Below are 57,671 nucleotides of genomic sequence, written 5' to 3'. Positions count from 1 at the left end.
CTTCTATTCTTTATTTTCTGCTATAGTTGCTCTGTTTTGATTTCTCAGTTCATCCCGTATTTCACGTAAATATTGATTTCTCTCCTGCATTCGCTTTAACACTATAACGATAACAGCTATAATACCAGCAATGATTCCTATATAAAGAACTCCAAACACTAAGATAGGTACTACACCCCAAAGCTCCATCTCATTCCTCCTATTTTTTGGTTATTACCTTATTTTACCGTATTTTGTAAAGTTGTCACGTCTTTTATCCATGAAAAAGGGAGTTTGAATATATATTCAAACTCCCTAAAGAGATTATAAAAAATAATATTTATTATAGCGCTTTGCTTTTGACACTCGCTCCCGTTCCGAAGAACTTATCAAAAATTTGATAAAGAGCAGACAGGCCAACTAACCAATAAATCGTTGTTACTAACCAATCCCAAGAGCCAAATAGCTCTTCTACTACATTCACGCCTAATGCTACAGCTAACCAATTTAAACCGCCTAAAATCACAAGAAGAGTCGTTAAACCTGAAAGAAATTTCACGTTGTCACCTCCTTGCGAACTGCATTAGGAAAAGCAGCTCATGTTACATCTTATGCGCTGCATAGATCAGTATATGCATAGGCGCTATGTAAAATAGTTATAAAGAATATGTGATTTATTCTTTTTTATTTTCTTATTGTGCAGCTGCAGCTTTCCCGATTTGCTTAATCGTTTCTACATGCATCGCTTCGTGGTAGAAGCTGAATAAAAACGTTTCGCCAACTGTTGTAAAGTTGATGCCGGCTTTGTTTGTAAAAGGTGTGATTAACTGCTTATCAAACTGCTGGGGCATGAGCTCTTTAATACGATGTGCTTGATCTTTCAACACATTCGCAATTTCTTCAAGAGAAGGAGCAGCCTCCGTCCAATCTGCAGGTTTTGTTCCTGCGCCGAAAAAGTTTTCATAACTCTCTGGCGTTTGCATCGGTTCACCAGCTAAGCCAAACACAAGCTTTTCTTGAATAAAGGCAATGTGCCCAAGATTCCAGCGGATATTGTTATTGAATCCTTTTGGTGTGATGTCCGCTGCCTCTTCTGCTGTTTTTTCGAGGATACTGATCGTAATTCCTCTTACAACGTCCATATGTTTTAAAATCATGTTTTCCATCGTCTAATCTCTCCTTACGTTGTCGTATTAGATAAACTATTCAATGTCTATTGTGCACAAATTATCCCTTAAATGCCACTCATAACATTTAAACCTTAAAATAAAAGAAAATTCAAAAGAAACATCCCCCTATATAAAAACTAGGGGGATGTTTTAAGCAGAAGACTTCAAATTTGAGACAGGTCCTTTATTTGGCTTCGGTTTTAGCTGACCTAGCTTATTTTTTAGATAATCTTTTAATGCGCCGCGTTTTCTCTTGCGTCTTTTATCACGATTTTTAATGGTAATCTCCTCCTTTCCTTTTAGTTTTAAGACCTGTGTATTAAATGGATTCTTCTTTTATACATAAAATCCTTTTGAATTCTTAAATTTACCTTCATGTAATTCTTTCCTTTTTACAAAAAAAGACCAAAGTATCAAAACTTTGATCAATCAAGCTACGTAAGTAATCGACCCAATAGTGGAAATAATAGCGCTGTTTCTGTCGTACCAAACAACGGGTTCGTATCTAACTGCAAAATAACTGAGGTGAGCGGTGTGAAGCCTGACAATTTCATCTGACAGGTAAGCTGATTGCTTTGCGTCGTCTTTTCTCTTTAAATTTAACACTTCAATAATTCTTTCCCGCGTTGTAATTCCAATTCCATGACCAAAGTATAGAGTTTCATCTAATACAATTGTGTTTTCACCTTTCCACTGGGGAGTATCAGGATTATAATCAGGATTTTTAAAATACGCACAGTCTCCGGGCAAGTAGTCAGATCCTTTATAACCATGAAGCTCAAGATCTTCATCATATTGCCAATCGTGTAAGTAAAGATCAGCAAAAAGCCTGTTAAAGTTTGCTTTTCCAATATTATTTAATACAGCTTTGTAAAAGATGATGATAACAGCCGTCGCGCACTCAAACGCATATTCGTGTCCGTTGTAAAAAATATCATCGATGGCCTGATGAGGAGAAAAGGTAGGCAGTAGCTGAAACCCTCCGTTATCGGTTCGTTTCCAATATTTTTCGTTACACCTAGAACGTGCAAATGTAGCAAACTTGGCGCCGCTTTTGCGCAGCAACACAGACGATTCAATAATTTGTAGTTTAACAGATACATCAAAATCAAGCTGGTCAAATGTAGCATACTCATACACTTCCCTATAGGCATCCATCTGTTTTAAAATGTCTGCTTTTTCTTTCGTTAACGAACTATTATTTAGATCACTTATTTTCACAATTTGTTGGTTAACTTTAATCATAGACGTTCTCTCCTTTACAGAAAATGATATCAATCACTTTCTCTAACAGGATATTGATAAAAAAAGATTTTGTGTATCTTCATTTATTTAAAATCGTGAAGATTAGAAAAAACGATGAAAGAAAGTAATTTAACCAATAATCTTTTCTTTTGTTCCTTTTTGTCCTTTTGTAACCTTTTTAAATATAAAGCGAGCAACTAACACGTACAGTGGTAACACAATAATGACGGCAATAACATTTAAAATCCAAGGTATTGTCCCCATAAAAACGTTTGAAGATGCTTTATCATACCAGCTCACAATAAGTATTAAAAAGAAAACACTGGATATAAAAGTACTTATGTATCCCTTCTTATAGTTTGTACTTCTCACAGTAACAACAAAGCCAATTACCAAGGAAATGCCTGCTGCAATTAAGACAAAAATCAAAAATAAGTTTGCTACCTTTTGAACGTCCATTTCTTCCCTCTTTCCTATAAAAAAGTAAATTTAAGTACTTTAAACTCCCTAAAACAATTAACGCCTTTTTCTAGATACAATTCCTACAGTTAAAATTAAAGTCATACCTACACCATATAGCGCTCTAAAAGTATAAAGTGATTTTATGTAGCCAGCTGGATAAAGCGTAGCGCTCATTATTAATAAAAGTCCTAATATGTTTAATAACTTTGTTTTTTTAATTTTTATTTCACTCTCTTCCTTTCAATCTCGATAGCCCTTTTACTTATATAGAATCTAGAAGCTAAAATTTCTTGGCAATCTACTAGGTAAATGTTTATACTTCTTTTAAAAATGTCCCTCTTCATTAAATTTTGCTTAAAATAAGCTTGTTCTTCACGAGACTTTTAGTTAGTTCTGTTCTTTATTTAACCGCTTCATTTTGTTTTTGATCAAAAGTTACTATTAAATTGTATATAAAAATTAACAAACCACACCCGACCATAATCCAACGCATACTTCCTTGGAATGCAGAATTAAAAATGTTTGCTAAAGCTATTATAAGTCCTGTTTTCAGCCGGTATATATTTGTAGATTAATAGCATAATAATTGCAAACACAAGGTAAGCTATCCAAAACCCTTTATCTCTTTTACGCATAACTACCACCTCTCTCTGAACTGAAATATCATCCTAACGTCTAACGTACTTTCTATATACACAACCAAATCCTTTCTTAAAAAGTACGTTATTAGTGAACGCCATACCAAGATAAGCCTGATTTTTAAGTCTAGGCTTATCTTGGTACTACCTATTTAGCAAGAAATACTTCTTCATTCACATTTTCAAAAAACGACTTCAACCTAGAAAAGTCCTCCTTGTTTCTCCGTGTAGAGAAAATTTCTTGATCATTATGAACAACAAGCTACGGGAGGTTTACTAAACGCGTAATCTTCTTAGATTTTTATATTAACAAATTATCACATTTTTATTTTACTTGTTTTTCTAAATATGTTTTAATTATACACTAGTAACTTCTTAATTTGATGCGTAAGAACTCTACCAGTTAAACTTGGTTATTTCTGTAACTACGCTCTTATAATTAAGAGAAAGGAAAATGCTAATGGCCTTCGTTAAAAAAATAAACATCTCGTCCGAAGCTAAATCAATGGGTATAGACTTCTATGTACCTTTTTTAATCATTTTAATTGCAATACTTTATACGTGCTTTTCCCCTGATCTAGAAAGTCTTCAATACATATCAAGAATAATAGAATTTGTTGTATGTCCCATAGCTGTTTGGTGGTCCGTATACTTATTTTTAGATCACTCTGTTGATAAAGATAAAACAGCTGAGTTAACACCCAACTCCCCGCCATCTATTTTGTCTTACGGCCTTATTAGAGTGACATCTTTCTTTCTTATTTTTCTAGCAGCATTTTTTGTATTACTAATTTCTATTACATTAAGGTACCCTTATCCTTACATATCATTATTTAATTTAACTATTATTTATGTTCCTCAAACTGTGTTGTACTGTTACTTAGGATTTTTCCTTATGGTATTATCACGAAACATTGCTATTCCGCTATTTATTTTATTAACATATATAGCGGTCAAGTATTGGACGACTAGGGACATTCCGATATATAACGTAATGTCATTCTCTATAGATATGCAGTTGTATCCGAGGATTATCCTGTTAGCTGTAAAGAATATTGCATTAGCTCTTGCTTTAGCGGTTGCAGGACATTTCGTTTTGGTCAGACGAAAGAAGATATAAATATTAGTTTACATTAAAAAAGTTGAGCTCCTATTTACACTAGGTCTCAGCTGTTTTATTTCTTGAATAGGCTCAATTACAACATCGAAAGACTTAAAAAACTTTAAAATGCAATTAACATTTTTTATGCTTTTTCATAGTTGGTCTCCATTTCAGCCGTTTTTAGTACTCAGGCTTAGCAACACCTAAATTCGATTCAAAATCAGTAAGGTACGTGCGGGCTCCGTTATATTTCTCTTCTTCTTCATAGTCATAATTATTACTTGTGTACGGATTGTTAACAATGTTTTTATATGATCTGATGGTTTTTAATTGAGTATCCAAAGAATAATCAAAACCTTTCGTTGCTGTTTCCAACTGTTCAAGCTGTTTTTTACTAAAGTCATCTCGATGCTTTTGTAATTCATCTTTCAGTATACTCAGTTTGTATACCGGTCCATTCCTTATGTCATTAACCGTAGGTTTTATATCCCTGTTAATTTCTTTTTGCGAAGAGTGAACGTGATCATAGAAGAAGTCTATACTTTTATCGTTTCGATCGGTGGCATCTACAACAGAACGCATATTGTCCATCATTGTCACTTTATATATCGTTTTAGGGGAAGTGTATTTCGTATAAGCTTTTAAAGCCTCTTCTCCATTTAGTTTGTCCACATCTTTTTCAAGGTTATTGATACTTACCTCTAGCTCGTCATTATTCATTTTATTAACCTTTGCAGTACTGTTAACGGACGCAGATAACAAATTAAAATCATTTTTATAACTTTGAAACGTTTTTTCTATGTCCTCATCTTTATTAATAAGACGATCACATTCATTTTGGAGAAATGTTAACTCTATTTTTATTTCTTTTTGGGCTTCTTCTTGTTTTGTACTTTTGCTAATTGATTCTTTTGAGGTACATCCCATTAAACTAAAAGCAACAGTTAGAACAGCTGCTCCTACTGCTATCTTCCTTGAATTCTTCATTGTGAAACTCCATTTCTTTGTTGGTTAACTTTTACATACTGAACAACTATATCACATAAATGGATTATTTTAACTATTTATATTAAGATTAAAATTAAAGAAATTAATAAAATGGGGGTTTGTATGAAAAAGTTATATTCTGCATTACTCGCATCTCTACTGTCAGCCAGTATACTAACGGCTTGTTCAGCAACGAACGTAAACAGTAAAAAAGATGTGGAATTCTATTCTAGTGAAGATGAAGCTTTTGAAAATGCAAAAAAAGAGTCTACAGGAATACAAGGTATTATCGGTGAAAGCAAATATGTAGATAACGAAAAGATTGTTATCTATACAATTAAAGAAAAATCACATGTAGGTGTAGGAACAGCTACATTAACTCAAAAGGATCAAAAAATTCGTTGGTATTTTAATGGAAATCCAGCTATTATCAAACAATCAAAGGGAAATACAGATATCACTAGTGAAATAACGACTCCAAAAGGTGTAAAGTACGATTTTTATGCCGGTACCCCAACAAAATCAAATATGACAATTGAAACCCGTACCGATACTGAAGTAGTCCCTCATATTGATAAAGAATATGATATTTATTACTACCTCTCCCCTGTCCCAAGAAATTAAGCAGCAATTTTTTATTTTTTACTAGTCGCAACTAAGGGGGACATTATATATGAAAGTGTTTATAAAATTATCTCTGTTTACGTTTATTATCGTTGGATTATCAGGGTGTATAGGCGAGGAATATGACTTCTCTCCCCCTGCGGTTACATTATCGGCCAGTGATGTTGTGGATGTTGAACTGAAAGAAACTAATGTAGATTGGCGCGGAGAAGAAGGAAAACAGTACAGAAAGGAAACAAATACAAGGAATGGTATAAATGGAGCTAAAAAGCAGCAACAGCTAGCTGTAGCCCCTGAAACACAAGGAAATTTAAGGTTTGATAGCGAAGATTTTCTTGTTAATGAAATTAGTTCTTATATAATAAGCTCTAGTAATGCGAAGCAAGATATTAGAATAAATGAACAAGATAGAACTTTTACGTTCCCAAAGAAAAAAGGGAATTATGTTTATGTGCTAGAACTTCAAACTGATAGAGGCTACGCACAATATGTAGGGAACGTTGTTGTTAAATAAATAACATAGAAACTACTAAAACCCAATCTCTACAAAGAGATTGGGTTTTAGTAATATTATAATATATCTACATGAGAAGTCACCTATTATCATTAGTAAGCTCTATAGAAAGATCTTGTCCAGATACTTTTCGACTTACGTATGAGAATAAAAAAGTGCTAACTACAAGCATTGATACTACTACAGAAAGAATTGTTTTATAACCTATAACAAACTTCCGTGGATCCATTAATAGCAGAATTAATGTCACTAAAAGTCCCATTACAATTCCACATATTACTCCAATCGTAATATATAAATTTACCTGTGAAAGAATGACTTTACGAATGGATTTTGGTGTCATGCCCATCGCGCGTAAAACAGCAAATTCTTTTCGTTTTGAATAAATATTATTTGCCAATGAATTAAATACTCCTGCCATGGTAGAAACAACCAACGTGGCAATAACAACTATAAAAATCCCCCAGCGCTGATAAAACATTTCATTTGCTTCGTTAACAGATTGATCATAGCTGCTTACCTTTAATTCGGGATACTGACTTTTTAAACCTTCAATTTCTTTTACAGCGGCCTTTACATCCGTAGCATCTATGTATAGGCGGTAAAAATCTACATCTTTAAACTTGTTGCTTTTCCAATCTAAAAATGCTTCATTATTGTCAAGAAGGTGATTAGGTATAGCTGTTACCACATAATCTCCCTTAGGTATTATATTTCCCTCTATCATTGATTCATCTTGATTTTCAACATACATACCTAAATGGAGTACCTGACCGACTTTTAAATCATGACTTTCAGCAAATTTTTCAGACACTATTATACTATTCTCTTTATTACTTCCTTTTACATACGAGAAATGCTCTAGAAGTCCTTGCTTCTGCAATCTTTTCAAGTCAACCACATTGTAACGAATATCCGCAACCTTTTTTGAATTTAAAATCTCTCCTAAGCCCTGATTACTCATGTTGCTAACGCTTTTTACGTTAGGTAATTGTTCAGCCTTTCTAGTTAGTTCTTCTACATCTATTTTTGAATCATCAAGGCGAGTTTCCACAATAATAGGCATTGCATATTCTTTTTTTAAGTAGGTTAGTCCATTAATTTGTATGGTTCTAAATGTAATTGACCCAAATACAGTAATGATCATTAATCCGCATGTTATTAAGATAATCATTGTGTTTTTTTTAACTTGGGGAATTAGGTTTTTTGCCGCAATATAAAATTCTTTGCCAAATATTTTTTGTCCATATGGCAAAAACCATTTTAATCCTTTAGTCACTATGATAGGAAAGATTAGTATAAAGGCAAGCAAAACTAGAATAACTGTAATTAGCAACATCCCAGGTCCGTATGTGCCTCTTGTAGGAAATACCTGGCTTCCTATAACTAAAAATAAGGACAGTGCTAATAGTACCTTAAAAACTACTATTCTTGTCTTGGAAAAACCATAGTTAATTTTCTCGTTCGTCTGCATTGTTTTTAGGGGCAATACTTTTGTACTTCGATAAGCTGGAATGAGTAAAAAGAATTGAATAATAACAAACATTACAACTGTAAGGATAATGGCAGTACCTACGTTAAAGTCAGATGGAAAGGAAGATATTTCTGACACTTTTCCTAACCAGCTATATAAGTACCTTTGACTGCAAAAGGTTAGCAAAAATCCTACACCTGTACCTACGGTGTTTATAACGGTGCTTTGAAGTATGATAATCTTGCTAATCTGTTTAGCACTGGCTCCTATTGAACGCATAATGGCGAACTGATTCCTCATCTTGTAGAGCAAAAGCTCAAAGTTTGAAATGAGAATAAGAGACGTAATAATTAACACCAATGCCGATAAAACAATAATAAATGTATGTAAGGATTGTAAATTATTTTGCACGCCTGCATCTTGTTCAGCTATATCAATACGTAAGTTCTTGTTATAAGATTTTATACGATCGGCCAACTTTAAGGCGCTCTTATTCTTGTGTGCCTTTATTAATAAATAAGTTGCTTCTGCGCTGCTTTTTTCTTTTGCTTGAATATAGTCTTTTACGTTTTTTTGATTAAGTATTAGCATATCTGGAGCTACTCCAGTAGCGGATAAATCTTTTACCGTTTCTGCTAATGTATATGTTTTGTTTTCTATAAGAACTTTATCTCCTACTTTTGCGTGTAAATCTTTAGCTAGTCCTTTGTTCATTGCGACAGAATTCTTATTCAGCGGTTTGGAAAAGTGATACCGACTTTTAGCTAAATAATCGTTTTCAACACCTACTGTATAGATAGAGGTATTTAGTTTATTTAGATTCAAATGAGCAATAGATACTTTTGATACCTTATCTACCATTTTATCCTGGTGAATTTCTTCCACTAAAGTTGATGTCAAAATTTTGCCTTGATCCATCTCAAACCCTACAGATAAATCCATCTCACCGTAAGTTTGTTTTAATTGACTTTTTAATGTGTCCTGCGCATTAAAAGAGAATAAAACCATACTAAGTACAAGCATCGTAGAAATAGCTATACTTACAATAGATGAAAACACTATAAATTTATTGGACTTAAATAAACGAAAAGCTAAACCTCGTAGTGTTTTCATATCTTAGGACTCTCGACTTTTGTAATAAGCTTAAACTTCTCTAGTATATGATCCAAATCACTATTTCCGCTACAGATATATGTATCGACAATAGAGCCATCATGAAAGAATAGAACGCGATCTGCATAAGTAGCTACATTAGGGTCGTGAGTAACAAGAAGTATGCTTTGGCTGAGTTCGTTTTTTGTAGTTACTAGTGTGTGTAGTATGACTTCGGAAGTATTAAAATCAAGGTTACCTGTAGGCTCGTCTGCCAGAATAATAGGTGGTTCAGTTATAATTGCTCTTCCTATAGCTACGCGCTGCTGTTGTCCACCTGACAGTTGTACAGGGCGGTGTTTCTTCCAAGCTGTTAAGCCCAAGAGCTCAACAGCGTTATTTACTTTTAAATCAATTACATCCGATGTAAGTCCCTTTAAAATGAGCGGCAGAGCTATGTTTTCTTCTACAGATAAATCCTTTAATAAGTGGAATGATTGAAAGATAAACCCAATATTATCTCTTCTGTACGCTGAAGCTTGAGGTTCTTGGAATATATCTTTTGAAAGCATTCCTTTTAATTTAATCGTTCCACTAGTTGGTTCATCCAGTGCTCCTAAAATGTTCAGCAGTGTGCTTTTTCCTGAACCGCTTGTTCCCATAACAGCAACCATTTCACCTACCCTTAACTGAAAGGATATATCATTTAGTGCAGTAACTTCATAGCCCTCTCCTTTATAAACTTTAGTTAAATTTTTCACCTCTAAAATATGTTGATTTTTCACGTCTTCACCTCGAAGTAAGTTTTTTTCTGTAGTAACAAAGATAGTTAACGCTTTTATCGCATCTCCTTTTGTGAATTTCTACTATATCTAGTACGTTTCAAAACAGGAATAGTTTTACATTTTGAAGAAAATAGGTAAAAAAATTTTAATTATTTACAAGAAAAACCAAAAATGGTGACTGTTAAATGATTGTCTTTCTTTTGCCGCCCATTATCTTCGGTTTGGCATGTACCTATTATTTTGGTCTTCGGAAAGAAGACTGAACACAGACAATTCCTATTTTGCTTTGACTAGTAGTTACGGAAACCAGAGAAGTTATCCATAAGATACTAAAAAAACTGCTGCAGGTAAGCTAATAAAAGCGCAACTTAATGCCACTTTTCAAAAACAATAAAAAAGGCAGCAGCTCAACTTATGAGCTGCTGCCTTTTATTTATAGAAAAACGGGAATAACCTTTTAACGATACCAAATCGTTTTATCTTGATATGGAATACGTTTTGATGAAGCTTCTTTATTAGGATGTCCGACGTAAATTAAGCCTAAGAGCTTATCGTCTCCTTCTAGAGATAAAAAGTCATTCAGTTCTGTCTGATAGACAATTTCACCGGTTCTCCAAATTGTAGCTAAACCTTGTTCTTCCGCTACTAATAGCATATTTTGTATGCTTGCCGCTACGGCAGAGATTTCCTCAATTTCAGGCACTTTACCAGAAGGACTTACTGCTACAGCAATAATGACAGGAGCGCGAAGCGGTCCTTTTTTTGCTTTTGTTGTTTTTTTCAACGCTTCTTCTTCACTTAAGTGAGCAGTTTTTTGTTTCATAATACGTTCCATTTCGTCTCCTAAACGAACGCGTGAATCCCCTGTAAACACGCGGAACTTCCAAGGCTCTGTCTTTTTATGGTTAGGAGCCCAAGTGCCGGCTTCTAACATAAGGTTAATAGCATCTTCTGATACGTCTTTGTCTTGCATGGCCCCAATCGTTCTTCTAGCTTTAATAATATCTAATACGTTCATGCTTTCTATCTCCTTTTCTACATTCAATCTATTATAAGTATGTATTTGTCTTGAATATAGAATAATTGAAAATCATTCTCACTGTCAAATGTTTTGATTATTACTTAGGTAACGATAAATAAATATGCCAATTTTTTAAGCGTGTTTGTTTTTTTAGCGGGTTTTCTTTTAATTATTTGGCAGTTTTGTCAAATAAAAAAACGATTTGGAATATAGAGTCCAAATCGTTTTTTTTATCTTATACCCAGCCGCGGAAACGAGAAGCTTCAGCTGATTTTTTGATTCCTGCCATATAAGCAGCAAGCCTCATATCTACGTCATTTTCTTGAGAGATTTGATAGACCGTTTCAAATGAATCTACCATTACCTTGCGTAATTTGTAAGCTACTTCCTCTTCAGACCAGTAGTAGCCTTGATTATTTTGCACCCATTCGAAGTATGAAACCGTTACGCCTCCAGCACTCGCTAAAATATCTGGCACTAAAAGTACGCCTTTTTCATCTAAAATGCGCGTAGCTTCAAGCGTAGTCGGTCCGTTCGCTGCTTCTACTACAATAGAAGCTTTAATGCGATGAGCGTTGCGAACCGTAATTTGATTCGAAATGGCTGCAGGTACTAAAATATCACATTCTTTTTCTAATAGTTCTTCGTTTGTCATCACATTGGTAAATAAATTTGTTACGGTACCAAAACTGTCGCGTCGATCAAGCAGGTAATCAATATCGAGACCAAGCGGATCATAAAGAGCTCCGTATGCGTCTGAAATGCCAATTACTTTTGCTCCTGCATCATGCATGAACTTAGCGAGAAAACTGCCGGCATTTCCGAATCCTTGAATAATAATTCGCGCTTCTTGCAAGTTAAGGTTTTTCTTTTTAACAGCTTCTTCTATACAAATGGTTACTCCTTTAGCCGTTGCAGTTTCGCGTCCTTGAGATCCTCCGAGTACGATAGGTTTTCCGGTAATAAAACCAGGAGAATCGAACTCACGCAGTCGGCTATATTCATCCATCATCCACGCCATAATTTGAGAGTTTGTATAGACATCCGGTGCAGGAATATCTTTAGTAGGCCCAACTATTTGACTGATGGCTCTTACATAGCCGCGGCTGAGTCGTTCTAGTTCACCAAAAGACATGTTTCTTGGGTCACATACAATTCCGCCTTTACCGCCGCCGTACGGAAGGTCGACAATGCCGCATTTTAAGCTCATCCAAATGGATAATGCCTTCACTTCCTCTTCATTTACTTCAGGATGAAAACGTACTCCTCCTTTAGTAGGCCCGACAGCATCATTATGTTGAGAGCGGTAGCCGGTGAATACTTTTACCGATCCGTTATCCATTTTAACCGGAATGCGAACCGTCATCATGCGCAGCGGTTCTTTCAATAAATGGTATACTTCTTCACCATAGCCTAGCTTTTGAAGCGCTTCTTGAATAACTGTTTGAGTAGATAAAAATAAATTAAGTGATTCCTGTTCTTGCTGCTGTTCTCTTTTTAATTCACTAGCTGTTTTTGTAATGGACATTCTGTTCACCCCATATTAATCATTGAATTTTCTCAACGATTTAACATGCAATTCCTGTGCCAATTTCTGTTGCTTAACAACGCTTTTATATTATAAATAATCTCTATTAGCAAGCCTTATATTCCCTGCATAGGCTGATATTAGTATATACTTAAAGAAATAAGACAAACTATTTATACTGCAAAGGAGGAAAGTGCTATGTTACATGAAAGAAAAGAACAAGAGCGAAACAATTACTGTATAGAATGCTGTTCCATCTGCGGAGAAAGGCTAACATCTTTTCAAGAAAAAGAAATATTCACATGCGACAGCTGCTTTGAACAAAAAGTCAACGATGTGCTTTCTGAGCTGTAATCAGATGCTCTATTTTTTAGAAACAGGTGTCACAATGTTAAAGTTTGGATCGATAGAATCCTGACAAGACAAAAAGAAATCCCATTTTGATTTATCTCCTTGAACAAATATGACCGAGCTATAAGAGTGATCATTTGTAGTTGTGAGTCGATATAAGGTATCTTGCCACATCGTTACCGTCACCTCAGCTTTCTTTCGCGTATCTCCGAGATACCTAAAGATTCCATGCTTAAATTCTGTGAGAGCTACTTCATTACGATCTGGTATGACAAACAATAGACGATAGTTACATGCACCTGCCTTTAATCCATCTACGCGAATGCTAAATAGTTCTAAAATATTTTTTAAAGGAAGTGTATCCCATACTTCTTTTGTGATAATGTTGGCAGGCAGCGATATATTACCTAAACGAAGTTCTTTGGCTCCTGTTAAATATTCATTTCGCCAAGGGCCAGATTCCGCTATATACCCTAATTGTTCAAGCGCGTCTGCACATAAAAGTTTTGCCTTTACATGGTGAGGATCAGCGTAAATAACTTGTTTGGTCACTTCAGCTACCCATTGATAGTCGCCTTGTTGAAAACAACGCTGCGCTTTTTTGACAATGTTGTCCGCTCCCCCCATATACTCTACATACTTCTTAGCTGACTCTTCAGGAAACAGTTTATTTAAATCGACAGGATTGCTGTTATACCAGCCCATATAGCGCTGATAAACCGCTTTTGCGTTGTGGCTAACCGTTCCATAAAAACCGTTGGTATACCACTCGTGAGATAGGATTTCTGGGAGCTTCATCATTCGGCCGACGTGATCAATGGTATATCCTTGATTCATGAGCCTTAATGTTTGATCATGAATATATTGATAAACATCTCGTTGATTTTCGATATATGTGATGCACGACTCGTTTCCGAACCTTGGCCAATTATGTACCCCAAATACAGTTGTTAGTTCTTGGCCAAATAAATCGATTGCTTGCTGCAAGTATCTTGCCCATGCTGCTGCGTCTCTTACTTTTGCTCCTCTGAGCGTATAGAGGTTGTGCTGAGTGGCCGTACAGTTTTCGGCAATACACAGAGACTTTTCACTAGGAATATAGATGTTCATTTCAGCAGGCGCTTCCGTTCCTGGCGTAAGCTGAAATTGAAATGAGACGCCTTCAATTTTCTTACTTACATAAGAATGATGTTCGGAAGGACGAATTTCTTCTATTCCTTTAATAAGCGTGATTGTTCCAAATGAAATTTCTTTTCCGATACCGTTGTCAATTAGGCCTTTTTCATCGCGTCGCAGTTGAATACCGTACATATATTGACTTCTTCGTGTCATTGCTGTTGCCGCCGTGACGTTTTCATCAATAACCGCATCCATAAACCCAGCAGGAGCATAAACTTTACTAGCTTTATTTTGTGTTGAGTCAGGTAATACTCCTAAAACTCCACCGTAATGGTCTATATGTGAATGTGAGAAGATAACGGCTCTAACAGGACGCTTCCCGCAGTGCTGGTTTACTAGTTTAAGTGCTTCTTCTGCTGTTTCTCTTGACGTCAAGCAATCAATAACAATCCATCCCGTTTTCCCTTTAACAAATGTAATATTAGCCATATCAAAGCCTCTTACTTGAAAGATATTTTCAGTTACTTGATATAAGCCGGCTTGTACATTTAATTTTCCTTGTTCCCACAGTTTAGGGTGGACAGTAGCAGGTGTAGATTGTTCAAATAAAAAAGCGTACTTTCTTAAATCCCATACAGGATACAGCTGATTTTTTTTGAAAATCAGAGGAAAAGGTACGCGTACAAGAGCTTGGTAATCCGCAAGATTTTGTTCTAATTTCACTTGTTCCCAGTCTATGTTTTTATAAGTATCAGCATTAGTCGCTGCAGTCTTTTGAGTAGCATCTTTTCGGTGAATCGTTAACTCCTGTTCATAATCAAACAGCATAACCCCCTCCTTTTTATTACTTTATGCGTAAAAATGAGACGAAGTACAAAAAGAGAGGGAAAATAGAGTTAACAAAAAAGAAGATGCGCTTAGCACGCATCTTCTTTTTTATACTGAATGTCATGTTTGAATAGTCGAGTATTCTGTCTGAATTAGACAGCCTAGCACTTAGTATAACGATTGTTTACCAATGTGCCTTTTGTAATCAAAACAAATCTTCCTTCTAAGGTGCTCAATACGTTTCTTGAAGTCGCTGTAAAACAATGCATGTGTACAGTCTCTCCTTTCTTGTATTGGCCTTACATAGAGTGTATACCCTCGAAAAAATAATTGAAACCTAATTGGGAGATTTTTTCAAAAAATAATAAATCCATTATGGTTAGGCTCTTTTGTCTCTATTTTTTCACCCAGTTGTCATTATCATCTTTTTTGTACTTCGTTTTCACCGCGTTCCAAGCGACTTTGTGAGCGGTAGCTTCTTCTTTGTATTCATCACTTGCTGAATTGAATGCTTCTTTATAAATTTCCTGAGCATGATGAGGAAGATTATCTCTTACTCCATCCGGCAGTTCTTTTAATGAATTGTAAGGCATGATAGTATTCCTCCTTGAAAACATCTTTTACTACTGATTTACCTGTTTTCAAATAACATAAACATTTAATAAATATAGTCCTTATACAAGTCGGACTGAGTGACCTTTTTATAAGCGAGTCCGTGTTTTTTAGCAAGGGCTTTTACTTCATCTACACAGCTTTGAGCGCTTCTTGGTGATACGTAAATTTCATTGATAAGCTGATGTAAATTACATGTAAGGAGGTTACCATGCTCATGAGAAAACTCATACGATCTTTTTTCAAGGATATCCATTCGTTGTTGCCATTGATTTGCGGAAATACCTTGAATTTCGAACAGCTTTTGCAGCTTCCAAGCGTGTATACGACTTGCTACAATAACAAGCCTCAATTCATTTTCATGCTGATAGGATTTGCGCTTGTAAAATAACGTGTCATATACAGAGTGACTAACCATTTCTTTTTGGAAGTCTATGTACTGCACTTTGCCAGAGAAGATTTTATAGCGTAAATCTTTAATACTGCACAATAAATTTTCATAGGTGGTTTTAATAGCTACGCCATCATTCCCCTTTAAATATAGATCCCACATTCCAGCGGCTTCGTAATCATTGATATGCCAGGATGAAACAGCAGAAAATTCATGGATTTTTCTTATATAGGTTCTAGAGGTACGGTTATGACGTTCGCCTTTTTTTCTTAACTCTTCTATGTTCCACATTGAAGAGCATCCTTCAAGAGGGTCCGAAAATGCATCAGGTTTTGCGAAAAAAAGCGCATTGGTTTCCAGTAAATCTTGAAAATCAGACAGCGGCATAAATCGCCATACCGTCGGATTATTGTGCACCTTATAGCGTTCATCATAATCGTCATAGCTAGATTCGAATCTTTTGGCATATTCGTAAGCTTTATCTCTATAAGCTAAATCCATTGGTTTTCCTCCTCTGAATGCATATTCACACTTGAATTATAGCACTTAATTGTTGTAATTTTCAAAATTATCCACCTGTATTAGGAGAGTTCTGTTATCAGAAAAGAAGGCACGCCTCAACATCTGCAGCGTGTCTTCTTATTTAATGAAATGAATATTTTGCTTAACACTTTCACTTTCTGGCTGATTTAATTCCAATAAATAAATTTTATCCGCTCGAAAATCAGTATTCTTCATTTCTTTTTTTAAGGCACGAATAAAGGCAGCTGAACTTTTCCCGTAGGCTTCAAAATAATGAAACGTGTGTACAACAAATAGAATGGATGCTCCACTGTAATCTTTTTTGCTCTTTTTTTGGATGTTTTCTAGCACTTTTTCTATATACTCTTCTACAGAACCTTCCGTCTGGATACGGGGTAGAGCAAAATTTCCTGAATTCACCCTCTGTGCATCTTCAAATTCCAGTTTCCCATCTTTGTAAGAAGTAATTTCAATTCGTTTTTCAGTACCATCCGGCTGAAGAATTAATCCGTCGTATCCTTGACTTCCAATAATAAGCTTCAATTTTGAATTCCTCGGACAATAGGAAGATTGGCTGAAGCAATAAAGCGGATAAAACTCTTCAAAAAACTTTTTGAAACGCCCTTTTTTAAGTCGAGCCAATTTTATATATTCTCTGTTTTGATGAATCATTTTCTGCGTATGTTCAAAATACTGCTTCATTTCTTCTTGCGTCCTGTACACATCAAGATCTTTAAATAATTCATCCATCTTTTTCACCTTCAATCCCACCAACTAAAAAAGTCTTCTTGCTTAGTAGATACATATTCATAAATGTGTGTGACAATTTTCTTTTTTTAAAGATATAGCTTTTTTAAAACAAAACGTGCACACTTTTCATTTTTTTGCATATCCTGTTATTCGTGCGTTCAATAATGAGCGTAAATTTCAGCCTTTAGTTGTAAAAGATGAACGGCAAAGTTACAGCTGATGGCGGATGATATGCTTCTGATTATTTCATAAACTATAACAAACAGGAAACTTAACAATAATTGAGGTGTTGAAAATGTTTGATAATGATTACGTAGTTAAAACCATTCACGATTTATATGTAAGAAATACAGAAAGCAAATTAAAAGTCTTCTTAACTTATTTTTGCCATAAAAGATAACATGTATTTATAGACGGTAATATATAGTCAATTGTTACTTGGAGTTTTTTATAGGAAGAAGAGTTTGATACAAATAAAAAGGAATAGTGGGTAATCCACTACTCCTTTTTTTATTATACTTGCAATTCCCGAATAAGTTCAGCAATAATTTTAATGCTTCTATCGATATCTGGTAAAGAAGCATAGGCGTAAGAAAGCCGAAGATAACTGCCGGTTTCTTGTGCATAGATACTTCCGGAATTAAGCAATATTCCTGTTTTTAAAGCACGAGAGTATAAAGATTTCATTGAAATAGAAGGTTGAATATGCACCCATATAAAAAAGCCTCCTTCAGGATTCGTCCATGTCGCTACATCTCCTGCATATGTTTCTAAAGCATTCAGCATAACTTTTCTTCTTGTTCGCAATTCGGTTCGTACCGTTTCCATATGCTGTTGATATAAGCCATTTTTAAACCATTCTGCTGCCACTCTTTGAGACAATGAGCTGGATCCATAATCCGTTTGCATTTTAATATCCGCCAAACGCTCAATGACTGGTTCTGGGCCGACTATCCATCCGATACGTAATCCCGGGCTTAATGTTTTAGAAAGACTGCTAACGTATAACACGTGTCCATTTTTATCTAAAGCTTTTAATGGCAACGGAGGCTGTTTATTTAGCCATAATTCGCGGTATAAATCATCTTCAATAATAGGAAGCTGATGTTCCTCACATTCTTTCAGCAAATCGTAACGCCTTTTTGAGGACATTAATGTTCCCGTTGGGTTATGGAAACATGGATTTGTATATAAAATAGCTTGCCCTTCTTGAGGGTCAGCGCGTTTTATAGCTGTTACTTTTATTCCTTCCTCATCCATAGAGAGACCTTTGAGTTTCATTCCGGCTGATTGAAATACATGTAAGGAGTATAGATAAGAAGGTTTTTCTAGCAAAACCGAAGAGTTCTTTTGCAGCAGTCCAATTGAAATAAGCTGAAGAGCTTGAAGAGCGCCGGAAACAATTAAAATAGAATCTGGAGAAGATTCAACCCCCATTGTTTTCATATACGTACTTAACTCTTTTCGTAAAGGAAAATACCCCTTTGGTTCTTCGTATCCCAGAACCTCCATGTTTTTTGCTACTTTTTCCATAGCGTATTTCATTTTATCTTTAGGGAATATGTCAGGTGAAAGCTCTCCTTTGCTTAATTGAATAAGGTTTGAGTTAAATTCGGATTCATTAATATCTTGTACCATTGCTTGACTCGGACGATGCATACCTGATTTCACATGAACATTCCAATCGGGCGGAGTCGTAGCCAAAAGTGTCCATGTATTATTTATAACGATTGTTCCCTTTCCCATCTTCCCTTCAATTAAACCGTCCGCTGTTAATTCCTCTAATGCCGTGATGACCGTACTTCGGTTAACATCGAACATAGCAGCAAGCTTTCGCTGACTAGGAATTTTACTTCCAATCGGCCATTCTCCACGCGCAATTTTCTCTTTCATAAAATCAATGATTTGCTTGTATTTTGGATAACTCGAACTGTTCTCTTGATTCATACATTTACTCCTGTTTTTAAAGTGGTTGGGTTAATTGCTTTTAAACTGGTTGAAGACATTTTATCAAATGTTTATTAACATGGGAACCACAATAGATACTGGCTGGATTCAAAATGAAAAATGGAGATGAATAGGCATGAAATTAACGTTTAGTCTGGTGTTCTTACATATACTGATGATTAGCTTATGGGCTTCAGCATTTCCAGTTATTCAAATAGGGCTGGAATCGTTTTCTCCTCAGCACCTCGCTTTTGTTCGGTTAAGTATTGCTTCTGTAGTGCTGTTAGTTATTGCAATAGCCACACGCATGCGCTTACCTGATATAAAAGATATTCCACTTCTTTTAGCACTCGGTTTTTTAGGTTTTACCGTATATCACACGGCATTAAACATTGGAGAAAAAACGGTGAGTTCGGGTATTGCGAGTTTACTGGTCTCGACTACTCCTATTTTTTCTTCACTTTTAGCTATTTTTCTTTTTCAGGAGGAGTTCGGAAAAAGAAAATGGATTGGATCTGCAGTAAGCTTTGCGGGTATTGCACTTTTAACCTTGAGCAAAGAGAATTTTGTACACTCAGTTAATGGAATCTTACTGATTCTGCTAGCTGCCCTTGCAGAAAGCATCTATATAGTATGTCAAAAAAATTTATTAAAAAAGTATGGTTTTCTTTCTTTTGTGACGTACAGTATTTGGGGGGCTACAATTTCTATGCTTGTTTTTTTACCTGGGTTAGAAACAGAACTTGCACATATCTCTGTCAGATCAGCAATAAGCGTGACATATTTAGGATTATTTCCAACCGTTATTCCCTATATGGTACTCGCTTATCTGACATCGCGTATAGGTTCTGCTGAGGCTGCCATTTCTCTTTACTTAACTCCTGCGCTGTCCTTTTTCTTAGCGTGGCTGCTTTTAAAAGATATCCCGAGTGCAGCTTCCATTGTTGGAAGCATCATTACGTTATGCGGCGTGTTGCTTACACATAGTAAAAGAAAAGTAGTGGTAAAAGAGACAAAGTTCACAATACAAAGATAATGTGTACGATTTAAGTAATTCTCTTAGAGGCTATGTTTTTTACTTATATATTTTATTTAGAACATACTTTAATTTCTTCTTTTTGCAGTTTAATTAATAATTAATAAAAAAGCACCTTTCTTTAATCTTGGTTTAAGATTTAAAGAAAGGTGCTTTTTTATGTAGTTTCTAATTCTGCTTTTATTTTCCCAGCCACTACGTGAGTCAGCTGCTGCAGATCGTAAATCTCTTCTCCTGAAAGTACTACATGTCCGTTTAAAACGTGGTTATGTTTATATGCTCGATACGTCACTTCGATACTTTTTATCGCACGCTCTACTTCATCATTCACCATAATACTTTCATAGTGATAGGATAGTGTTTCAATTCGAATCTGCGTATTTTTCATATTCATTCACCCTCCATGAGCCGTTGACTAAAAATATGACTGTTAGAGGTGAACTATACATAGAAACTTTTTTGTTACCACCTAATTTGTTATTTAGAACATATTTTAATTACTTAATTCATCTATGCTATTCTTTTTTTACAAAATACCAAAATAAACCCCCGCTCTTCGGAGCGGGAGTTTATTGCTTGTAGTACCAGCCTTTTTTATCTAAAAACTGTTTAACTTTTACAAAATCCAGCCCAGCTGCGGTAAGTTCAGCGGACGGATTACCTATTGCATGTACGTGTAATTCACTGTCGATTCCTTCATTTTTTAAGAAAGCACGAAACTCTGTTTCCATGTATTTACTTAATCCGCCTGTTTTAATTGTAATTGGGATAGGTTCTACGTCTTTCATTTGCACAAATCCACCTGGAATAGCCCATGCTGCATTGGTATACCCATATACGCTAAATACTGTGCCTTTTTTTATAGTTCTAAAATTCTCTGTTACATTCGCATATTTGTAGACTCCAATATCCTTCTTCGCTTTTACTTGAAAAGAATATTTATCTCCGAGTGAAGTAACCTTTGGTAATGATTCTTCGACAGGATTACTTACACCCTTAAGCAATTCCATCATTTTAGCTAATGTTGTCTCATCAGCTTTTCCAGTTGACGTTAATCCATACTTTTCTTGAAGAGCTTTAACAGCTGCAACAGTTTCGCTGCCATATTGACCATCGGTTCCTTGCTGGGAAAGTTCAAATCCTAATCTAATTAAGTTTTGCTGCAGTTCTTTTACAGCTAGTCCGCTATCACCTTGCTGCAATTGTGCTGATGGCTTATTATTTTCCACCACCGTCACGCCTGTATTAATACTATTAAAGAAATCCAGATCCATTTCATTGATATCAACATTGCCTTTAATCCCGTTTACTTTTCCTTGATCTGTATATTGAAACATAGACCATCTATCCCAAATCGCCGTATCACCTGGGTTAACGAATCCCTTAGAACGGTTACTTCCACTGTAACGAGCTATCCATAGCGGATATCTTGCCACGGCGCTTGTAAAATTGGATTTAATAAAACTATACCCCGTGTAAAGAATAGGCGTAATGCTTGTTTTCCTTTCAATATACTCCATCCATCTGACTGCAAAGGCTGTGACCTGCGCTTTTGTTTTCCCTTTATTCTCTTCCAAATCTAAGCAATGAGGCAAATCAACCTTCATGCTCCCTAATTTATTTAAAAAGAAATTAACTTCTGCAATGGGATCATTATCAGCATGAGCAAAGTGATAAAAGCCTACACGTAGACCTGCATTTTTTGCACCTATATAATTATCATATGATTTTTTATCTAAGAAGGTTGTACCTTCTGTTAATTTAATATACGCGCCTTTTACACCATCCGACGCCACTTTTGCCCAATCAATTGTTCCGTTGTGATGAGAAACATCAATGACCTTAATATTTTGATTATTACGGTTTTGCATTGCTATCACTCCTTCATACAAACTATGAATAAAAAAGGAAATGGCAACTGATACAGGCCTATGAAATAGATATTAGGCTTTATAAAAAAACTACACTAAGAAGGGATTTTGGTAGCCTTCCCTTATTATAAGAAATGAATTTGTGCAATTTTATAAAGTGAGGAAAGCTATATTCGTTTATACTAATAATATGAAGATATACTGAATAAAAAGTGGAGGAATATGATGTCTTTAATAAAAGAAGCACGTAGATATGCAGAACACGCTCATAGCGGCCAAATGCGCAAGCTGTCCGATACACCTTATATTGTTCATCCTATTAACGTAGGTACTATTTTAGAAAAAGCAGGTTTTAGTGAAGAAGTAATTGCAGCAGCTTATCTGCATGATGCTGTAGAAGATACAAGTGTAACACTCGAAGAAATTGTACAAAGATTTGGTTTAGAGGTAGCGGGGATTGTTGAAGCTCATACAGAAAACAAATCAAAAAGCTGGGAAGAACGTAAACAGCATACAATTCAAATTGTGAAAACTGGTTCTCTTGAAGTGAAATCTTTAATTGTAGCAGATAAATTAGACAATTTACGGTCTTTAAAAGAAAGCTACGATCAGCAAGGAGATACGATTTGGAATAGCTTTAAAAGAGGATTCGAAAAGCAGAAATGGTACTACGAATCCATTAGCAAATACGCTGCACAAGGATTGGAACCAAGCCAAATTCCAAGTTTTTTTTATACGTATAAACAAGAAGTAAACGATTTTTTTAGAAGTTAATATTCATATGAAGAAATTAGAAAACACTGAAAATAACTATTGCGAACGCGCTGCATACGTATTAAAATATAGTAGAGTCAACACGCAATAAAGGCTCTACATAATCGGGACTGTAGTTCAGTGGGAGAATACTTGTCTGGCAGACAAGGGGTCGTGGGTTCGAATCCCATCAGTTCCATAAAACCAGTCGTATCAAGAGTTTAAAACGCTTTAAAACTATGCAGGATGGAATGGTTGCAATACTATTTCATCTGACCTCTTCATGATTTCCATGAAGAGGTTTTTTATTTTCTTTTTACGATTGATCCTCATGATTTTTATGATTATTCTTTTCACTGCTCCTGCTGACAATTTCTCTAAGTTCGCCCTCGTCGCCTTTTGCATTGATGATTTCAAAAAGCTGATTCAGCCCTTCACTTGTTTCATCATTTGGTTCTTTACCCATTCTATCCCCTCCTTTTGCTTCTAGGATGCCCATTTTTTTCACATTGTTTCATGTAAAAAGCAATTCATCAATATTAATCCGCCGTAAAAGTATACCTTTACGACCCTTGTGCAATTACTGGTTATACGGATATACTCAATCAATTCTTTAAATTCCGCAGCATTTTATAGGGTTTCTAATACTCATCTATAATGAAATGATCATCACAAACTTCGTTAAAATCGTTCTCTTCGTGGAGATCTACTTCTTTATCTTTAGATATCTCGGTTTCTTGTGTAAATAGTTTAAAAAGCTTTTTTAACATTGTTCCACCTCATATCTTTCATTAATACATTCAGTATGATTAATTTATATGAAGCCAGTATGAATTGAAACTTAAGATAATGTGAATGTAGACATTAACGTGAGATGTTAAGCATGCTTATACCCTGGACAAAAAAGTTATTTCATTCTACAAAGAAGTGATTAGTATATCAGCTGTATGTGGCATTCGTTCTATAACAGTCGTCTTTGTTATTCGTTTTGCTATTGTACTAGGTAGCTTAGTTTTATGTATTATCGCTTTAATCCCTTAGTTATCAACATCCTTAAATACCATTCAAATGGTTTGTGTAGTTGGAATTATCCTTTTGCTTGCTTTGTTTTTCTTGGGTGATATCCACAATCAAACGAAAAAACGCAAGCTATAAAAAAGAACTTTGTATGCTGCTGCAAAGTTCTTTTCATAAACACTTACTGTTTGTTAAGAACTGTATGAAATAGCTCATACACTTCTCATACAATCGCTAAGACCTATTCAGTTAACAGTCCTTCTTACGTTTTTTTCAAACCATCCATATGCAATTTCAGCTTTAATTTCTTTATTTCCCGGAGAAACTAGGAAAATAACGTATGAACCGTTGTTTGGAAAGATAAATTTTCCATCTTCATCACTTACTAATGTACTTTTCGGCGGAACAACACGGTTAAATACGTTTACCCCTTTGGTAGGAAAGCCTTTTACCATTTCTGCAAATTTAATTTTCCCTTTTGGCTTTGAACGTATTGTAGTATTTGCTGGACTCACATTATCTGAAGTTGTTCCTTTTCCAGGCGGGATAGAATTAAACCAAATTTCAGCAGTAAAAGGTTCGTTGGAATAGTTAGTGATAGTAAAAGCATTCACAAATAAATCTACTCCGGAGCCGGAAGGGTTAACTAACCCGCCCCAAGCATTTCTATTTCCACCAAAACGAATAGGCTCAGTTTGTCCGACAAAATAGTCTCCTTTTAAAGATTGATATAAAGGATTAGGTATATTAACGGCTTTAATATAAGGTTTACTCGACTCGTAATTCGACATACAATCATCTCCTTTCTGTACTATATTTTATGAAGTTTTTCTATAAATGCTTGGACACATGCATTTAGAAATATATTTAATCTTTATATAAACGCAAAAAGATAGACCCGGTACTGAGCCTATCTTTTCCTATCGCTTAATGCCCTCGTCGACTGCTGGTGTATAAACGGATTGTTTTTTGACTTTATATTCCGATGCTTTTTTAATACTTCTACTATCACTTCTTAAAGTAGTAATCACCTATTCTTTTGTAGTCATAGAATGAAGAATCCTTACCTTTTTTTCGCAATATTCAACAATTTCATAACAGGCTGTGAGAATATCATGTCTAGACAGTTCTATTTCATCAAATACAAATTTTGAAAGTTGCTTCTGCAGAACCTCCAGCTTTTTGCTGTCTTCTTCATCGATCCATAGCCCTTCCGTAATACACACATCTGCTATTTTGTTAATAGATTGAGCCGTCCAGTTTAAGCCAGCTGAAGAAACAGTTTTTGTAAGTAAATCGTTTTTTATAGCTAGAATAACTTGACACACATGGGTATAGGCATCAACTTTCTTTTGGATAAATGCTTTGCGAAGCTCTTGTTTGTATTGCTCTTTCGACATCACTATAGCTACAACAGACGTAATGAATGTTCCTGCCAGCGCGATGAGCGACCCTATCAAAATTCCTATCAGTTCTCCTGACAAAACGTTCACCTCTTTAAAGGTATTTCTATATGCTATGAGAATGAAGGAATTGATATGAGGTAAACACCATGTAAAAACAGCCCTAACTTTTCTAAGTTAGGGCTGTAACACTAAAATATGATGGGAACCAAATTAGATAATACGACTTGTAATAATTCCTTCAATTTGACCGATTTTTTCTTCTAGCTCAGGCACAATCTCGTCACTTACTTGATTGTCAATATCGATCATTGTATACGCATATTCACCGCGGCTTCTGTTCACCATATCTGCGATGTTTAAATTGTAGTTTGAGAATACTTGCGTAAGTTGTCCTACCATATTCGGCACGTTGTGATGGAAAGCAGCTACGCGTTTTTTCCCAGTGTAAGGAAGAGATGCATTCGGGAAGTTCACTGAGTTTTTAACGTTTCCTGTTTCTAAGAAATTTTTCACTTGACGTGCTGCCATTACCGCACAGTTTTCTTCTGATTCTTGAGTTGATGCCCCTAGATGAGGAATTGGCACAACATTTTTCATGTTCAAGACATTTTGATTTGGGAAATCTGTAATGTATCTTCCAACTTTTCCACTTTCAAGAGCAGCTTTCATATCTTCTTCGTTTACAAGCTCACCGCGTGAGAAGTTCAAAATATGAACATCAGGTTTCATGATGCTAAACGTTTCTTTATTGAAAACACCTTTTGTATCGTCCGTTAATGGAACGTGAACCGTAATATAGTCAGATGCTGCAAATAGTTCTTCTAGAGACATTGCACGCTGTACGTTGCGAGACAAATTCCAAGCTGTATTAACAGAAATGAATGGATCAAAACCAATTACGTCCATATCTAAATCAAGCGCATCGTTTGCTACAAGAGCACCAATTGCACCTAAACCAATAACGCCTAACGTTTTACCTTTGATTTCTTTCCCAACAAACTGTTTTTTACCTGCTTCAACTAACTTAGGAATTTGATCACCTTGGCCATCCAATCCTTTTGTCCATTCAACTCCAGCAAATAAGTTACGAGAAGAAGCCATAATTGTAGTTAAAACCATTTCTTTTACTGCGTTTGCATTAGCTCCTGGCGTATTAAATACAACGATACCTTGCTCCGTGCAAGCGTCCACCGGTATATTATTAACCCCTGCTCCAGCTCGTGCAATAGCTTTTAAATTTTGGTCAAATGCCATGCTGTGCATGTTAAAGCTACGCACGACAATCGCATCTGGACTTTCGCTGTCGTTGTCAATTTGATAACCTTCTTGATTAAAAACATTTAGACCTTTTTGTGCAATGTTGTTTAATGTTTTGATTGTTTGTACTTTTTTTAATGTTAATGTGCTCATTTTGTACTCTCCTCTGATTATCATCGTAGTTTTACATGTTTTTACCTTTGGATAAAGGAACTTCATTTTTAATTTTTTAAAAAGTCTGGTTTTTTAGCCTACATATGTGATAACTTCTATATCCTCTCCCCCTAAACAGAAAGAGGTAAGAGATATGTATTAATCCCTTACCTCTGCCCAGGCGAACGGCTACGTCACTATATGCTTCCTCACGGTTATCCGCGTTTCGCCAGTCACATATAGTCTTTGAAATTAAGTATATTCTAGCAAACTCTTTCAGAACGTTCAACCTTTTTTTAAAAGTTTGCTTTTTTCAGTCTAATTTTTAATCTCTTTAGCGAATCTCCTAATATATTGACAAATACCCTAATACATGTTAAATAAGAAGAGTGATTAGCACTCTATCCACTCAAGTGCTAATTGTTTTATAAGCCCTATTTGGAAAGGAGAATTTCTTATGTCAAAAAAAGAATTCAAAGCTGAATCAAAGCGATTATTAGAGATGATGATTAATTCCATCTATTCTCAAAAAGAAGTATTTTTGAGAGAACTTCTATCAAATTCAAGTGATGCAATCGATAAAATTTATTACAAAGCCTTAACAGACGACTCCTTGCGTTTTAACAAAGAAAGCTATTACATAAAAGTAACACCAGATAAAACTAACCGTACCTTAACCATTACGGATACTGGAATTGGCATGACGCAAGAAGAGCTTGAAAGCAGCTTGGGCACAATTGCGCGAAGCGGTTCCCTTGCGTTTAAAAACGAAAATGAAACAAAGGACGGGCACACGATTATCGGCCAATTCGGCGTTGGGTTTTACGCAGCGTTCATGGTGGCAGATGTCGTGACCGTGATTAGTAAAGCGTTAGGCAGCGATGAAGCCTATAAATGGGAATCTACTGGTGCTGATGGCTATACAATCGAACCTTGCGAAAAAGAAACGGTTGGGACTCAAATTATTTTAAAAATTAAAGAAAATACAGAAGATGAAACATATGATGAGTATCTAGAAGATTATCGTTTAAAAGAGATTATTAAAAAGTATTCAGACTTTATCCGCTACCCGATTAAAATGGACATAACGGAAAAACGTCCTAAAGAAGGTTCTGATAACGAGCTAGAAGATTATACAGAAGAGCAAGTTATCAACAGTATCGTACCGATCTGGAAGAAAAATAAAAATGAATTGACTTCAGAAGACTATGAGCAGTTTTATTCAGAAAAGCGCTACGGATTTGATAAACCGCTCACTCACCTTCATATTAATGTGGATGGAACGATTCGCTACAATGCCATTTTATTTATTCCAGAAAATAGTCCGTTTGATTACTACTCAAAAGAATTTGAAAAAGGGCTTGAACTGTATTCAAACGGCGTCTTAATTATGAATAAATGTGCAGATCTTCTTCCAGATTACTTTAGCTTTGTAAAAGGTATGGTAGATTCTGAAGATTTATCTCTTAATATTTCACGTGAAATTTTGCAGCAAGACCGACAGCTTCAGCTGATTGCCAAAAACATCGGCAAGAAAATCAAAAATGAATTAAAAAGCTTACTTAAAAACGAACGTGAAAAGTACGAGAAGTTTTATGAATCATTTGGCCGCCAGCTGAAGTACGGTGTTTACAGTGACTTTGGCAGCAACAAAGACGTATTAAAAGACCTGCTTTTATTCTATTCTTCTACAGAGAAAAAGCTCGTAACACTAGACGAATATGTATCGCGCATGCCTGAGGATCAAAGGTATATCTATTATGCATCAGGCGAATCGTACGACCGAATTGAAAAGCTTCCTCAAGCAGAATTGGTTGCAGATAAAGGTTACGAAATTCTATATTTTACAGAAGATATCGATGAATTTGCGATTAAAATGTTAATGACGTACGAAGAAAAAGAATTTAAATCTGTTTCAAGCAGTGACTTAGGGATTGAAGCAGAAGAAGAACAGCTCAATGAGTCTGAGGAAAGAGAAAATAAAGAGCTATTTGACTATATGAAAAAAGCTTTGGGGGGAAAAATAGGAGATGTGCGCGCGTCTAAACGTTTAAAAACACATCCCGTTTGCTTATCAGCTGATGGTGAAGTAACGATTGAAATGGAGAAAATTTTAAGTGCTATGCCTGACAATCAGCATGTAAAAGCAGAAAAAGTGTTAGAAATTAACGTAAATCATGATGTATTCGCTTCTTTAAAAGATGCATTTGAAAATGATAAAGGGAAATTAGACCTTTATACAAATTTATTATATAACCAAGCTCTTCTAATTGAAGGCTTATCTATTAGTGATCCCGTTAAATTCACAAATGATATTTGTAAAATCATGATATAAAAATCAGGCGCAGAATCATTCTGCGCCTGATTATATGTATGGCATAATAAAAGTAGTTATATAGTAAGAAGCGATAAAAATGGGTACGGGCAGTTCTTCTGTTACTCTTATTGAGTGTTTGCCTTCTTTAAAATGAAAAAGGTCTGATTTAAACTCTGCGACTTTTTCTCTTTTTTGATTAAAAATACACGCTTCCTCTATAGCTTCATGACTGCTTAACATGTAGACGTTATTTCCCCATCTAATTTCTTGTGCTCCTCCGTTTTTAATTAGTCCTTTACCTAATAGATGCCCCACTGTTTTTCCATTTTCTTTTATCACCCACCGGTGTTTTTTCACGTGATCAATAAACACCGTTCTTCCTTCCCATTGAACTTGTAAATGTACCTTTAAGCCGCAGGAAAAGATAGGAAACCAAGAAATAGAATCTAACACTGGAAGTCCATCACGAGTTAAAAAATCAATACTTTTCGTCCACATATTTTTATGCATTCTCTTAAGCTGTCCGACGTTTTCTCCATTTTCATTTGTAACTGCTACGGTCTTTCCCGCTGATTTAAAATAGGGAAGGTAAAAAATATATTCTTGCATATAGGCCTCCAAAGATTCTGCACTTCATATTAATAGCGTGTATGTACATAGTTATGTTTCTATGTTTCTATATTTCATTTGTTTCTTTTGATTTCTCCCTTTGTTTAAATTGGTTTTGATTTTCTTTTAAATGCTTTAGTAAAGCAACAATCAAGAAACTAACAATCACAAGAAGAAGCCAAGAGCTAATTTTACTTATATGAACCATTGTCCACTGCTGCTGTTGATCTGGATACTGCCATGCCCCGAAAAATGTTGCGATATTTTCAGCGATCCAAATGAAAAAGCCAATCAGTACAAAAGACAATACTAAAGGCATGCGATATGTACGTTTGTTAACCGTAAAATATACAAAAGTTCGATAAAAAATAAGTAAAGTAAAAAGTTTTAAAAACCAGCGGAAGTCGTAAATAAAATGATGCGTGAAAAAATTAAGGTAAATAGCCATACTTAGTATACTGACAATCCACGTAGAAGGCCAATTCGTAAGCTTTAATTCAAGCCTTCTCCACACTTGGCACATGTAGCTAGCTACACTAGCATACATAAATCCGCTGTACAGTGGAACTCCCCAGACTTTAGTGAAAGCTTTTTCTGGATAGCTCCATGAGCCCATATGAACTTTGTAGAGTTCTAACGCTAGTCCAATTAAATGAAATACTGCGATGACTTTTACTTCATCAAGCGTTTCTCGTTTAAACATCACCATTAAAACTTGAGTTCCTAGACAGACTAATAAAATAAGGTCATATCTAGAAATAAACGGTACTTCAATTATTTTTGTCATAGCCAACGTAAGAAAAATGATAACAGGAAAAACACAAGATTTTGCTTGTTCTAAACCAAAATAGATTAATTGATTCATTGTAACATCCTATCTTTATAGTATTCCTTAGTATTTTCACAGAAATGATTCCTTGAAAATTATTGCAGATTTTTAAAATTTATTCAATAAGCATCTCCGCTGTTTTGGTAACTAAACTATCATACCCAGCGGAGATTCGTTTCCTCCGTTAACTTTTCAAAAAATCGGTTACTCTCTGTACATAGCGCTCTTTATCGTAAGATAAGTACAGATAACTGGTTAACTGTACAGGCTCCCCAAAGAAAAAACGTTCGTACAGTGTTTCCCTTGTGCCAAACGGACTCATAGTTAAATCCCACGCTAGTCGAAAAAGCTTAATACGATCTTCTGCCCCTCTCGATTTAGCTTGCAAATAACGCGTAATATCTTCTTTAACCAATGAGCGGCACGTATTTTCTGTTGGTATTGCCATTAGTCCGCTTGCACCTAAAAGCTGGATAATCTCTGTAAAGGTAGGATATGTTTTTGAAAATATATTTGCGGCAATACGAAGTGTAGTTTCATTTGGACGCATGTATCCCCATGGATCAATCTCCGCTTCTTCTTCTGCTTTCATCACGAGAGCTTTCATCGTTTCTAACGCAATAATAAGCTCCGTTGCTTTTTCTCGTACATGCGGATAGTCTATAATGTTAATGGTTTCAATCAGAGATTGTACAATCCCTAATACAAACTCTGTTTTGACAATTCTCCTTGAAGTTACTTGATGCAGAGCAAAAGCTGAGAAGGAACTAGAAGCAAGGAATGTATTTGATACGTCTACATTTTCATAGAAAAACACGCGGTTCCATGGTACTAATACATGGTCAAAGACAACAATTGTATCCATTTCTTCAAATCTAGAACTTAATGGATAATCAAACGCCGAATCTTTTCCTGCAAATGATTCTCTACAAATAAATTTAATTCCTTTTGTATTACTTGGAATCGAAAAAGCAAATCCTTTTTCTTTTCCCTGAATGCCCGCTGAAGACAGTACGAGCAGCTCATCCGTCATTCCACCCTGTGTAGCAAGCAGTTTCGCGCCTTGAATAACGATTCCCTCATTGTTTTTATCAATTATTTTTGCTGCTATCGGTTCGTCATTTTGCTCGTAATAAAATTGGATTCGATTGACTTGAGGATCGATGAATGTATGAGTGAGCGATAAATCGTGCTCTCTTACATATTCATAATAAGAAATGATGTTTTCAGGAAAGCAGTTTTCTGTTCCTCTCAGGAGTTCTGCAGAGGATGCAAAAGCCATCAATACGGTATTCATATAATCCGGACTTCTTCCCATCATACCATGGGTTAATTGCGCCCATTGCTGAGTCATCTCTCGTCGTTTTTTTAACTCTTCTTTTGTTGTAGGCTGTAAATAAGATGTACCAAAAAAATCCTCAGAATCCGGGGATTGGTATGTCATGATATCTTTAATTTTTTTATCATGCTGAAAATCATAAAGTTTAGCTTGACTGTTAATGGCTCCTTTAAAAGCCGGATGTTCTGATATATTGCCTGTTACGAGCTTGCCATCAACCCATACATTTGCTTTTAATTGATTAATTCTCTCTACGTATTGCTTCCCATTAATTGCTGACATACTCCCACTCCCAGACTTTCGATAAATATTTTTACCTATTGCATTTTTATCATATTACGATGTCTTTTCCATGTTTCCTTCATACATCACAGCTTTGAGCACAAAAAAAGAAGGTCACAGTAACCTTCTTTTTTATAATTTATTTATATTGAATATCATTTCTTAGGGATTCAACTTTATTTAATGCTTGGTCAATATCCGGCTCTTCAACATTAAAGTGAGCAAGTGCATCGTGAAGATGCTTAGCAATTGCATTAAAATGTTCGGGTTGAATATTCATATTTGCATGTGCTTTGGCCATCGACTTTCCTGAATATTGATTCGGTCCACCTAGGGCAAAGCTTATAAATTTGGCTTGATGTCGACGCTGTTTATCCATATCCGTATGCTCGAAAAAGTGTCTGACCGTTTCATCTTTTAACACGAGCTCAGAATAAAAATAATCAACTACTTTTTCAATAGCTTCTTGTCCTCCCACTTTTTCATACAATGTTTGTTCCAAAACAATTCCTCCTTTTGTACCTTTCCCCATTATTACCCAATAGAAGTGTTCATATTCTTTAAAAGGCTTCTTTATGGAAATTCGTTGTCCCCATGTTTTATTCCTCTTCCACATAAAGAATAAAATGTAAAGAAGTGAACACAATGTAAAGGAATTGTAGAAGCTGCATGTAACATCTTTCGTTACTGGGCTTTAGGAATCATTACATTTTGATAAGCACTTATCTAGTACACGTAAGTATAAGCCGGCACGCCTTTTACTCCTACTCGGCATGAAAAAAGAGAGCCGGCAGCTTCTTCGTATTTTTCTTCTTCCTTAGCTGTGGTGATAAATAAGGTTTGTAAATCGTCTCCTCCAAATGTACAGCAGGTTACATTGGAAACAGGAAGATGAATAGATTCTATAATTTCTCCTTTATCTGGATCTACACAAATGACTTTCGAACCTCCCCAAAGCGCTACCCATAATCGGTCGTGTTCATCAATTGTCATTCCATCAGGAAACCCGTCCATATCTGAAAGGTCAATCACCACTTTTTCATCTTCGAGCCTTGTTGTTTCTTTCGAAAATGAATAAGACATAATTTTATTTTTGGGTGAATCAACCAGAAAGAATTTGTCTCCTGTTCGATTCCAAGCTAGCCCGTTTGACACGCTTAATCCTTCTTTAGCGCTCTTAATGACACCTTTTTCATCTACTACGTACAGCTGGGCTTTTCCTTCTTCATCTTCTTCACTCATCGTTCCAATCCAAAAGCGATTATATGGATCACATTTCCCGTCATTAAAACGCATGGTTTTTTCAAGAGTATCTAAACGGATATACTCTTCATGATTCTTTTTGTTTTTATCAACTAAAAGCAGCTGATTACGGGTGGAGACAATCAATTTTGAATGATTGGTTTTAGAAACACTTGTAACGACTGAAGGAAGAGCAATATCTTCTAAGGTTGTCGTTTTTGGATCGTACGTAAGAAGCTTTTTATCTAAGATGTCTACTAGCACTAATTTTTGATTTTCTTCATCCCATAGGGGTCCTTCAAGCAAACGGCCATCGTACTTTTTTTCAATTTTTGCTTCCATTTTCAAGCTCCTTTTTCGTTTTTATGTACAATCATTTTTTTATAATCGCTTTTTCGAAAAAAATATTCTTTTAAACAAATAAAAAAAGCTAGGAATATCTTTCCTTTTTCATAAATACCCGTTGTATGACATTCTTTAAACACCAGGTTCTAAGAGAATCTTTTCATAAAAAAAGCAGCACGCTTTGTATAGCGTGCTGCTTTTTTTTATTATAAAGTTACGTGTTCTTTTTCGAGCTCTTTAACACGTGCTGCAAACTCTTCTTCTGTTAAACCGTGTTCCTTTACATAGCGGTTACGAGGGCTCACTCGGCATTCATGTGAACAAGCGCGTAAATATTTGTGTTCATTTTCTTCAGAAGCTAAGATTTTCTTATTGCATTCTGGGTTTGCGCAGTTAACATAACGTTCACAAGGCTCACCGGTAAAGTGGTCTTTTCCGACAATCACATGCTCTTTTTGGTTAACTGGTACGCTAATGCGTTCATCAAATACATAGCACTGACCGTCCCATAGTTCACCTTGTACTTCAGGGTCTTTTCCGTATGTTACAATCCCTCCATGAAGCTGGCTTACGTCTTCAAAACCTTCTTCAAGAAGCCACCCAGAGAATTTTTCACAGCGAATACCGCCTGTGCAGTAAGTTAAGATTTTTTTATCTTCAAACTGATCTTTGTTGTCGCGAATCCATTCAGGAAGCTCACGGAAGTTTCGAATATCCGGACGAACAGCTCCTCGGAAATGACCTAAATCGTATTCATAATCATTTCGTGCATCAATTACGACCGTATTCTCATCTTGCATCGCTTGATGAAATTCTTTTGGGCTTAAGTAATTACCCGTTACGCGAAGAGGATTCACATCTTCTTCTAATCGAAGAGTTACTAATTCTTTACGGTGACGCACGTGCATTTTTTTGAACGCATGTTCATCTGCTTCGTCTATTTTAAATACAATACCTTCAAAACGAGGATCATTTTTCATCGTTTCCATGTATTTATCTGTTTGTTCAACTGTTCCTGATACCGTTCCATTGATCCCTTCAGCTGCAATTAAAATACGTCCTTTTAATTCAAGCTCTTTACAAAATGCTAAGTGCTGATCTGTAAACTCTTCAGGATTTTCAATTGGAGTGTACAAATAATATAGTAGTACTTGATATGGTTTTCTTTCAGTCATGTTGCTTCTTCCACCTATCTGTTTATATTTGCAAGATATAATGCATGTAGGTCGGTTATTGTGAACCGAATTGATGGTAACAATTCATTACTTAAAGGTACATTACGACAAAAACAACATCCTTTTTATGAGGATGCTTCTATCTAAAAAGTATTACAGTGAATGATTGTTTCAAAAACATACAGTATTTAAGCCTGTAATAGTATAACATATCAAAGCGTCCACTTCTAGGATTTGTTCTTCAATAAAAATTTTATTGACGTGATACGTTCTACCTGAATTTTCCCGCGCATACATGATGAGATATAAATCTTTGAGATTGGGGGCGAAAATAATGCCTTTTTATACATTAAAAGACAGTGCAACTTTGTACTATGAACAACAAGGGGAAGGAACACCTATTATTTTCATTCACGGAGTTTGGATGAGCAGTCGTTTTTTTCATAACCAGCTTTCTTTTTTTTCAAAACAGTATCAAACTATTCTTTTGGATTTAAGAGGACATGGAAATTCAAGTCATACTCCATACGGCCATACAATTTCCACTTATGCTCATGATGTGCATGAGTTTATAACCACTCATCAATTAAAAGACGTCATATTAGTAGGCTGGTCGATGGGTGCTTTTGTTGTGTGGGAATATTTGAAACAATTTGGTCAAGAAAATGTAAAAGGAAATATTATTGTAGATGAAATGGCTTCAGATTTTAAATGGCCCGACTTTCCGATCGGTGCATTTGATTTACCTGCGCTTATTTCGCTCATGCAGGGTATTCAGCTTGATCGAACAAGTACATTAGAAAATTTTATTCCGCTTATGTTTAAGGATGAATTAACTGAAGAAGATAAACATTGGGTTATGAAAGAAGTAACGAAAATGCCTGAGTCGATAGCCAGTGCTATTTTGTTTGATCAATCCATTGTGGACTATCGAGATTTTCTACCGTTTATTGCAATCCCTACCTTACTATGCTTTGGAAAAGAAGAAAAGCTCATTCCGGTAGCAGCTGGAAGACATATTCAAAAGCTGGTTTCAGGTTCTGTACTTGAAGTTTTTGAGAACAGCTGCCACTGCCCTTTTCTTGAAGAAAGCGATCGATTTAACAAAGTTGTGAGCAACTTTATCGAACATATCTAATTTACAAACTTAAAGAAGCAGCGCTTTAGCTACGCTGCTTCTTTAAATGAAACCTTTTATGCCTTTATGTATTGCTTTAGGGTAATAAAATCTCGCGTCCGTCATAGGCAAAGCTTACGTTTTCATCTGAAAGCATCTCAGCGTGCTTTTGGATATCAATATCATGTGATAAATGAGTAAACACCATGTTTTTGGCCTGTAGCTTCGCTTTGATCTCCATTGCCTCTGTCACGTCATATACGGATCTTTTTTCTTTTTGAAGATATTCTTTCCAGAAAGATGTACCAAATATCAGTAAATCTAAGTGGTAAAAGGGCTGCCACTGTTCTTTTGTCACATTAAAAGAATCGGATACATACGCCCAGCGTTCGCCTTGTTTTTGATGAACCACAATGCCGTAGGAATGACCGTTAAATCCGTGATTTACTTTATGAAACGTAAGGGTTGTTTCTCCACTATCCCATTTTAACGTTCCTTTAAAGGTGAGCCCTTTTCTTTTTGCGAGATAAGGAAATCTTTCGATTAACTCGCTGATGACTTCAGGCGCTCCTACGACTTCTGCATTTACATTATTCCAATAGCATAAGTCGGCTAAATCTCCTAAACCAGCCACATGGTCATTGTGAGGATGAGTAATAAAAACGGTAGAAGGGATTTTTTTGTTATTGTATAAATGAAATTGATGCTTAAAATCAGGTGATACGTCAATCAAAAACACGTTACCGTCTATTGTAAACTGTGCACTAGGCCTTGTGCGCTGATTTAATTGATCTTTTTGTGTACATACTTTACAGTCACATAATAATCGAGGCACTCCTTGAGCATCGCTCGTCCCATAAAATAAAAGCTTATTCATTGCTCTGTTTCCCCCTTTTTTTCTTCTAAAGGTCTATCTTTTTATTTCAAGAAATGTCCTATGTTGTTCTGCATCGTTCTTTTATTTGTCCTTCTAGAATAAAACCAGCTTTTATGTAAAACAGCCAGTCTTTTTAACGACTGGCTTTGCTATATTCCTTATAAAAAGCGTTTTTATGCTTTTTCTATTGATTTCTTTCTTCATCTCTTTCAACAATATGCTGAAGAATAGATAATTTGTTCGTCCAAAATTGCTCGTAGTAAGAAAGCCAATCTTGTATCTCTTTTAAAGGCTCTGGCTGAAGACAATACACTTTTTCTCTGCCTTTTTTCTGTCCATGGACTAAGTCTGCTTCTGAAAGTATATGAAGATGCTTGACAATAGCGGTACGGCTTATTGAAAAATGAGACGTTATTTCTGATATAGGCAATTCTTTTTCAGAAAGCAGCTCAAGTACTTTTCTTCGAGTAGGATCAGCAATGGCTTGAAAGATATCATGCTTGGCAGCTGATAAAGTCATTTAGTTTTCAACAACCTTTCGAAGTTTTTCATTTACGAGACTAATCCACCCGTAGCTCATTCTATCTCGTACCACTGAACTCTTTTCGTTTGCTTTTTCAAGAAGTGTTTCAGCTTCTTTCCACCCGCTATGAATAAGCGTAAATTCAGTTTGATTACCCATTTCTTTTAAGGTAAATGAAACGACCCATCCATCCGTATCCCAAGAGAAAGAAAGGTAGTTTGGTGCATCTATTTCTAATACTTTACACGGAGATGGGCCAAAAGGCGATTGCAAATGAAATTCATATCCTACCTGAGGCTGAAAATCATTAGGCATGAACCATTGTTGGAGCCCTTCTGCTGTTGCTACTTTATCCCAAATTTTTTGAATCGGCGCGTTAAATATTATCGTCTGTTTTACATCTTCTACTACACTTTTATCATTCATCGTTATCTTCATTCTCCTTTTCAAAAAATAACACCAAAAGGTTTTATATAAAAATAATATAACACCTTTTGGTTTCATGTCAATTCCTCTTTTAAAAAATGAAATCCTTCAGTTCATTTCCGTTCTTTGATAAAGAGATTTGTTATGATGCTGAATGAGTGCATTTTGTTATATTTTAAATATATCTTTTAAACGATGCTTCGTCCGCTTTGTGCCAATGCATAATGAATGCCGTGCTGCAATGTTTGAAAACAATCATATTTTGATAAATCAATATGGGTCTCTGATATAACTAAGCCTAAGTCAGCAGAAATCCCTACTAAAATTGTTTTCGTACCAATCAGGGACGCTGCTGCACCTAATTTTTCAATAAGACTTGCCGTATATTCAGTAAGTTCTTTATCCAATCCGGTTAAATCCAGCACAAGATAATTAGCCTGGTGTTTTGGGAGGTTATTTAATGTATTGACAATCAAATCTTCCGTTCGATCCTCGTCGTATTTGCCAATCAAAGGAACGACGACTATGCCTTCCAAAACCGGAATAATAGGAGAAGAAAGCTTTTTAATAAGATCTTTTAACTCTGCTGTTTTTTCTGCTACAATGTTTTGTAAATGTTCTATTTTCTGCGCTTCTTTTCTTCTCGCTAATTGATGAATATTTTGAGTGATATCAATGTTAGAAGGGAAGTATTCTGCTGTGGTGCATTCATGCCCTTCTATTTGATGTTGAATCACCTTGTACCAAATATTTGTTCCGAATAGTCCTGTAAAAATTCCTGCATAATGGGCCGGAAGAAAATTCCCTCCCTTTGTTTTCTTTTGCGCAACATTAATTTTATGTTCCCAACTGTCTTTTAATTCAGCAGATAGAGTTTTACTTTCAGGATTTAAATATTTGATAGTAGTTTTTCCCCATCCAGCCGAAGCGTATGTATTGGTAATTAACTCAGCCGCTTCAAAAACCGTTACGCCTTTCATATTTTGAAAGTACTCTCCTACTACTAATCCCTGTCGGAAACCAGTGGTTTCTAGTACTACAGAAGCTGCCTCTTCCCCAGATATTTCTTCGATTGTGTCAAACAATGTTTTCATCGCAGAAGAAATCCAAAAAAGGATCGCATCTTCTCCTTCAAAGCTAAATTGTCCTTTTTCTAAATCCCAAGCAAAACTAAGGCCACCTATATCAATATTCTTTTTTTCACCCATGGCGAAATCTCCTTTTTATAAAGTTCTTACCTTCTATTTTATCTTATGTTGAAGAAGCTGGTAATAAAAATTGTTGCATATTTTCTATTGCTTGTCTAACCAATACCCATGTTTTCAATTAATAGAAAAGAAAGGTGAATGCTATAGAACTTTGAATTCGCCAACTTTTCTTTCTTTTGTATCAAACATACATGATAAAAAGGAAGAAAAGCAAATTGTAATATAACATCACATTACGTTATAATATAATTATATTCAAAAGAAAGTATTTAGGAAAGAGGAGGAAAAAGATGAAGCTAAATACTCATAGCTCTACGCCTTTATATATGCAGTTAAAACAGGCTATTACAGAAGATATTAATAAAGGAGTTTATACTCCGGGTGAAAAACTTCCAATTGAAACGGATTTGTGCGATATATACGGAGTAAGTCGGATTACGGTAAGAAAAGCCGTATTAGATTTAGTAGAAGAAGGCCTTCTGATACGTCAGCAAGGAAAAGGAACCTTTGTTCAATATCCAAAAGCTAAGAGAGAGCTGTTTGCCGTTAATGGGCATACAGAGTATATGTCGGAATTAGGGAAAGTACCGCAGACTAAAATTTTGTCTTTTGGTATAAAACCTGTAAAAGCTCATGTGGCAAAGATGTTATCAATCCCTCCAGAAAGTGAAGTCCTTGAACTGCAGCGCATCCTGTATTATGACGACCAGCCTCTTACCTTAGAAATTTCTCACTACTCCTTAGAATTGTTACCACACTTAGATCAGCACGTCCATAATTCAGTTTCAATGTACGATACTATAAAAAACAAGTACAATATTGCTCCGGTTCATAATAAAAAATTATTGAACATGGTATTTGCAAATGTGGATGAAGCAAAACATTTAGAATGTGAAGTCGGAGAGCCGCTGTTTAAAGTGGAAAAAGTGGCGTATGATGCACAAAAAAGACCGATTCATTCATCTTTTCTACACTACCCTGCGAATCGCGTTACGTTCACTATAGACAGTTCTAATTCTTAATAAAATAGCGCCTTGCTTCAAAAGCAAAGGCGCTATTTTATTCATTTTAGAACCATTTCACAGTCTGTATGATATTCTTTTCCATATCCAAATGCTCCGTAATTTTGACAAGTTTGTGATGCCACCAATGATCCATTATGGAGGGCTTTGGCTATGTTTTTTTCTGGTAGATAAGAAGAAAGAAAACCAGCTATAAAAGAATCTCCAGCCCCAAGCGTATCCACTACATTTGTAGGAATTATAGGCTGTTTAAATAACTGATTTTCGACTGATAATAAAGCTCCCTCTTCTCCTCTTGTCACGCATACGACACTGGTTCCTAACAGGTGTACTCGCTTTATTAAATTCATACACTCTTCTTCTGGCAGGCTGCTTCCTGAGAAAAATGCATAGCTGATATATGGACATACTTGCTGTAAATATTCCTCATCGTATCTCGTAGAAAAATCAAAGGAAATATCAATGATTTTATGTAGCAACGGAAGGTCAGATTCTAAATGACTAAAAACGCTCGTATGAAGAAGATCGTGCTGGCGAATATAGGTTAAATCCGATTCATTCAGCATTAGTTTTAATCTAGATTGAACGCCCCCTTTATTTGATCCTACAAAAACTCGGTCACCTTGTTCATCAAGTGTTACAACCGCCATTCCATTTTCTCCTACAGCTCTTCTTACTCTGCTAATATCCATCTTTTCTTGCTGCAAAGTATTTACTACATGCTCTGCCGATTCGTCATTCCCCACGATTCCCATATAGGAAGACTGATGATTGCTCAATCTATTATAAAATACGGCCACATTTAGCGCGTTGCCGCCTGGATAGATCTTTCCTTGATCTTTATAGTAATCTACTACATTATCCCCTACTCCAATTAGTTTCATCTGCTTGTCCTCCTATTATTTAACACTTCCGTTAGCAATGCCACGGATAAAATATTTTTGCATAAATAAAAACAACATAACAATCGGTGCTGCTGAAATGGTGAGTCCAGCTAGTAATACCCCCCAATCTGTTTGCAAAGCGTCTCTAAATTGCATTAATCCTGCTGGGATTGTACGCAAACTGTCGTCGTCGATAAAGATAATGGCAAACATAAATTCATTCCATGTGTAGTAAGCTGTCAAAATTGTCGTTGTTAATAGAATGGGCGTGCTCATTGGGATAAAAATTCGAAATAAAATCCCCAAGCTTGTACATCCATCTAACCGAGCTGCTTCCTCTAGTTCTTTTGGAATCGAAAGAAAATAAGCTCGAATTAACAAGATGGTTAAAGGAATTCGATAAGCAACATAAGGCAGAATCAGTGCCAAGTGTGTATTATAGATTCCAAGTTTTTGAATAATGCTATACAAAGGAATTAAACTTACCTGAGGAGAAAGCATAAGCCCTCCGAGACATATAATGAGGACAAAAGCTTTTCCTTGAAACTCAAAGCGTGATAGTCCATAAGCTCCTAACGCACTGACCAGCACCGTCAAAAAACAAGACGCGCCCGTGACGATTACACTGTTTAAAAAGTAAGAAGATATTCCACTTTTCCACGCTGTCACATAATTTTCAATTAGCCAAGTATGCGGCATAGACCAGCTGTGCGTAAAGATTTCATCCGTGCTTTTAAAAGAACTTATAATCATCCAAAGCAAAGGATACGCAATGACGATAAAATAGACAATCAATCCGACATATACTATCGTTACACCTGTGTAGCTCTTCTTTTTTCTTTCTTTAGTGGCTGTATTGACAACATTAGGTAAGGTGACATTTGTTTTAGGCATCTGCATCAAGCGTCTTCCTTTCCTGTTTTAAATGCTTTCATTTGAACAAGAGAAATCAACAGCGTAATAATTAAAATGACAGTAGCAATTGAGGAAGCATAGCCCATCATATCTTTCGAAAAGGCTGTTTTGTATAAATACGTACTTAGGACTTCAGATGATGTACCCGGTCCGCCTCCAGTTAAAATATAAGGTTCATTAAATACTGTAAAAGCACCAGTGAGCGTTAAAATAACAGCCACAAATGTCATTTCTTTTGTTTGCGGTACAGTAATATGAAAGAACATTTTAAATTTATTAGCGCCGTCTATTTCAGCTGCTTCATACAATTCAGGTGAGATTTTTTGTATCGCTACAATATACAGCATGGCAATATAGCCGATAGACTGCCACTGAGATACAGCAATAACTGCATAAATAGCCGTATTACTGTCTCCTAGCCAAGGTTTTGCCAATGAGTCTAATCCGATCATTTTGAGCATTTGATTTAAAAGCCCTACTTCAGGATTGTAAAAAAAAGTAAACAGCAAGGCAATAACGGTCATCGAAACGACTACTGGTAAAAAATAAACCGTTCGAAAAAAAGGAGAAAACCTTCGAATAAGTTTATCTTCTAAAACGGCAGCCACAATTAAACCTCCACCCACTTGAAAAATAATTGAAATGACCGCATAAAGAATATTATTTTTGAGTGCCTGATAAAAGACAGGGTCTTTAAATAAGTGCACATAATTATCTATTCCTACAAAAACTTTGTCTGGTGAAAATGTGCTCCACTCATAAAGACTATCCCAAATATTCTGAAAAATAGGGATGTACACAAGTAGTAAAAAAGCAAAAGCAGGAAGAAGATATAAATAAGGGGTTAGCTTATTGCGTTTTAACATCGCTTTTTCACTTCCTTACTTTTTAGATTCAGCACGAACACTCGCTGCAGCTTTTTGCACATCTTTCATTACTTCTTTAGGTGTTTTATCACCATTTAGCATAAGCTGAGCCCCTGTTAAATAAGCATCTGCAATTCGAGCATCGATTGCCATATCAAACCATGGAGCCATCTCTTTGGCTTGTAAAATATTATCTACTGCTTCTAATTGCTCCGGTGTTGAATTACTGCTGTTAGCTGTATCATTTACTGCACTGTATTTCCCTACTTCTTTTACTAGCTTTTCACCCATTTGTTTTGATGTTAAAAATTCAAGAAATTCCATCGCTTCTTTTGGATGCTTTGTTTTAGAAGAAATCATAAACCCTTCAGGTGATCCAGTTAAATTAGTAGCATTTCCTTTTCCATCCTCTAATTTAGGAAAATTAAACATGCCAATCTTAAATTTCGTTGGACCGAAAAGCTTAATTTCAGCGGTTTCAGCATAAAACATAGCTGCTTTTCCATTTGAAAATTGTTGTCTTGCATATTCATGATCAATCGAATTTGTATTTTTATTAAAGTAAGGAACTAATTCTTCTAATTTTTCTAGAGCTTTTACATAGCCTTTATCCGTGAATGTCCCAGTTTTTGAATTATAGTCTTTTGAAAGAACGTCAGGCTTTACCATGCGCTGATTCAAGGTTCCTACGTAGTGAGAAATGGTCCACGTATCCTGGCTTCCAAATTCTAAAGCTGTATAATGCTTCTTTTTTAACACGCTTAAAACATTTAATAGCTCGTTCCAGTTTGTAGGCGCTTTTAATCCTAATTTATCGAAGATATCTTTGTTGTAAAAAAACATTTTCCCGTCCATTGTGACAGGAACACCGTAAATTTTCTTATTAACGGTATATGGTTTAATTTGAGACTGAACAAGCTTGGAAGACCACGCTGAATCCTTCTTATAATAAGAGGTTAAATCTAAGGCTTTGTTTCCTCTGACAAATTGTCTAGCAAACTCATCGCTCCAAGAAAAGTACACATCAGGAGGGGTATTAGTGCCTGTCATAACTTTAATTTTGTCTTTATACGAATCGTTTAACACCGCTTCTGTTTTAATATCAATATCAGGGTGCTGTTTTTCAAATTCTTTTACAACTTCTTCAAAGTAGCTTTTTTCAGGTTCTTTTGGCCATCTGTGAAAGAATGTTAATGTTGTCTTTCCTGTGTCTGAGTCTGAAGACGTTTGTTTTCCCGCACACCCCCCGAGCATTAAAGAACAACTTAAAAGTGAGGCTAAGATTAAATTTGTCTTTTTCATATAGAAACCCCCTTATTGTAAGTGCTTTCATATATAAGTTATACTATAATGTTTTATAACATTATAGTATAACTCGTAAGGAAAATATACAGATTTCTATCTTTATTAGGAGATTATTAATATTCTACTTTCCACATATAGCGTCTTTTACTTAAAGGATGATTGCGTGCTTCAGCTAATTCTTCGGCATACTGACGCAGTACACGGTTTAATACAAGAGGAGCAATATACCCTTGCACATCTTTATCAATTCCTTCGAAGTCATATGCTTTTGCATCTAGAACAGTTAATTTCTTTCCATATCGTTTAGAGAATGATAAGGCGCGTTCTTCTAAAGGTCTCGTTTCATCTAGTCCAGCTAGGATGATAAACGGTACGTTTTCATCAATAATTTCGAATGGACCGTGGAAATACTCTCCAGCGTGAATAGCGTGAGAATGAATCCACTGCATTTCCATTAAGATACATATGCTGAATGAATAGGCTGCTCCATAGTTCGAGCCGCTGGCCATTGTATAAATAACCGGTTCGGACTTATGTGATTCAGCAAATTTCCTTGCGTTGCTCGCTTCGTATTCTAGAGCTTTTTCATAAACAGACTGTAGATTTTCTAAGCTAGTAACTAACTTTGCAAATTTATCATTTTCTTCTGCTACGTATAAGAGACCAAATACAAGCTGATATAAAACGCCTAAATTTGTTTCAAAAGCATCGATATCATTGCCCCACTCATACTTAATAAAAATATCTGCGCTGTGTGCTAAAGGTGAAGTAGGTTCATTTGTTAAGGCTACAGCATAAGCGCCTTTGCTTTTAGCAAACTTAGCTGCTTCTGTAGTCTCAGGAGTTGTTCCTGACATGGAACATAAAATAACTAAGGAGTCTTTTCCCAGCTGCTGCGGATTGCGGTGGATAAATTCGTTCGAGCTATACAAATCGGATGTAATATGTTGAGCTTCTCGATCTAGTACATACTTAGCTGGATACATGATCGCAGAAGATCCTCCACATGCGACGAAAAACACATTACGAATTTGCTTGCTTTTTAATTCGTTTAATACGGCTTGCACATCACTTTTTACATTCACTGCTGTTTTGCTCATTTTCCCCACTCCTCAAATAAGATATGATATACAACATTATGTAATGTTATATATTGTTATATTAAACCGCAAACGTTAACTAGTCAATACATTTATCAGAATATTTAACTTTTTTATCTATATTTGTAGAAATGCGCTCTTCTGTTTCTCCATCAAAGAAATGCACGTAGGTTAAATTCAACGAAAAAGCGCTTTTGTCCCCTGCTTCAAACTCACATAAAAAAGGCACTCGAGCCACAAACGTTTGCTTTTCTAAACTAGCATATAAAATTGTTTCAGCACCTAGTACCTCTATCATATCTAGTGTCGTAGTGAAGCAAAACTCATTGTTCAACTCTCTCTTACTATCCTCTTTATGATATACAATGTGTTCAGGACGCGCACCCATTATGACCTCTTTCTCATTATGACCTTGAGAATGTAAAGCGTGTATTAGAAAATCAGGAAGCTGTATTTTAGTTTCTCCCATTATAAAATAAGTGCCTTGGAGATACCCCCGAAAAAAATTCATTGCGGGTGATCCAATAAAACTGCCTACAAATACATTCCTAGGATGTCTATAAATATCTTGAGGAGTTCCGATCTGTTGAATAATCCCGTTTTTCATAACAACTAGGCGAGTAGCCATTGTCATAGCTTCCACTTGATCATGCGTCACATAGATTGTTGTTGTTTGCAGCCTTTGATGCAGTTTAATAATCTCAGCACGCATCTGTACTCGCAGCTTCGCATCCAAATTAGATAATGGTTCATCCATTAAGAAAACTTTTGCTTCCCGAACAATAGCACGACCTAAAGCAACTCGCTGACGCTGCCCTCCGGATAAAGCTTTTGGCTTTCTATCTAAATATGTTTCTAGACCTAATGTTTTAGCTGCTTCATTTACCCGTCTATCAATTTCGTCTTTCTTTATTTTTTTTAACTTCAAGCCAAATGCCATATTTTCTCGAACAGTCATATGAGGGTAAAGAGCATAATTTTGAAAGACCATAGCAATGTCACGATCTTTTGGAGCTACTTCGTTCATATGATCTCCATCAATGTAAAAATCACCTTTTGAAATCGTTTCTAGACCTGCAATCATTCGCAGCGTAGTAGATTTACCACAGCCTGAAGGTCCAACAAATATAACAAACTCTTTCTCTCCAATCTGAAGGTTAAAATCATTTACGGCGATATTTTTTTTATCATATATTTTATATACTTTATCTAAATGTAACATTGTCATATCACCTCAGCTCCTTATATTTAAAGTTTGAGATACATGATTGCAAGTTACGCGTCTCTTTTTCCTTAATCCTTAATTCTTTCCTCCTTTTTATTTAAATTGTTAACTTGAGACATTAAAGTAACTTAATAACTATACTAATCGAATCTAGTTAGACAGAAAATAAATATGTAAAGGTTGCTAACACAAAACATACAAGCAACCGTTCACCTTCAAAAAAATAAAAACCTTCTCTAAAATAAGAAGGTTTCACATCATAATCTGCATAGAGACTGCCTTTGCCTTATTTCTGAAGATTTTATTACATATCTTCTTTGCCTTGACAGCTTGGACACTCATAAACATGCACAAAATAAAGTCCAATATGGTGGAATCGTTTCCCTAAGCAATCTGGACATGTTCCTGCTTCGCGCATTTGTTCCCGTCGTTTGTCTCGCTGATTAGCTAAGAAATTTACAAATTTCATAAAAAAACCTCCCTCATGTTTTTGACTATAGGTTTTCCTGATGAGAGGTCTTTTATTCGACTAAGTGTATTTATAACAGCACCTGCTTGATTGTGCTTTTAAACTATACTCACGTTTTCCAATAATACAAAAAGGATAGATAGAGCAGTCTTATAACGCTCATCTATCCTTCATTTTTACCCTATATAATGTTTAATGCTATACAGGCGTATCACTATTTCCTAACAGATATCTAATTTTTGATATAGCTATCATATACAAATTATTCTTCTATTTTGTATTTTTCTTTTTTTCGAAGAAACGGCCACCAGTTTCCTTCTCCAAGCGTTACGACAATCGCTGGCATAAGAAGCGGAAGAATGACAAGGCCATAAAGTAAAAGACCAATAATAACAACCGTTGCTACATGAACAAGTGTTAATACACCTGATGGCATCATAGCCCCAAACGTTCCGGCTAAGATAATAGCAGCAGTAATAATAACCGATCCCATCTTGCTCATAGACGTAACCATCCCTTCTGCTACGCCGCTTTTTACTTCTTCGTTAAAACGGTCTAACAAGAAAATAGAATAGTCAATTCCAAGGGCAACTAAAATAACAAAACTAAAGAATGGCACGGCCCAGCTGATTCCGTCATTCCCCATTATATCCACGAATAGAAGCTCTGAGATTCCCATTGCTGTATAATACGTAAGCAGCAGTGAAGCAATCATGTATACAGGCATGATCATTGAACGGAATAAAATGGTCAGCACAATAAACAGCCCAATCATCATAATAACCATTGTGCGTGAAAGATCGGTTGTAGATAAATCTTTTAAATCCGCATTTGAGCTCGATACCCCTCCGTACACAATTTCTGTATGCTCAAACGGCGTATCAACGACTTCGCTTGCCACCGCTTTTTCAATATTTTTTACGGTTGAAATGGCTTCTTCAGAATATGGATTTTGATCGAGCACTACACTGAGCTTAACTCCTTTTCCATCTGCAAAAGAATAGTTATCGATGGATTGTTTAAACCCTTTATCTTTCATCACTTCTGCTGGAAGGTAAATACCCGTATCTCTAACTGTTGAGCTGTCACTCATGTTATCAAGCATATCTGTTGCTTTTGTTAAGCCATCTGAGATCTTAGTCAGTCCGTCATTCGCACTGTTAACGCCTTTTGCTAACTGGTTGATACTGTCTGATAACGTTCCAACTTGACCTTGCTGAGCTGAAAGATTCTCATTTGCTTGTTGGAGACCGGTTTGAATGGTAGTAAGCTGTTTACTGATTGCAACAAGCTGCGGAACCGCTTGCTGCACATTTCCTGTTGTAGAGAGCTGCGTGCTGACAAGCTGCAGCTGTTGATTAATTTGAGCTAATCCATCTGCAGCAGGTGCAAGCGACCCGCCAGATTTCTCTTTAGAAGCAGACCCCGTTTGGTCAGCTATTTGATTTAGCCCTTTTTTAACATCACTTAATCCTTTTTGCACATCTCCGATTCCTTTAACAGCATCTTTGATTCCGTCTGATACAGAGCCTAACTGTGAATTAACATATAAATCATCAATCTTTTCTCCGGTAGGCTGTGTGATAGTCATAACAGAATCTACGTGATCCACTTTTTCAATTGCTTTGCTTATATTTCCTAAATAAGGAATAGCATCCGCCTTTGTTAACTCTTTATCTCCTTTAATAATAACATTGACAGGAAACGCTTTTCCTTCTCCCAGTGCATCACTGATAGCATTTAGTCCTTTTATAGATTTATAATCACTGCTTATTTCAGCAGTAGAATCAAACGATACTTTTGAGTCGTACGTTACAATAAAAGGCACGGTAATAATCGCTGTAATGACTAAAAACACGAACGGTCGCGCCACTGCCTTTTTTCCTAAAAAGCCCCACAGCTTATTATCGCTATGAGAAGCCACTTTTTTAGAAGGCCAAAATAATTTTTCTCCAAGCGTAACCATAAAAAGTGGAAGCAGAGTAAATAAAATGACTAGCAGTACACCTACGCCCACTGCTACCCCAACAGCCGACTGGAAAATGGCAAACTTGGCAAATCCAATGGCTGCAAATCCAATAAATACGGCAATTCCGCTGATAAATAGCGTTCTTCCTGCTGTACGATAAGCCGTGATCGTGGCCTCTACTTTATCATGTCCGTTTGCCAATTCTTCACGGAAACGATTAAGTAAAAGAATGCAGTAATCCGTACCAATTCCAAATAAAATAGCTACTAAGAACGTTTGCGTGAACGTTGAGATTGGAAAATCGACATTTTTAACTAAAATCCCTAGTAACGATTGACTGATTAAGTATGTGATTCCCACAATTAAAATAGGAATAAACGGCGTCACGACTGAACGGAAAACGAGTAAAAGCAAACCTAAAATCAAAAAGATAGTAATAAACTCGGTTTTCTTTAACCCTTCTTCTGAACTGTGTGCAAAATCCTGATTAATAAGAGATGCACCTGTTACATATGCCGTAGTGTCTTTTGGCACGCTATCATAAATCTGATTCGCTATTTTTTCCACTTTTTCATCCGATCCACTGACAGTAACCGGAACTAAAACGGTTTTTTTGTCTTTAGACATTAATTGATTACGAACATCTTGATCATCTGTTAAAGGCGTTGTGACATCTTTTACACCTTTAATTTTCGCTGTCTTATCAATGATTTTCTGTATTTGTTTCTCACTATCTTTATCTAATGCGTTATCTAACTTGATAACCATGCTGATGGTATTACTGTCTTCTCCAGCATTTTTTAGAATTTGGCTGGCTCTAGATGAAACGGCATCGTCGGGAAGCTGAGACTGTCCTTTTTCACTTGCGAGCTTTGTTAAATTTGGTGACGTTAGCATCAATATAACCGTTAAAGCTAAAATAAAGGCCGCAATCACCCACTTAAATTTCACAATAAATTTCATTCTTTGCTTTCCCCTTTTGTAGTTAACTTTTCTTTTGCCATTGTAAGAATTTCAATAAATGTATCTATTTTTTCTTCTTCTACATCATCAAACAAATTCTCAATGATACTAAAACACGCGGCATTTCCGTCATTTATTACCTTTTCTCCTTCAGCCGTAATCTTAATAAGCTTAGAACGTTTATCGCTCTCTAGTTCATTAGTGTCCCACTCCACAAGCCCTTTTTCGAGCAGCTTTTTGATTCGATTCGAAATGGCACTTTTATGAACACCTTGCAAGACAGCAAGACTGCCTGGTGAAGATGGACCTTTAATCATTAAACTATTTAACAAATCAAACTGCTGCCTAGAGACATGTTCGAAGAGGTTATGGCTAAGCTCTCTGTGAATTACTTCTGTTCCTACAAACAGCACTTCTTCAAAAAGTTCTACAGCTTGATATAACTTGCTTTTCGTCACTTCTTTCCCTCCTTTGCTCATTTAGTTTATAGGTATAAACTATTCAACTTTAAAAATAGTTTATAGGACTAAACTTTATTCTGTCAATAAATTTATGTCTGACTGTCTTCATATATGATAAAGATAAATAGAAATCTTGAAAGGTACCGCTTACATCAGCTTTTTTGGTTGTCAAAGCTCCATCACTTAAGTATTATTAGTAATTGACTTCTTTTCAAGGAGATATAAATTTTATACACAGAAAGGGTGATCACACATGAATACAATGCATGCTAATGAGCAGATCAGTAAGAAAGATTCCTTTCCAATTGCTCTCATCTCGTTGACTCTTGGAGCTTTTGCTATTGGAATGACGGAATTTGTTATTATGGGGATACTTCCTAACGTTGCGGAAGACCTTCATGTTAGCATTTCGACTGCTGGCCAGCTAATTACAAGCTATGCGTTAGGAGTAGCAATCGGCGCGCCAATTTTAACCATTTTTACTCATCGACTTCCTCAAAAGCTTCTGCTTTGTTTACTTATGCTTTTATTTATTCTCGGAAATGCAATTGCTATTATTGCACCTAGCTATGGAATTTTAATGGGAGCTCGTTTAGTTACGGCATTATGTCACGGTACTTTCTTTGGAGTAGGCGCTGTTATTGCTTCACGGCTCGTACAACCTCATAAACGTGCAAGTGCTGTCGCAACGATGATGGCAGGTTTAACCATTGCAAATATCATCGGTGTTCCTGTGGGAACATTCATCGGGCAACACTTAGGCTGGAGAGCTTCGTTTGGGGCTATTACGATCATGGGGATTATTGCATTTATTGGTATTATTCTGTTTATCCCAAAACTTGGTCAAGACAAATTAACGGGTCTAAAACAGCAGTTTGCTGCTTTTACTCAACCAAAACTTCTTGTGATGCTTCTTTTAAGCGCAATAGGATGCGGTAGTTTATTTACTGTATTTACGTACATTACACCGCTTCTTGAAGACGTTACAGGAGTAAGTGAACATAGTGTTACGTGGATACTTGTATTATATGGATGCGGCGTTACGCTCGGAAACGTTGTTGGAGGCAAGCTAGCAGACTGGAAGTTAATGCCTTCGGTTGTAGGTATATTTGCTTTTCTTTGTATTGTGCTGACTATTTTTACGTTTACCGTTAAAAGCCCAGCAGCAGCAATTATCACGCTGTTTTTCTGGGGAGCAGCAGCATTTGCTGTAATGCCTGGTATTCAAGTGAAAATTATGAACTTAGCACAGGAAGCACCTGCTTTAGCTTCTACTTCGAATCACTCGTTTGCTAACTTAGGAAATGCTTTTGGCGCCTTTTTCGGAGGCGTAATTATTAATCATATGGGACTTACTTCACTTCCTTGGGTCGGCGCCATTTTTGTAGGAACAGCTTTTATTATCAGCACTTGTCTTTTTATTGTGGAGACACGCAAAAAACATAGTGAACAATCGTCCTAACTGTCTAACAACCGAACAACAAGTAGAAAAAGAGCCTTTCTTTGCTGAAAGGCTCTTTTTCTACTTTTAACTTGCTTTTTTCATTTCTTTACTTGTTAATCGACTGTGTTTACGAGAATAACCGACATATACAACTAGACCAAGCACAATCCATATGCTAAAATACAGCCATGTTGTTTTAGGAAGATTAATCATTAAAAACAAACAAGATAATACAGATAAAATTGGTAAAATCGGGACAAACGGCATTGTAAATCCACGTTTTAAAGTTGGGTGCGTTTTACGTAAGATGATAATGCTGACGCCCACCATGCCGAAAGTTAAAAGAGCTCCGATATTTGCTAAATTCGCAAGTTCTTTTAGATCAATAAACCCTGAAATTAACGCTCCGATAATCCCTACTAGCCAAGTAGAAAGAGTCGGAACTCCCGTTTTCTCATTTGTTTTAGCAAATGCTTTTGGCAGCAAGCCGTCGCGGCTCATTGAGAATAAAATGCGTGTTGCTGCATAAATGTAGGCGAAAATAACAGCCATGATTCCAATGACAGCTCCTGCAGCAATAACCCCTGCCACTGCATTTTGTCCTACTGAATGGAGAACATAGGCCATTGCTTCTGGGACATTCAGTTCCTTGTACGAAACAACTCCGGTCATAACAAGGCATACCGCTACATAAATAATCGTGCAGATCACAAGTGAACTAATAATTCCAATGGGCAAATTGCGCTGCGGATTCTTTACTTCTTCTGCTGATGTAGATAAGGCATCAAAACCTAAGAAAGCAAAAAATACGGCCGCGCCCCCTGTCACAACACCTTCAATTCCATAAGGCATAAAAGGTGTCCAATTAGACGGTTTTACATAAAAAGCTCCTACAATAATAAAAAGAAGGATAATAAACAATTTAACAAGCACCATAAAGTTATTCACTTTTTTACTTTCTTTTGTTCCTCTTGAAAGCAGCCATGTAATAAGAAGCGTAATACAAATAGCAGGAAGGTTAACTAGACCTCCATTTCCAGGGATCGTAATCAATTCTTTTGGCAGCGAAAAACCAAAGCCTTCTAAAAAGTTGTTAAAATAAGAAGACCATCCGTTTGCTACTGCTGACATTGTTAACAAATAGACAGAAAGCAACGTCCATCCCATTAAGTGCGCTACCACTTCGCCGATGGTTGCATATGTATAGGTGTAAACGCTCCCAGATACAGGTATAGTTGAAGCAAATTCCGCATAGCACAGCGCTGCAAAACCGCATACAATAGACGCCAATATAAAAGAAAAAATAACGGCTGGTCCAGCATCGTTAGCAGCTACTAAGCCTGTTAATACTAAAACCCCCGTTCCGATTACGGCTCCAATACCAAGAAGAGTCAAATCGAATGCTCCTAATGTTTTGACTAGAGATTTGTTTTGACTTTGTTCTAATAATTGCTCGATTGACTTCTTTTTAAATAGTTTTCCCATTGCACTCTCTCCTCTCTGTTGCCATTCATCCCTTAAAAAACTTGAAAATAACGTTTTTCCCCATTGGGCTGCGCGTTTTTACTTCAGATACAGAAGTAATTATATAGAAATAATTACTAACTTGTCTATTAGTATACTAATATCATTATATATATTTCAAGAGTTTTTGTAAGCGATTTCTTAATATCGCTCTATTTTGGATTTATAAACTAAATAAAGAGATTATCATTGTGCTTACGTATAATAAGTTTGAATAAAAATAATATTCTAAAAAATTATTTTACATGTTTTTAGATAACTTTTTTCACTAACTATCTTCAGATATAAATTCCTGACATAGAGATTATTTACAGAACGATGAATGTTTTATCTTACCGGGTGTTATAATGATGAAAACTGAAGTGTATGAAGGGCGGAGAAAGATGATTAACTTACTTATTGGCTGTATTTTACTAGCATTAGGAGTATACTTTATGTTTAAATTTCTTTTTCACTCTCCTTCTAAAAAGAAGCGAGATCAGCAAAATATAAACAAACCATCAGGTGAGGCTTCAGCTTCATCCCGTACAAACGATTCGAATGGAATAAGATAAATTTTTTTATAAAATACCGGCGTTTGTCTAAGGCAAAAGTTATACTGCTGATATATATTATCTTATACCCTTCTAGTTCAATATTCCCTTCATTTTGGTGTGAGACAAAATGAAGGGAATCACTATCCGACTTAAAAAATCGGATTTTTCTATTTAATAAGGTAAATAGCTTCAATACACTCTGTTTGAATTCTTTTCTTTATTCAAGTGTACAGCTGCCTCTTCCACACTTACTGTTCCTATATTTTTCTTCCCGTGCTTTCGCATAGCAAGCGATTCATTTTCCACTTCTTTATCTCCTATCACAGCCATATAAGGAACTTTCAGCATTTCTGCTTCTCGAATTTTCAGCCCTATTTTTTCAATGCGATCATCTACTTCAACACGATACCCTTTTAACTCCAGCTCGTGTTTCACTTTATATGCATATTCCACGTGCGGCGGTGCAATAGGCAAAAGCTTAAATTGAACAGGAGCCAACCAAAGAGGAAATTGACCTTCGTAATGTTCAATCAAGATGGCCATAAATCGCTCAACTGATCCGTATATAGCGCGGTGAATCATTACGGGACGATGAGGTTTATTGTCTTCTCCAATATACATACAGTCAAACTTATCCGGCATTAAGAAATCAAGCTGAACTGTTCCGCACTGCCAGCTGCGACCTAAGGAATCTAAAATATGAAAATCGATTTTCGGCCCATAAAAAGCTCCTTCTCCTTCATTTACCTGATAGTCTAAGCCTTTTTCACTTAACACAGATTGAAGCGACTTTTCTGCTTGGTTCCATGTTTCAATATCTCCCATGAATTTTTCAGGTCGTGTGGATAACTCCACTTTGTAATTGAAGCCAAAATGTGAGTAAAAGTCATGGATAAACGCTAGAATGCGGCTAATCTCAGCTTCAATCTGACTGAGTTCTACGAATAAATGAGCGTCGTCCTGTGTGAATGAACGGACTCTTAGCAATCCGTTTAAAGACCCAGAAAGCTCGTGACGATGAACTAATCCAAGCTCTGCGTATCGAATCGGAAGTTCTCGGTAGCTTCTTCGCTTGCTGTTAAACAATAAAATGGCTCCCGGACAATTCATCGGTTTAATCGCATAGTTTTGTTTGTCAACATTTGAAAAATACATATTCTCATGATAGTGCTCCCAGTGCCCTGATTGTTCCCAGAGCTCCTGTTTCATCATGATGGGTGTTTTTATTTCTTGATAGCCTGCTTTATAATGCTTTTGTTTCCAGTAATTTTCTAACTCATTTCGAATAATCATTCCGTTAGGTAAGAAAAATGGCATACCAGGAGCTTCTTCCATCGACATAAACAGCTCCAGTTCTTGACCTAACTTTTGATGATTTCGCTTTTCTGCTTCCACTTGTTTTGACATGTTCATTCCTCCAATATGTTTTTATTCAACAAAAAACCGCACTCATCCCTAGTAAAGGGACGAATGCGGCCGTGGTACCACCCTAATTCCGTAAAATACTTATACGTATTTTACGCTTAAAAAGATAACGGTTTTACCGGTTGCGGTTTCAGTGTATACACATTCCCCGCCGCAGCTCCAAGGTGGTAAATTCATTTCGTTTTCTAAGGGTTCTCAGCCAGTGACCCTACTCTCTGTAAAGAAAATCCAAAAATGATTCATGTCCTTTTCATTGCTTGTATATTCATTTTTTCTACATAAAAAGCCGCACTCATCCCTAGTGAAGGGACGAATGCGGCCGTGGTACCACCCTAATTCCGTGAAATACCTATACGTATTTCACGCTCAAAAAAGATAACGGTTTTACCGATTGCAGTTTCAGTTATGCACGTTCCCTGCAATAGCTCTAAGGTGGTAAATTAGATGATTTCTTAAGGGCTCTCAGCCAGTGACCCTATTCTCTGCGAAGAAAACAGCATCTAATTCGTGTCCTTTTCATTGCCAAATACTGTTTATTAGTTGTTAAAAGCGATTATAGTGTATAAATTTAACAGAAGTCAAGAAGTAATTTTTTATTTTTTTATGGTATAGAATTACTTTATGCTTGAATTCTTGAAAAGTTACTTAAGAATCTACGGACTTAAAAAGTTTTTTATTATACTATTAACGACTACATTTCATTCTTATTTTCATAACAATAAAGGCGAAAAAGAAAGATGCTATAAGTCCTTATTTGTTTTATCTAAGCGGGATTAATGAAGTGAAACCAATACTACCCCAAACCAGAACAAGTAACCTAACACAAGCATCATCAGGTTTTCAATTTATATACTAAAATATTAAATACACCTTTTTCTGCTTACGCAAATATCTGACTTGAATCCATAGAAACTATTTTTTATCTATCTTTAGACAAAAGCTCATCATGCATGCTTCCACTTTGCGGAAAAATCCGTTTTTTCCTGACTTGTTCTTTAAGAATAACGTCAAGCTGCCGCTGAATTTTCCTTGTTTCATTTGTCGAAAAATACGGGTGAGCCAGATTTACTGTTTCTAACGGATCCTTGGTCAAATTGTACATTTCAATTTGATCAGGAACACGGGTTGTTTTAAGGGTAGTAAAACTCACAGGGTAACCTCCATATTGCTCTCCGTGAATGAATTCATCTTTTTCGTCATCTGCTGACCAAAATTGCAGATTATCATGATAGCGAGCGTATTTCCAAATTTCCTTTCCTGCCGCTGACGAAAACTCGACAATGACCGCTTGAATGTGATTAGGCTGAACAACTGACGGGTAGCTTTCTCCTAAAAAATTTGTTTGGTGAAGTCCTTTTGTCGGGTCATCATCCGTCATGAAGAAAATCGCTGTTTCCTCTTGCTCAGCACACGTTTCTCCTCGAAGTATACCTGACAGGTCTCGCCCAACAAATGGATGTACTTCCGTATGACTTTTTTGTAATTGCTTTTGAATAGTGGAAGCATCTATATTAGCTAAACTAAGCATTGTCGGGATCAAGTCAAGGTGACTAGTCAGTGTGTCTGTACGTTGATAACTAGGAAACAAACGCTTGTTATGAATGAGAAGCGGAACGTGAATAGATTCTTCATACATGTTGTACCATTTTTGATGTAGTCCCCCGTGAGCTCCAAGCAAATCACCGTGATCAGACGTAAAAATAATAATTGTATTTTCATAGAACGAAGATTGTTCCATGGTCCGAAGAACTTTTAAAATTTGTTTATCAACATTTTTTTGCAGCTGATAATACAAGCGCCGGTAGAAGCTAGAATTTGGGGTTGGCTGCAGCGCTTTTGGATAGATGTATTTATAGCTGCTTTGAGCGCTAGGCTTTGTTTGTAAAGGTTCTCTAATGGTAGGTGGCGGATCGATGTTTGGAATCGTCTCATCAATAGAAAACTGAAACATAGGAAGGTGTTTGGTAATCGCTCCGAACAGCGCAATGTCATGCGGGTTCACAAATGAAGCTACCATGAGCCAAGGCTGCGCAGGCGCTTGATGTTCTAATCGTTGAATAAGCTCTATGATTTCCTCTGCATATATTTCGTCTCGTCCGCTCACTCCAACGGCCGCAGATGAACCGGAATTGTGCGGATTTCTCCCTTCCGGTTCCGGACCAATCCACCCTGAAAAACCAAACTTTTCAAGCTTATTAGCCCGTTGATAAAGGCCTTCTTTCTCTGGATCCGGTATTCCTGTTTGCATCTGATAGCTAGAAAAAACGTCATGTGTTCCTGGAATTAAGATGTTCTCATCAGAAATATGCCATTTTCCTTTATAAAAGGTTTGATATCCAGCCTTCTTAAAATACTCTCCCATCGTCGGGACGGTATTAGGCTGCAGCCAAAACATATCAGGATCTTGTGATTTCTTTGCGATACCTTGCGTTTGCGTAACTCCGTGCAAGGAAGGATACTGCCCTGTAAACAATGTAGCTCGACTTGGTGAACAAGCTGTAGAACCGACGTAGTGACGGGTAAATTCCATTCCATGCTGTTTTAAAAATTCATGTGCTTTTAAATGTTTTTTTCGCCACTTTTTTAGTTCTTTACTTTCATATAAGGGTGGAAACCGCTCCTCGTCCACGATAATCAACAA

The 57,671-nt window shown here is 36.1% G+C and carries 54 protein-coding genes, 1 tRNA gene, 1 riboswitch and 2 other annotated features (1 of these 58 cut by a window edge); of the genes, 12 read left to right on the top strand and 43 right to left on the bottom strand.

The genetic code is table 11. The features are described 5' to 3' along the window. Positions 1–3 precede the first annotated feature (3 nt). From ACFX4W_RS12870 to ACFX4W_RS12850, 5 genes are all read right to left on the bottom strand, one after another. On the bottom strand, positions 4–189 hold the full coding sequence (locus ACFX4W_RS12870; protein ID WP_043982567.1) for a hypothetical protein: 186 nt from the start codon (positions 187–189) through the stop codon (positions 4–6). A 133-nt stretch (positions 190–322) separates the two neighbouring features. Next, positions 323–538 (bottom strand): DUF378 domain-containing protein, encoded by a 216-nt coding sequence (locus ACFX4W_RS12865; RefSeq protein WP_013057146.1) that lies wholly within the window; start codon positions 536–538, stop codon positions 323–325. Positions 539–671: 133 nt separating this feature from the next. Further along, positions 672–1,145 (bottom strand): DinB family protein, encoded by a 474-nt coding sequence (locus ACFX4W_RS12860; RefSeq protein ID WP_043982566.1) that lies wholly within the window; start codon positions 1,143–1,145, stop codon positions 672–674. A 432-nt stretch (positions 1,146–1,577) separates the two neighbouring features. After that, the gene (locus ACFX4W_RS12855) at positions 1,578–2,393 is read right to left on the bottom strand and encodes a protein-glutamine gamma-glutamyltransferase (protein ID WP_280559654.1); all 816 of its coding nucleotides are present in this window, start codon (positions 2,391–2,393) and stop codon (positions 1,578–1,580) included. A 129-nt stretch (positions 2,394–2,522) separates the two neighbouring features. Beyond that, the gene (locus ACFX4W_RS12850; RefSeq protein WP_043982565.1) at positions 2,523–2,852 is read right to left on the bottom strand and encodes a hypothetical protein; all 330 of its coding nucleotides are present in this window, start codon (positions 2,850–2,852) and stop codon (positions 2,523–2,525) included. A 1,536-nt stretch (positions 2,853–4,388) separates the two neighbouring features. Between ACFX4W_RS12850 and ACFX4W_RS12845 the strand changes: the two genes are divergently transcribed. Next, the gene (locus ACFX4W_RS12845) at positions 4,389–4,613 is read left to right on the top strand and encodes a hypothetical protein (protein ID WP_237074928.1); all 225 of its coding nucleotides are present in this window, start codon (positions 4,389–4,391) and stop codon (positions 4,611–4,613) included. A 162-nt stretch (positions 4,614–4,775) separates the two neighbouring features. Here ACFX4W_RS12845 and ACFX4W_RS12840 read toward each other — a convergent pair whose 3' ends face one another. Then, positions 4,776–5,582 carry a hypothetical protein gene (locus tag ACFX4W_RS12840; RefSeq protein ID WP_237074927.1) on the bottom strand — a complete coding sequence of 269 codons (807 nt, stop codon included), beginning with the start codon at positions 5,580–5,582 and terminating at the stop codon, positions 4,776–4,778. A 123-nt stretch (positions 5,583–5,705) separates the two neighbouring features. On the opposite strand from ACFX4W_RS12840, the gene ACFX4W_RS12835 reads away from it, so the two are divergent. Together ACFX4W_RS12835 and ACFX4W_RS12830 are read left to right on the top strand one after the other, a co-directional pair. Beyond that, the gene (locus ACFX4W_RS12835) at positions 5,706–6,206 is read left to right on the top strand and encodes a hypothetical protein (RefSeq protein WP_043982560.1); all 501 of its coding nucleotides are present in this window, start codon (positions 5,706–5,708) and stop codon (positions 6,204–6,206) included. Between the two features lie 49 nt (positions 6,207–6,255). Then, positions 6,256–6,720: a hypothetical protein gene (locus ACFX4W_RS12830; RefSeq protein ID WP_043982559.1), complete on the top strand. Its 465-nt coding sequence runs from the start codon at positions 6,256–6,258 to the stop codon at positions 6,718–6,720. Positions 6,721–6,799: 79 nt separating this feature from the next. Here the strand turns inward: ACFX4W_RS12830 and ACFX4W_RS12825 are convergent, their stop codons facing one another. The 4 genes from ACFX4W_RS12825 to ACFX4W_RS12810 form a co-directional block, all read right to left on the bottom strand. Beyond that, complete coding sequence (locus tag ACFX4W_RS12825) at positions 6,800–9,307, bottom strand: ABC transporter permease (protein WP_280559652.1); 2,508 nt, start codon at positions 9,305–9,307, stop codon at positions 6,800–6,802. Then, positions 9,304–10,071 (bottom strand): ABC transporter ATP-binding protein, encoded by a 768-nt coding sequence (locus ACFX4W_RS12820; RefSeq protein ID WP_162214287.1) that lies wholly within the window; start codon positions 10,069–10,071, stop codon positions 9,304–9,306. The genes ACFX4W_RS12825 and ACFX4W_RS12820 overlap by 4 nt, the downstream gene beginning before the upstream one ends. Positions 10,072–10,528: 457 nt before the next feature. Then, positions 10,529–11,089: a nitroreductase family protein gene (locus ACFX4W_RS12815; protein ID WP_043982556.1), complete on the bottom strand. Its 561-nt coding sequence runs from the start codon at positions 11,087–11,089 to the stop codon at positions 10,529–10,531. A 238-nt stretch (positions 11,090–11,327) separates the two neighbouring features. Beyond that, the gene (locus ACFX4W_RS12810) at positions 11,328–12,620 is read right to left on the bottom strand and encodes a Glu/Leu/Phe/Val family dehydrogenase (RefSeq protein ID WP_097823367.1); all 1,293 of its coding nucleotides are present in this window, start codon (positions 12,618–12,620) and stop codon (positions 11,328–11,330) included. Between the two features lie 198 nt (positions 12,621–12,818). Here ACFX4W_RS12810 and ACFX4W_RS12805 point away from each other — a divergent pair, with 198 nt between their 5' ends. Further along, positions 12,819–12,974, top strand: coding sequence for a hypothetical protein (locus tag ACFX4W_RS12805; RefSeq protein WP_165575111.1), 156 nt, complete (start codon positions 12,819–12,821; stop codon positions 12,972–12,974). Positions 12,975–12,983: 9 nt separating this feature from the next. On the opposite strand, the gene ACFX4W_RS12800 is transcribed toward ACFX4W_RS12805, so the two are convergent. From ACFX4W_RS12800 to pdxR, 5 genes are all read right to left on the bottom strand, one after another. Further along, positions 12,984–14,918 (bottom strand): alkyl/aryl-sulfatase, encoded by a 1,935-nt coding sequence (locus ACFX4W_RS12800; protein WP_377559477.1) that lies wholly within the window; start codon positions 14,916–14,918, stop codon positions 12,984–12,986. A 395-nt stretch (positions 14,919–15,313) separates the two neighbouring features. Continuing rightward, on the bottom strand, positions 15,314–15,511 hold the full coding sequence (locus ACFX4W_RS12795) for a ChaB family protein (RefSeq protein ID WP_013083246.1): 198 nt from the start codon (positions 15,509–15,511) through the stop codon (positions 15,314–15,316). Between the two features lie 65 nt (positions 15,512–15,576). Beyond that, positions 15,577–16,422, bottom strand: a complete 846-nt coding sequence (locus ACFX4W_RS12790) for a DUF2971 domain-containing protein (protein ID WP_043982551.1) — start codon at positions 16,420–16,422, stop codon at positions 15,577–15,579. A gap of 138 nt (positions 16,423–16,560) precedes the next feature. Beyond that, positions 16,561–17,193, bottom strand: a complete 633-nt coding sequence (locus tag ACFX4W_RS12785) for a hypothetical protein (RefSeq protein ID WP_043982549.1) — start codon at positions 17,191–17,193, stop codon at positions 16,561–16,563. A 513-nt stretch (positions 17,194–17,706) separates the two neighbouring features. Next, positions 17,707–19,140, bottom strand: coding sequence for a MocR-like pyridoxine biosynthesis transcription factor PdxR (pdxR, locus tag ACFX4W_RS12780; RefSeq protein ID WP_043982548.1), 1,434 nt, complete (start codon positions 19,138–19,140; stop codon positions 17,707–17,709). Positions 19,141–19,276: 136 nt separating this feature from the next. Between pdxR and ACFX4W_RS12775 the strand changes: the two genes are divergently transcribed. Beyond that, the gene (locus ACFX4W_RS12775) at positions 19,277–20,176 is read left to right on the top strand and encodes a DMT family transporter (RefSeq protein WP_043982547.1); all 900 of its coding nucleotides are present in this window, start codon (positions 19,277–19,279) and stop codon (positions 20,174–20,176) included. 157 nt (positions 20,177–20,333) lie between these two features. Here the strand turns inward: ACFX4W_RS12775 and ACFX4W_RS12770 are convergent, their stop codons facing one another. Both ACFX4W_RS12770 and ACFX4W_RS12765 read right to left on the bottom strand, forming a co-directional pair. After that, positions 20,334–20,564, bottom strand: coding sequence for a hypothetical protein (locus ACFX4W_RS12770; RefSeq protein WP_237074922.1), 231 nt, complete (start codon positions 20,562–20,564; stop codon positions 20,334–20,336). 181 nt (positions 20,565–20,745) lie between these two features. After that, entirely contained in the window at positions 20,746–22,047 is a 1,302-nt protein-coding gene (locus tag ACFX4W_RS12765) for a GH25 family lysozyme (protein ID WP_280559647.1), read from the bottom strand. Positions 22,048–22,272: 225 nt separating this feature from the next. Here ACFX4W_RS12765 and ACFX4W_RS12760 point away from each other — a divergent pair, with 225 nt between their 5' ends. Both ACFX4W_RS12760 and ACFX4W_RS12755 read left to right on the top strand, forming a co-directional pair. Next, on the top strand, positions 22,273–22,821 hold the full coding sequence (locus tag ACFX4W_RS12760) for an HD domain-containing protein (RefSeq protein ID WP_043982544.1): 549 nt from the start codon (positions 22,273–22,275) through the stop codon (positions 22,819–22,821). Between the two features lie 106 nt (positions 22,822–22,927). Then, a tRNA-Ala gene (locus tag ACFX4W_RS12755) sits at positions 22,928–22,999 on the top strand. Between the two features lie 117 nt (positions 23,000–23,116). Here ACFX4W_RS12755 and ACFX4W_RS12750 read toward each other — a convergent pair. The 4 genes from ACFX4W_RS12750 to ACFX4W_RS12735 all read right to left on the bottom strand — a co-directional run bounded on the left by ACFX4W_RS12750 (position 23,117) and on the right by ACFX4W_RS12735 (position 26,633). After that, positions 23,117–23,266 (bottom strand): hypothetical protein, encoded by a 150-nt coding sequence (locus ACFX4W_RS12750; protein ID WP_013057122.1) that lies wholly within the window; start codon positions 23,264–23,266, stop codon positions 23,117–23,119. Positions 23,267–24,062: 796 nt separating this feature from the next. Next, the gene (locus ACFX4W_RS12745; RefSeq protein ID WP_043982543.1) at positions 24,063–24,608 is read right to left on the bottom strand and encodes a DUF6143 family protein; all 546 of its coding nucleotides are present in this window, start codon (positions 24,606–24,608) and stop codon (positions 24,063–24,065) included. A gap of 240 nt (positions 24,609–24,848) precedes the next feature. Next, positions 24,849–25,310 carry a hypothetical protein gene (locus tag ACFX4W_RS12740; RefSeq protein WP_230184083.1) on the bottom strand — a complete coding sequence of 154 codons (462 nt, stop codon included), beginning with the start codon at positions 25,308–25,310 and terminating at the stop codon, positions 24,849–24,851. A gap of 123 nt (positions 25,311–25,433) precedes the next feature. Further along, the gene (locus ACFX4W_RS12735; protein WP_043982539.1) at positions 25,434–26,633 is read right to left on the bottom strand and encodes a phosphoglycerate dehydrogenase; all 1,200 of its coding nucleotides are present in this window, start codon (positions 26,631–26,633) and stop codon (positions 25,434–25,436) included. Positions 26,634–26,801: 168 nt separating this feature from the next. Continuing rightward, a riboswitch (ZMP/ZTP riboswitch) is annotated at positions 26,802–26,880 on the bottom strand. Positions 26,881–27,090: 210 nt separating this feature from the next. Here ACFX4W_RS12735 and htpG point away from each other — a divergent pair. Further along, on the top strand, positions 27,091–28,968 hold the full coding sequence (htpG, locus tag ACFX4W_RS12730; protein WP_280559645.1) for a molecular chaperone HtpG: 1,878 nt from the start codon (positions 27,091–27,093) through the stop codon (positions 28,966–28,968). A 30-nt stretch (positions 28,969–28,998) separates the two neighbouring features. Here htpG and ACFX4W_RS12725 read toward each other — a convergent pair whose 3' ends face one another. From ACFX4W_RS12725 to trhO, 6 genes are all read right to left on the bottom strand, one after another. Beyond that, a complete protein-coding gene (locus ACFX4W_RS12725; protein ID WP_043982537.1) occupies positions 28,999–29,559 on the bottom strand; it encodes a tubby C-terminal domain-like protein in 561 nt (186 codons plus the stop codon). Positions 29,560–29,626: 67 nt separating this feature from the next. After that, the gene (locus ACFX4W_RS12720) at positions 29,627–30,424 is read right to left on the bottom strand and encodes a DUF817 domain-containing protein (protein WP_043982536.1); all 798 of its coding nucleotides are present in this window, start codon (positions 30,422–30,424) and stop codon (positions 29,627–29,629) included. Positions 30,425–30,572: 148 nt separating this feature from the next. Beyond that, positions 30,573–32,009, bottom strand: a complete 1,437-nt coding sequence (hpaB, locus tag ACFX4W_RS12715; protein WP_029321854.1) for a 4-hydroxyphenylacetate 3-monooxygenase, oxygenase component — start codon at positions 32,007–32,009, stop codon at positions 30,573–30,575. 139 nt (positions 32,010–32,148) lie between these two features. Continuing rightward, positions 32,149–32,511, bottom strand: coding sequence for a group I truncated hemoglobin (locus tag ACFX4W_RS12710; RefSeq protein WP_080781699.1), 363 nt, complete (start codon positions 32,509–32,511; stop codon positions 32,149–32,151). Positions 32,512–32,735: 224 nt separating this feature from the next. Continuing rightward, positions 32,736–33,593, bottom strand: a complete 858-nt coding sequence (locus ACFX4W_RS12705; protein ID WP_025751869.1) for an SMP-30/gluconolactonase/LRE family protein — start codon at positions 33,591–33,593, stop codon at positions 32,736–32,738. 209 nt (positions 33,594–33,802) lie between these two features. Further along, a complete protein-coding gene (trhO, locus tag ACFX4W_RS12700) occupies positions 33,803–34,771 on the bottom strand; it encodes an oxygen-dependent tRNA uridine(34) hydroxylase TrhO (RefSeq protein WP_043982533.1) in 969 nt (322 codons plus the stop codon). A gap of 334 nt (positions 34,772–35,105) precedes the next feature. Between trhO and ACFX4W_RS12695 the strand changes: the two genes are divergently transcribed. Then, entirely contained in the window at positions 35,106–35,909 is an 804-nt protein-coding gene (locus ACFX4W_RS12695; protein WP_198530653.1) for an alpha/beta fold hydrolase, read from the top strand. Between the two features lie 76 nt (positions 35,910–35,985). On the opposite strand, the gene ACFX4W_RS12690 is transcribed toward ACFX4W_RS12695, so the two are convergent. The 4 genes from ACFX4W_RS12690 to ACFX4W_RS12675 form a co-directional block, all read right to left on the bottom strand. Beyond that, positions 35,986–36,765 carry an MBL fold metallo-hydrolase gene (locus ACFX4W_RS12690; RefSeq protein ID WP_043982531.1) on the bottom strand — a complete coding sequence of 260 codons (780 nt, stop codon included), beginning with the start codon at positions 36,763–36,765 and terminating at the stop codon, positions 35,986–35,988. Between the two features lie 184 nt (positions 36,766–36,949). Further along, positions 36,950–37,285, bottom strand: a complete 336-nt coding sequence (locus ACFX4W_RS12685) for an ArsR/SmtB family transcription factor (protein ID WP_043982530.1) — start codon at positions 37,283–37,285, stop codon at positions 36,950–36,952. Further along, on the bottom strand, positions 37,286–37,714 hold the full coding sequence (locus tag ACFX4W_RS12680) for an SRPBCC family protein (protein WP_043982528.1): 429 nt from the start codon (positions 37,712–37,714) through the stop codon (positions 37,286–37,288). A gap of 188 nt (positions 37,715–37,902) precedes the next feature. Next, on the bottom strand, positions 37,903–38,922 hold the full coding sequence (locus ACFX4W_RS12675) for an STAS domain-containing protein (protein WP_280559641.1): 1,020 nt from the start codon (positions 38,920–38,922) through the stop codon (positions 37,903–37,905). A gap of 290 nt (positions 38,923–39,212) precedes the next feature. Between ACFX4W_RS12675 and ACFX4W_RS12670 the strand changes: the two genes are divergently transcribed. Then, positions 39,213–39,944 (top strand): GntR family transcriptional regulator, encoded by a 732-nt coding sequence (locus ACFX4W_RS12670; RefSeq protein ID WP_013057106.1) that lies wholly within the window; start codon positions 39,213–39,215, stop codon positions 39,942–39,944. A 41-nt stretch (positions 39,945–39,985) separates the two neighbouring features. On the opposite strand, the gene ACFX4W_RS12665 is transcribed toward ACFX4W_RS12670, so the two are convergent. The 9 genes from ACFX4W_RS12665 to ACFX4W_RS12625 all read right to left on the bottom strand — a co-directional run bounded on the left by ACFX4W_RS12665 (position 39,986) and on the right by ACFX4W_RS12625 (position 50,098). Continuing rightward, positions 39,986–40,828, bottom strand: coding sequence for a fructoselysine 6-kinase (locus ACFX4W_RS12665; RefSeq protein WP_043982527.1), 843 nt, complete (start codon positions 40,826–40,828; stop codon positions 39,986–39,988). Positions 40,829–40,843: 15 nt separating this feature from the next. Further along, entirely contained in the window at positions 40,844–41,728 is an 885-nt protein-coding gene (locus tag ACFX4W_RS12660) for a carbohydrate ABC transporter permease (protein ID WP_043982526.1), read from the bottom strand. Next, the gene (locus ACFX4W_RS12655; protein WP_043982525.1) at positions 41,728–42,609 is read right to left on the bottom strand and encodes a carbohydrate ABC transporter permease; all 882 of its coding nucleotides are present in this window, start codon (positions 42,607–42,609) and stop codon (positions 41,728–41,730) included. Before ACFX4W_RS12655 ends, ACFX4W_RS12660 begins: the two co-directional genes overlap by 1 nt. A 15-nt stretch (positions 42,610–42,624) precedes the next feature. Beyond that, the gene (locus tag ACFX4W_RS12650; RefSeq protein WP_013083210.1) at positions 42,625–43,911 is read right to left on the bottom strand and encodes an ABC transporter substrate-binding protein; all 1,287 of its coding nucleotides are present in this window, start codon (positions 43,909–43,911) and stop codon (positions 42,625–42,627) included. A 116-nt stretch (positions 43,912–44,027) separates the two neighbouring features. Next, a complete protein-coding gene (locus ACFX4W_RS12645; RefSeq protein WP_043982524.1) occupies positions 44,028–45,014 on the bottom strand; it encodes an SIS domain-containing protein in 987 nt (328 codons plus the stop codon). A gap of 79 nt (positions 45,015–45,093) precedes the next feature. Continuing rightward, complete coding sequence (locus ACFX4W_RS12640; protein ID WP_043982523.1) at positions 45,094–46,242, bottom strand: ABC transporter ATP-binding protein; 1,149 nt, start codon at positions 46,240–46,242, stop codon at positions 45,094–45,096. Positions 46,243–46,543: 301 nt separating this feature from the next. Continuing rightward, on the bottom strand, positions 46,544–46,708 hold the full coding sequence (locus ACFX4W_RS12635) for a hypothetical protein (RefSeq protein WP_016764155.1): 165 nt from the start codon (positions 46,706–46,708) through the stop codon (positions 46,544–46,546). 262 nt (positions 46,709–46,970) lie between these two features. Beyond that, positions 46,971–49,640: an MMPL family transporter gene (locus ACFX4W_RS12630; RefSeq protein ID WP_377559469.1), complete on the bottom strand. Its 2,670-nt coding sequence runs from the start codon at positions 49,638–49,640 to the stop codon at positions 46,971–46,973. Continuing rightward, entirely contained in the window at positions 49,637–50,098 is a 462-nt protein-coding gene (locus ACFX4W_RS12625) for a MarR family winged helix-turn-helix transcriptional regulator (protein WP_028408494.1), read from the bottom strand. The genes ACFX4W_RS12630 and ACFX4W_RS12625 overlap by 4 nt, the downstream gene beginning before the upstream one ends. A gap of 256 nt (positions 50,099–50,354) precedes the next feature. Here ACFX4W_RS12625 and ACFX4W_RS12620 point away from each other — a divergent pair, with 256 nt between their 5' ends. Continuing rightward, positions 50,355–51,563, top strand: a complete 1,209-nt coding sequence (locus tag ACFX4W_RS12620; RefSeq protein ID WP_043982521.1) for an MFS transporter — start codon at positions 50,355–50,357, stop codon at positions 51,561–51,563. A gap of 66 nt (positions 51,564–51,629) precedes the next feature. Here ACFX4W_RS12620 and ACFX4W_RS12615 read toward each other — a convergent pair whose 3' ends face one another. Next, positions 51,630–53,030 (bottom strand): amino acid permease, encoded by a 1,401-nt coding sequence (locus ACFX4W_RS12615; RefSeq protein WP_043982520.1) that lies wholly within the window; start codon positions 53,028–53,030, stop codon positions 51,630–51,632. Positions 53,031–53,419: 389 nt separating this feature from the next. Between ACFX4W_RS12615 and ACFX4W_RS12610 the strand changes: the two genes are divergently transcribed. After that, the gene (locus tag ACFX4W_RS12610) at positions 53,420–53,623 is read left to right on the top strand and encodes a hypothetical protein (protein WP_377559467.1); all 204 of its coding nucleotides are present in this window, start codon (positions 53,420–53,422) and stop codon (positions 53,621–53,623) included. A gap of 171 nt (positions 53,624–53,794) precedes the next feature. Here the strand turns inward: ACFX4W_RS12610 and thrS are convergent, their stop codons facing one another. Together thrS and ACFX4W_RS12600 are read right to left on the bottom strand one after the other, a co-directional pair. After that, on the bottom strand, positions 53,795–55,012 hold the full coding sequence (thrS, locus tag ACFX4W_RS12605) for a threonine--tRNA ligase (RefSeq protein ID WP_043982518.1): 1,218 nt from the start codon (positions 55,010–55,012) through the stop codon (positions 53,795–53,797). 52 nt (positions 55,013–55,064) lie between these two features. Beyond that, positions 55,065–55,293 (bottom strand) — a binding site (T-box leader). 39 nt (positions 55,294–55,332) lie between these two features. Continuing rightward, positions 55,333–55,559: a binding site (T-box leader), on the bottom strand. A gap of 390 nt (positions 55,560–55,949) precedes the next feature. Continuing rightward, positions 55,950–57,671: the 3' portion of a sulfatase family protein gene (locus tag ACFX4W_RS12600; RefSeq protein WP_043982517.1), read on the bottom strand. 21 nt of this gene lie beyond the right edge of the window; 1,722 of the gene's 1,743 nt are visible here — the last part of the coding sequence; its start codon lies off the right edge, out of view — the gene reads right to left on this strand; its stop codon occupies positions 55,950–55,952.

The organism is Priestia sp. YIM B13489, from assembly GCF_042787645.1.
Lineage (GTDB): Bacteria > Bacillota > Bacilli > Bacillales > Bacillaceae_H > Priestia > Priestia megaterium.
This window is presented reverse-complemented; position numbering and strand designations above follow the sequence as displayed.

Excerpts from the sequence above, each read along its gene's own strand:
- ACFX4W_RS12735 (WP_043982539.1), bottom strand. The coding sequence starts at position 26,633 with ATGAGCACATTAACATTAAAAAAAGTACAAACAATCAAAACATTAAAC.
- ACFX4W_RS12760 (WP_043982544.1), top strand. The coding sequence starts at position 22,273 with ATGTCTTTAATAAAAGAAGCACGTAGATATGCAGAACACGCTCATAGC.
- ACFX4W_RS12670 (WP_013057106.1), top strand. The coding sequence starts at position 39,213 with ATGAAGCTAAATACTCATAGCTCTACGCCTTTATATATGCAGTTAAAA.
- thrS (WP_043982518.1), bottom strand. The coding sequence starts at position 55,012 with ATGTCAAAACAAGTGGAAGCAGAAAAGCGAAATCATCAAAAGTTAGGT.
- ACFX4W_RS12835 (WP_043982560.1), top strand. The coding sequence starts at position 5,706 with ATGAAAAAGTTATATTCTGCATTACTCGCATCTCTACTGTCAGCCAGT.
- ACFX4W_RS12665 (WP_043982527.1), bottom strand. The coding sequence starts at position 40,828 with ATGAAACTAATTGGAGTAGGGGATAATGTAGTAGATTACTATAAAGAT.
- ACFX4W_RS12675 (WP_280559641.1), bottom strand. The coding sequence starts at position 38,922 with ATGGGTGAAAAAAAGAATATTGATATAGGTGGCCTTAGTTTTGCTTGG.
- pdxR (WP_043982548.1), bottom strand. The coding sequence starts at position 19,140 with ATGAATCAAGAGAACAGTTCGAGTTATCCAAAATACAAGCAAATCATT.
- ACFX4W_RS12840 (WP_237074927.1), bottom strand. The coding sequence starts at position 5,582 with ATGAAGAATTCAAGGAAGATAGCAGTAGGAGCAGCTGTTCTAACTGTT.
- ACFX4W_RS12830 (WP_043982559.1), top strand. The coding sequence starts at position 6,256 with ATGAAAGTGTTTATAAAATTATCTCTGTTTACGTTTATTATCGTTGGA.
- hpaB (WP_029321854.1), bottom strand. The coding sequence starts at position 32,009 with ATGTCAGCAATTAATGGGAAGCAATACGTAGAGAGAATTAATCAATTA.
- ACFX4W_RS12655 (WP_043982525.1), bottom strand. The coding sequence starts at position 42,609 with ATGTTAAAACGCAATAAGCTAACCCCTTATTTATATCTTCTTCCTGCT.
- ACFX4W_RS12695 (WP_198530653.1), top strand. The coding sequence starts at position 35,106 with ATGCCTTTTTATACATTAAAAGACAGTGCAACTTTGTACTATGAACAA.
- ACFX4W_RS12750 (WP_013057122.1), bottom strand. The coding sequence starts at position 23,266 with ATGGGTAAAGAACCAAATGATGAAACAAGTGAAGGGCTGAATCAGCTT.
- ACFX4W_RS12800 (WP_377559477.1), bottom strand. The coding sequence starts at position 14,918 with ATGCTGTTTGATTATGAACAGGAGTTAACGATTCACCGAAAAGATGCT.
- ACFX4W_RS12610 (WP_377559467.1), top strand. The coding sequence starts at position 53,420 with ATGAAAACTGAAGTGTATGAAGGGCGGAGAAAGATGATTAACTTACTT.
- ACFX4W_RS12690 (WP_043982531.1), bottom strand. The coding sequence starts at position 36,765 with ATGAATAAGCTTTTATTTTATGGGACGAGCGATGCTCAAGGAGTGCCT.
- ACFX4W_RS12805 (WP_165575111.1), top strand. The coding sequence starts at position 12,819 with ATGTTACATGAAAGAAAAGAACAAGAGCGAAACAATTACTGTATAGAA.
- ACFX4W_RS12635 (WP_016764155.1), bottom strand. The coding sequence starts at position 46,708 with ATGAAATTTGTAAATTTCTTAGCTAATCAGCGAGACAAACGACGGGAA.
- ACFX4W_RS12640 (WP_043982523.1), bottom strand. The coding sequence starts at position 46,242 with ATGACAATGTTACATTTAGATAAAGTATATAAAATATATGATAAAAAA.
- ACFX4W_RS12745 (WP_043982543.1), bottom strand. The coding sequence starts at position 24,608 with ATGTCGAATTACGAGTCGAGTAAACCTTATATTAAAGCCGTTAATATA.
- trhO (WP_043982533.1), bottom strand. The coding sequence starts at position 34,771 with ATGACTGAAAGAAAACCATATCAAGTACTACTATATTATTTGTACACT.
- ACFX4W_RS12720 (WP_043982536.1), bottom strand. The coding sequence starts at position 30,424 with ATGAATCAATTAATCTATTTTGGTTTAGAACAAGCAAAATCTTGTGTT.
- ACFX4W_RS12795 (WP_013083246.1), bottom strand. The coding sequence starts at position 15,511 with ATGCCTTACAATTCATTAAAAGAACTGCCGGATGGAGTAAGAGATAAT.
- ACFX4W_RS12630 (WP_377559469.1), bottom strand. The coding sequence starts at position 49,640 with ATGAAATTTATTGTGAAATTTAAGTGGGTGATTGCGGCCTTTATTTTA.
- ACFX4W_RS12825 (WP_280559652.1), bottom strand. The coding sequence starts at position 9,307 with ATGAAAACACTACGAGGTTTAGCTTTTCGTTTATTTAAGTCCAATAAA.
- ACFX4W_RS12620 (WP_043982521.1), top strand. The coding sequence starts at position 50,355 with ATGAATACAATGCATGCTAATGAGCAGATCAGTAAGAAAGATTCCTTT.
- ACFX4W_RS12765 (WP_280559647.1), bottom strand. The coding sequence starts at position 22,047 with ATGCAAAACCGTAATAATCAAAATATTAAGGTCATTGATGTTTCTCAT.
- ACFX4W_RS12810 (WP_097823367.1), bottom strand. The coding sequence starts at position 12,620 with ATGTCCATTACAAAAACAGCTAGTGAATTAAAAAGAGAACAGCAGCAA.
- ACFX4W_RS12855 (WP_280559654.1), bottom strand. The coding sequence starts at position 2,393 with ATGATTAAAGTTAACCAACAAATTGTGAAAATAAGTGATCTAAATAAT.
- ACFX4W_RS12790 (WP_043982551.1), bottom strand. The coding sequence starts at position 16,422 with ATGGATTTAGCTTATAGAGATAAAGCTTACGAATATGCCAAAAGATTC.
- ACFX4W_RS12850 (WP_043982565.1), bottom strand. The coding sequence starts at position 2,852 with ATGGACGTTCAAAAGGTAGCAAACTTATTTTTGATTTTTGTCTTAATT.
- ACFX4W_RS12705 (WP_025751869.1), bottom strand. The coding sequence starts at position 33,593 with ATGGAAGCAAAAATTGAAAAAAAGTACGATGGCCGTTTGCTTGAAGGA.
- ACFX4W_RS12870 (WP_043982567.1), bottom strand. The coding sequence starts at position 189 with ATGGAGCTTTGGGGTGTAGTACCTATCTTAGTGTTTGGAGTTCTTTAT.
- ACFX4W_RS12775 (WP_043982547.1), top strand. The coding sequence starts at position 19,277 with ATGAAATTAACGTTTAGTCTGGTGTTCTTACATATACTGATGATTAGC.
- ACFX4W_RS12725 (WP_043982537.1), bottom strand. The coding sequence starts at position 29,559 with ATGCAAGAATATATTTTTTACCTTCCCTATTTTAAATCAGCGGGAAAG.
- ACFX4W_RS12785 (WP_043982549.1), bottom strand. The coding sequence starts at position 17,193 with ATGGATGAATTATTTAAAGATCTTGATGTGTACAGGACGCAAGAAGAA.
- ACFX4W_RS12650 (WP_013083210.1), bottom strand. The coding sequence starts at position 43,911 with ATGAAAAAGACAAATTTAATCTTAGCCTCACTTTTAAGTTGTTCTTTA.
- ACFX4W_RS12685 (WP_043982530.1), bottom strand. The coding sequence starts at position 37,285 with ATGACTTTATCAGCTGCCAAGCATGATATCTTTCAAGCCATTGCTGAT.
- ACFX4W_RS12645 (WP_043982524.1), bottom strand. The coding sequence starts at position 45,014 with ATGAGCAAAACAGCAGTGAATGTAAAAAGTGATGTGCAAGCCGTATTA.
- htpG (WP_280559645.1), top strand. The coding sequence starts at position 27,091 with ATGTCAAAAAAAGAATTCAAAGCTGAATCAAAGCGATTATTAGAGATG.
- ACFX4W_RS12860 (WP_043982566.1), bottom strand. The coding sequence starts at position 1,145 with ATGGAAAACATGATTTTAAAACATATGGACGTTGTAAGAGGAATTACG.
- ACFX4W_RS12680 (WP_043982528.1), bottom strand. The coding sequence starts at position 37,714 with ATGAATGATAAAAGTGTAGTAGAAGATGTAAAACAGACGATAATATTT.
- ACFX4W_RS12770 (WP_237074922.1), bottom strand. The coding sequence starts at position 20,564 with ATGAAAAATACGCAGATTCGAATTGAAACACTATCCTATCACTATGAA.
- ACFX4W_RS12845 (WP_237074928.1), top strand. The coding sequence starts at position 4,389 with ATGGTATTATCACGAAACATTGCTATTCCGCTATTTATTTTATTAACA.
- ACFX4W_RS12660 (WP_043982526.1), bottom strand. The coding sequence starts at position 41,728 with ATGCAGATGCCTAAAACAAATGTCACCTTACCTAATGTTGTCAATACA.
- ACFX4W_RS12615 (WP_043982520.1), bottom strand. The coding sequence starts at position 53,030 with ATGGGAAAACTATTTAAAAAGAAGTCAATCGAGCAATTATTAGAACAA.
- ACFX4W_RS12815 (WP_043982556.1), bottom strand. The coding sequence starts at position 11,089 with ATGAACGTATTAGATATTATTAAAGCTAGAAGAACGATTGGGGCCATG.